At 65.8% G+C, this 56,619-nt stretch carries 56 protein-coding genes, 1 tRNA gene and 1 riboswitch (2 of these 58 running past the window's edge); of the genes, 26 read left to right on the forward strand and 31 right to left on the reverse strand.

Features of this window, described 5'->3' with window-relative positions:
* The 8 genes from atpA to SMD14_RS12665 form a co-directional block, all read right to left on the reverse strand.
* Positions 1-1,255, reverse strand: partial view of a F0F1 ATP synthase subunit alpha gene (gene atpA, locus SMD14_RS12630; protein ID WP_321213854.1) — the 5' portion only. The gene continues 383 nt to the left of window position 1, outside the view; only the first 1,255 of its 1,638 coding nucleotides appear in the window; the start codon lies at positions 1,253-1,255; its stop codon lies off the left edge, out of view.
* A gap of 79 nt (positions 1,256-1,334) precedes the next feature.
* Entirely contained in the window at positions 1,335-2,162 is an 828-nt protein-coding gene (locus SMD14_RS12635; protein WP_321213855.1) for a F0F1 ATP synthase subunit delta, read from the reverse strand.
* Complete coding sequence (locus SMD14_RS12640) at positions 2,162-2,713, reverse strand: F0F1 ATP synthase subunit B (RefSeq protein WP_157241831.1); 552 nt, start codon at positions 2,711-2,713, stop codon at positions 2,162-2,164. The genes SMD14_RS12635 and SMD14_RS12640 overlap by 1 nt, the downstream gene beginning before the upstream one ends.
* Positions 2,714-2,765: 52 nt before the next feature.
* A complete protein-coding gene (atpE, locus tag SMD14_RS12645) occupies positions 2,766-2,969 on the reverse strand; it encodes an ATP synthase F0 subunit C (protein WP_009356484.1) in 204 nt (67 codons plus the stop codon).
* Positions 2,970-3,076: 107 nt separating this feature from the next.
* Positions 3,077-3,877 carry a F0F1 ATP synthase subunit A gene (atpB, locus tag SMD14_RS12650; protein ID WP_321213856.1) on the reverse strand — a complete coding sequence of 267 codons (801 nt, stop codon included), beginning with the start codon at positions 3,875-3,877 and terminating at the stop codon, positions 3,077-3,079.
* Positions 3,878-3,958: 81 nt separating this feature from the next.
* A complete protein-coding gene (locus tag SMD14_RS12655) occupies positions 3,959-4,297 on the reverse strand; it encodes a hypothetical protein (RefSeq protein WP_157243091.1) in 339 nt (112 codons plus the stop codon).
* On the reverse strand, positions 4,297-4,770 hold the full coding sequence (locus tag SMD14_RS12660; protein ID WP_321213857.1) for a hypothetical protein: 474 nt from the start codon (positions 4,768-4,770) through the stop codon (positions 4,297-4,299). The genes SMD14_RS12655 and SMD14_RS12660 overlap by 1 nt, the downstream gene beginning before the upstream one ends.
* A gap of 109 nt (positions 4,771-4,879) precedes the next feature.
* Positions 4,880-5,992 carry an MraY family glycosyltransferase gene (locus tag SMD14_RS12665; RefSeq protein ID WP_157241828.1) on the reverse strand — a complete coding sequence of 371 codons (1,113 nt, stop codon included), beginning with the start codon at positions 5,990-5,992 and terminating at the stop codon, positions 4,880-4,882.
* Positions 5,993-6,328: 336 nt separating this feature from the next.
* Here SMD14_RS12665 and SMD14_RS12670 point away from each other — a divergent pair, with 336 nt between their 5' ends.
* Positions 6,329-7,225 carry a glycosyltransferase gene (locus tag SMD14_RS12670; protein ID WP_321213858.1) on the forward strand — a complete coding sequence of 299 codons (897 nt, stop codon included), beginning with the start codon at positions 6,329-6,331 and terminating at the stop codon, positions 7,223-7,225.
* Positions 7,226-7,235: 10 nt separating this feature from the next.
* Here the strand turns inward: SMD14_RS12670 and SMD14_RS12675 are convergent, their stop codons facing one another.
* From SMD14_RS12675 to argS, 10 genes are all read right to left on the reverse strand, one after another.
* Positions 7,236-8,009 (reverse strand): WecB/TagA/CpsF family glycosyltransferase, encoded by a 774-nt coding sequence (locus SMD14_RS12675; RefSeq protein WP_321213859.1) that lies wholly within the window; start codon positions 8,007-8,009, stop codon positions 7,236-7,238.
* Positions 8,009-8,845 carry an L-threonylcarbamoyladenylate synthase gene (locus SMD14_RS12680; protein ID WP_321213860.1) on the reverse strand — a complete coding sequence of 279 codons (837 nt, stop codon included), beginning with the start codon at positions 8,843-8,845 and terminating at the stop codon, positions 8,009-8,011. The genes SMD14_RS12675 and SMD14_RS12680 overlap by 1 nt, the downstream gene beginning before the upstream one ends.
* A 12-nt stretch (positions 8,846-8,857) precedes the next feature.
* Positions 8,858-9,730 (reverse strand): peptide chain release factor N(5)-glutamine methyltransferase, encoded by an 873-nt coding sequence (gene prmC, locus SMD14_RS12685; protein WP_321213861.1) that lies wholly within the window; start codon positions 9,728-9,730, stop codon positions 8,858-8,860.
* 21 nt (positions 9,731-9,751) lie between these two features.
* Entirely contained in the window at positions 9,752-10,825 is a 1,074-nt protein-coding gene (gene prfA, locus SMD14_RS12690) for a peptide chain release factor 1 (RefSeq protein WP_104998378.1), read from the reverse strand.
* 304 nt (positions 10,826-11,129) lie between these two features.
* A complete protein-coding gene (gene rho / locus SMD14_RS12695) occupies positions 11,130-13,295 on the reverse strand; it encodes a transcription termination factor Rho (RefSeq protein WP_321213862.1) in 2,166 nt (721 codons plus the stop codon).
* Positions 13,296-13,591: 296 nt separating this feature from the next.
* On the reverse strand, positions 13,592-14,578 hold the full coding sequence (gene thrB, locus SMD14_RS12700) for a homoserine kinase (RefSeq protein ID WP_321213863.1): 987 nt from the start codon (positions 14,576-14,578) through the stop codon (positions 13,592-13,594).
* 2 nt (positions 14,579-14,580) lie between these two features.
* Positions 14,581-15,687, reverse strand: coding sequence for a threonine synthase (thrC, locus tag SMD14_RS12705; protein WP_321213864.1), 1,107 nt, complete (start codon positions 15,685-15,687; stop codon positions 14,581-14,583).
* On the reverse strand, positions 15,688-17,016 hold the full coding sequence (locus tag SMD14_RS12710; protein WP_157241822.1) for a homoserine dehydrogenase: 1,329 nt from the start codon (positions 17,014-17,016) through the stop codon (positions 15,688-15,690).
* Positions 17,017-18,492, reverse strand: coding sequence for a diaminopimelate decarboxylase (lysA, locus tag SMD14_RS12715; RefSeq protein WP_321213865.1), 1,476 nt, complete (start codon positions 18,490-18,492; stop codon positions 17,017-17,019).
* A 4-nt stretch (positions 18,493-18,496) separates the two neighbouring features.
* A complete protein-coding gene (gene argS / locus SMD14_RS12720) occupies positions 18,497-20,161 on the reverse strand; it encodes an arginine--tRNA ligase (protein WP_321213866.1) in 1,665 nt (554 codons plus the stop codon).
* Between the two features lie 182 nt (positions 20,162-20,343).
* Between argS and SMD14_RS12725 the strand changes: the two genes are divergently transcribed.
* The 6 genes from SMD14_RS12725 to SMD14_RS12750 all read left to right on the forward strand — a co-directional run bounded on the left by SMD14_RS12725 (position 20,344) and on the right by SMD14_RS12750 (position 24,986).
* Positions 20,344-20,787 carry a hypothetical protein gene (locus tag SMD14_RS12725; RefSeq protein ID WP_157241820.1) on the forward strand — a complete coding sequence of 148 codons (444 nt, stop codon included), beginning with the start codon at positions 20,344-20,346 and terminating at the stop codon, positions 20,785-20,787.
* A gap of 3 nt (positions 20,788-20,790) precedes the next feature.
* On the forward strand, positions 20,791-21,663 hold the full coding sequence (locus tag SMD14_RS12730) for an FAD:protein FMN transferase (protein ID WP_321213867.1): 873 nt from the start codon (positions 20,791-20,793) through the stop codon (positions 21,661-21,663).
* Entirely contained in the window at positions 21,660-23,204 is a 1,545-nt protein-coding gene (locus tag SMD14_RS12735; protein WP_157241819.1) for an FAD-dependent oxidoreductase, read from the forward strand. Before SMD14_RS12730 ends, SMD14_RS12735 begins: the two co-directional genes overlap by 4 nt.
* Before the next feature lie 113 nt (positions 23,205-23,317).
* Positions 23,318-23,393, forward strand: a tRNA-Arg gene (locus SMD14_RS12740).
* A gap of 142 nt (positions 23,394-23,535) precedes the next feature.
* Complete coding sequence (locus tag SMD14_RS12745) at positions 23,536-24,588, forward strand: M4 family metallopeptidase (protein ID WP_321213868.1); 1,053 nt, start codon at positions 23,536-23,538, stop codon at positions 24,586-24,588.
* 65 nt (positions 24,589-24,653) lie between these two features.
* Complete coding sequence (locus SMD14_RS12750) at positions 24,654-24,986, forward strand: protealysin inhibitor emfourin (protein ID WP_104998388.1); 333 nt, start codon at positions 24,654-24,656, stop codon at positions 24,984-24,986.
* Positions 24,987-24,999: 13 nt separating this feature from the next.
* On the opposite strand, the gene SMD14_RS12755 is transcribed toward SMD14_RS12750, so the two are convergent.
* Positions 25,000-25,968: a helix-turn-helix domain-containing protein gene (locus tag SMD14_RS12755; protein WP_321213869.1), complete on the reverse strand. Its 969-nt coding sequence runs from the start codon at positions 25,966-25,968 to the stop codon at positions 25,000-25,002.
* Positions 25,969-26,049: 81 nt separating this feature from the next.
* Here SMD14_RS12755 and SMD14_RS12760 point away from each other — a divergent pair, with 81 nt between their 5' ends.
* Both SMD14_RS12760 and hrpA read left to right on the forward strand, forming a co-directional pair.
* Complete coding sequence (locus SMD14_RS12760) at positions 26,050-26,217, forward strand: hypothetical protein (protein ID WP_197432488.1); 168 nt, start codon at positions 26,050-26,052, stop codon at positions 26,215-26,217.
* Positions 26,218-26,298: 81 nt separating this feature from the next.
* Positions 26,299-30,270, forward strand: coding sequence for an ATP-dependent RNA helicase HrpA (hrpA, locus tag SMD14_RS12765; protein WP_321213870.1), 3,972 nt, complete (start codon positions 26,299-26,301; stop codon positions 30,268-30,270).
* Positions 30,271-30,303: 33 nt separating this feature from the next.
* Here the strand turns inward: hrpA and SMD14_RS12770 are convergent, their stop codons facing one another.
* The 4 genes from SMD14_RS12770 to SMD14_RS12785 are packed head-to-tail and all read right to left on the reverse strand — an operon-like array spanning position 30,304 to position 33,435.
* Positions 30,304-30,729: an HIT family protein gene (locus SMD14_RS12770; protein WP_157241814.1), complete on the reverse strand. Its 426-nt coding sequence runs from the start codon at positions 30,727-30,729 to the stop codon at positions 30,304-30,306.
* Positions 30,726-31,889: an NAD(P)-dependent alcohol dehydrogenase gene (locus tag SMD14_RS12775; RefSeq protein WP_321213871.1), complete on the reverse strand. Its 1,164-nt coding sequence runs from the start codon at positions 31,887-31,889 to the stop codon at positions 30,726-30,728. Before SMD14_RS12775 ends, SMD14_RS12770 begins: the two co-directional genes overlap by 4 nt.
* A complete protein-coding gene (locus tag SMD14_RS12780) occupies positions 31,886-32,782 on the reverse strand; it encodes a sulfurtransferase (RefSeq protein WP_321213872.1) in 897 nt (298 codons plus the stop codon). The genes SMD14_RS12775 and SMD14_RS12780 overlap by 4 nt, the downstream gene beginning before the upstream one ends.
* Positions 32,779-33,435, reverse strand: coding sequence for an MBL fold metallo-hydrolase (locus SMD14_RS12785; RefSeq protein ID WP_157241811.1), 657 nt, complete (start codon positions 33,433-33,435; stop codon positions 32,779-32,781). Before SMD14_RS12785 ends, SMD14_RS12780 begins: the two co-directional genes overlap by 4 nt.
* 94 nt (positions 33,436-33,529) lie before the next feature.
* On the opposite strand from SMD14_RS12785, the gene SMD14_RS12790 reads away from it, so the two are divergent.
* Positions 33,530-33,994, forward strand: a complete 465-nt coding sequence (locus SMD14_RS12790) for a Fur family transcriptional regulator (protein WP_321213873.1) — start codon at positions 33,530-33,532, stop codon at positions 33,992-33,994.
* 54 nt (positions 33,995-34,048) lie between these two features.
* On the opposite strand, the gene SMD14_RS12795 is transcribed toward SMD14_RS12790, so the two are convergent.
* The 5 genes from SMD14_RS12795 to SMD14_RS12815 all read right to left on the reverse strand — a co-directional run bounded on the left by SMD14_RS12795 (position 34,049) and on the right by SMD14_RS12815 (position 39,293).
* Positions 34,049-34,924: a metal ABC transporter permease gene (locus SMD14_RS12795; RefSeq protein WP_321213874.1), complete on the reverse strand. Its 876-nt coding sequence runs from the start codon at positions 34,922-34,924 to the stop codon at positions 34,049-34,051.
* The gene (locus tag SMD14_RS12800) at positions 34,924-35,736 is read right to left on the reverse strand and encodes a metal ABC transporter ATP-binding protein (protein ID WP_321213875.1); all 813 of its coding nucleotides are present in this window, start codon (positions 35,734-35,736) and stop codon (positions 34,924-34,926) included. The genes SMD14_RS12795 and SMD14_RS12800 overlap by 1 nt, the downstream gene beginning before the upstream one ends.
* On the reverse strand, positions 35,733-36,722 hold the full coding sequence (locus tag SMD14_RS12805) for a metal ABC transporter solute-binding protein, Zn/Mn family (protein WP_321213876.1): 990 nt from the start codon (positions 36,720-36,722) through the stop codon (positions 35,733-35,735). The genes SMD14_RS12800 and SMD14_RS12805 overlap by 4 nt, the downstream gene beginning before the upstream one ends.
* Positions 36,723-36,855: 133 nt before the next feature.
* A complete protein-coding gene (locus tag SMD14_RS12810) occupies positions 36,856-37,926 on the reverse strand; it encodes a hemolysin family protein (RefSeq protein ID WP_321213877.1) in 1,071 nt (356 codons plus the stop codon).
* A complete protein-coding gene (locus SMD14_RS12815) occupies positions 37,923-39,293 on the reverse strand; it encodes a hemolysin family protein (RefSeq protein WP_157241805.1) in 1,371 nt (456 codons plus the stop codon). Before SMD14_RS12815 ends, SMD14_RS12810 begins: the two co-directional genes overlap by 4 nt.
* A gap of 548 nt (positions 39,294-39,841) precedes the next feature.
* Here SMD14_RS12815 and SMD14_RS12820 point away from each other — a divergent pair.
* The 5 genes from SMD14_RS12820 to SMD14_RS20295 all read left to right on the forward strand — a co-directional run bounded on the left by SMD14_RS12820 (position 39,842) and on the right by SMD14_RS20295 (position 46,167).
* Positions 39,842-43,651: a multifunctional oxoglutarate decarboxylase/oxoglutarate dehydrogenase thiamine pyrophosphate-binding subunit/dihydrolipoyllysine-residue succinyltransferase subunit gene (locus SMD14_RS12820; protein ID WP_321213878.1), complete on the forward strand. Its 3,810-nt coding sequence runs from the start codon at positions 39,842-39,844 to the stop codon at positions 43,649-43,651.
* Positions 43,652-43,841: 190 nt separating this feature from the next.
* Positions 43,842-44,441, forward strand: a complete 600-nt coding sequence (locus SMD14_RS12825) for a GDSL-type esterase/lipase family protein (protein WP_321213879.1) — start codon at positions 43,842-43,844, stop codon at positions 44,439-44,441.
* An 87-nt stretch (positions 44,442-44,528) separates the two neighbouring features.
* Positions 44,529-45,356: a DUF4097 family beta strand repeat-containing protein gene (locus SMD14_RS12830; RefSeq protein WP_321213880.1), complete on the forward strand. Its 828-nt coding sequence runs from the start codon at positions 44,529-44,531 to the stop codon at positions 45,354-45,356.
* Positions 45,356-45,967: a PadR family transcriptional regulator gene (locus tag SMD14_RS12835; RefSeq protein ID WP_321213881.1), complete on the forward strand. Its 612-nt coding sequence runs from the start codon at positions 45,356-45,358 to the stop codon at positions 45,965-45,967. Before SMD14_RS12830 ends, SMD14_RS12835 begins: the two co-directional genes overlap by 1 nt.
* Positions 45,968-46,092: 125 nt before the next feature.
* Positions 46,093-46,167: a 50S ribosomal protein bL37 gene (locus tag SMD14_RS20295; protein ID WP_369299106.1), complete on the forward strand. Its 75-nt coding sequence runs from the start codon at positions 46,093-46,095 to the stop codon at positions 46,165-46,167.
* A 95-nt stretch (positions 46,168-46,262) separates the two neighbouring features.
* Here SMD14_RS20295 and rsrA read toward each other — a convergent pair whose 3' ends face one another.
* A complete protein-coding gene (gene rsrA / locus SMD14_RS12840; protein ID WP_157241802.1) occupies positions 46,263-46,523 on the reverse strand; it encodes a mycothiol system anti-sigma-R factor in 261 nt (86 codons plus the stop codon).
* Positions 46,520-47,293, reverse strand: a complete 774-nt coding sequence (locus SMD14_RS12845; protein ID WP_321213882.1) for a sigma-70 family RNA polymerase sigma factor — start codon at positions 47,291-47,293, stop codon at positions 46,520-46,522. Before SMD14_RS12845 ends, rsrA begins: the two co-directional genes overlap by 4 nt.
* A gap of 337 nt (positions 47,294-47,630) precedes the next feature.
* Between SMD14_RS12845 and SMD14_RS12850 the strand changes: the two genes are divergently transcribed.
* The 11 genes from SMD14_RS12850 to SMD14_RS12900 all read left to right on the forward strand — a co-directional run bounded on the left by SMD14_RS12850 (position 47,631) and on the right by SMD14_RS12900 (position 56,414).
* The gene (locus SMD14_RS12850; protein WP_157241800.1) at positions 47,631-48,179 is read left to right on the forward strand and encodes a DoxX family protein; all 549 of its coding nucleotides are present in this window, start codon (positions 47,631-47,633) and stop codon (positions 48,177-48,179) included.
* A 6-nt stretch (positions 48,180-48,185) separates the two neighbouring features.
* A complete protein-coding gene (gene aroA / locus SMD14_RS12855) occupies positions 48,186-49,574 on the forward strand; it encodes a 3-phosphoshikimate 1-carboxyvinyltransferase (protein ID WP_321213883.1) in 1,389 nt (462 codons plus the stop codon).
* The gene (locus SMD14_RS12860; RefSeq protein WP_321213884.1) at positions 49,558-50,673 is read left to right on the forward strand and encodes a ribosome small subunit-dependent GTPase A; all 1,116 of its coding nucleotides are present in this window, start codon (positions 49,558-49,560) and stop codon (positions 50,671-50,673) included. Before aroA ends, SMD14_RS12860 begins: the two co-directional genes overlap by 17 nt.
* A 48-nt stretch (positions 50,674-50,721) precedes the next feature.
* A complete protein-coding gene (hisN, locus tag SMD14_RS12865; protein WP_157241797.1) occupies positions 50,722-51,534 on the forward strand; it encodes a histidinol-phosphatase in 813 nt (270 codons plus the stop codon).
* 159 nt (positions 51,535-51,693) lie between these two features.
* Positions 51,694-51,807, forward strand: a riboswitch (SAM riboswitch).
* A 35-nt stretch (positions 51,808-51,842) separates the two neighbouring features.
* On the forward strand, positions 51,843-53,285 hold the full coding sequence (locus SMD14_RS12870; RefSeq protein WP_321213885.1) for an aminotransferase class V-fold PLP-dependent enzyme: 1,443 nt from the start codon (positions 51,843-51,845) through the stop codon (positions 53,283-53,285).
* A 94-nt stretch (positions 53,286-53,379) separates the two neighbouring features.
* The gene (locus SMD14_RS12875) at positions 53,380-54,138 is read left to right on the forward strand and encodes a class I SAM-dependent methyltransferase (protein ID WP_321213886.1); all 759 of its coding nucleotides are present in this window, start codon (positions 53,380-53,382) and stop codon (positions 54,136-54,138) included.
* A gap of 64 nt (positions 54,139-54,202) precedes the next feature.
* Positions 54,203-54,931: a metal-dependent transcriptional regulator gene (locus SMD14_RS12880; RefSeq protein ID WP_321213887.1), complete on the forward strand. Its 729-nt coding sequence runs from the start codon at positions 54,203-54,205 to the stop codon at positions 54,929-54,931.
* A complete protein-coding gene (locus tag SMD14_RS12885) occupies positions 54,928-55,353 on the forward strand; it encodes a CrcB family protein (protein ID WP_321213888.1) in 426 nt (141 codons plus the stop codon). The genes SMD14_RS12880 and SMD14_RS12885 overlap by 4 nt, the downstream gene beginning before the upstream one ends.
* Complete coding sequence (locus SMD14_RS12890; protein WP_321213889.1) at positions 55,350-55,751, forward strand: CrcB family protein; 402 nt, start codon at positions 55,350-55,352, stop codon at positions 55,749-55,751. The genes SMD14_RS12885 and SMD14_RS12890 overlap by 4 nt, the downstream gene beginning before the upstream one ends.
* Positions 55,752-55,818: 67 nt before the next feature.
* Positions 55,819-56,187 carry a hypothetical protein gene (locus SMD14_RS12895; protein ID WP_321213890.1) on the forward strand — a complete coding sequence of 123 codons (369 nt, stop codon included), beginning with the start codon at positions 55,819-55,821 and terminating at the stop codon, positions 56,185-56,187.
* A 92-nt stretch (positions 56,188-56,279) separates the two neighbouring features.
* Positions 56,280-56,414, forward strand: coding sequence for a hypothetical protein (locus SMD14_RS12900; protein WP_255428760.1), 135 nt, complete (start codon positions 56,280-56,282; stop codon positions 56,412-56,414).
* Positions 56,415-56,416: 2 nt separating this feature from the next.
* On the opposite strand, the gene SMD14_RS12905 is transcribed toward SMD14_RS12900, so the two are convergent.
* Positions 56,417-56,619 carry the 3' end of a S1C family serine protease gene (locus SMD14_RS12905; RefSeq protein ID WP_157241793.1) on the reverse strand. Its footprint extends 781 nt past the window's final position, so 203 of the gene's 984 nt are visible here — the last part of the coding sequence; its start codon lies off the right edge, out of view — the gene reads right to left on this strand; the stop codon is at positions 56,417-56,419.

Below are 56,619 nucleotides of genomic sequence, written 5' to 3' on the forward strand. Positions count from 1 at the left end.
GGGATGCGGCATCCAGGTCCGACGCGAACATGGCGAATGCCTGCATGTCGCGGTACTGGGCCAGATCCAGCTTCAACGTACCGGAGACCTTCTTCATGGACTTCACCTGTGCGGCGCCGCCCACGCGGGAAACGGACACACCAACGTCGACAGCGGGGCGCTGGTTGGCGTTGAAGAGGTCCGACTGGAGGAAGATCTGGCCGTCGGTGATGGAGATGACGTTGGTCGGGATGTAGGCGGACACGTCGTTCGCCTTGGTCTCGATCAGCGGCAGGCCCGTCATGGAACCGGCACCCAGTTCGTCGGACAGTTTTGCACAACGCTCCAGCAGGCGGGAGTGCAGGTAGAACACGTCGCCCGGGTAGGCTTCGCGGCCCGGCGGGCGGCGGAGCAGCAGCGACACTGCACGGTAGGCCTCGGCCTGCTTGGAGAGGTCATCGAACACGATGAGGACGTGCTTGCCGCCGTACATCCAGTGCTGGCCGATAGCGGAACCTGCATACGGTGCCAGGTACTTGAAGCCTGCGGGGTCGGATGCCGGAGACGCCACGATAGTGGTGTACTCCAGTGCGCCGTTGTCCTCGAGGGTCTGGCGGATGGCGGCGATGGTGGACGCCTTCTGACCGATGGCCACGTAGATGCAGCGGACCTGCTTGGTCACATCGCCCGAAGCCCAGTTGGCCTTCTGGTTGATGATGGTGTCGATCGCAATGGCCGACTTGCCGGTCTGGCGGTCGCCAATGATGAGCTGGCGCTGGCCGCGGCCGATCGGGATCATGGCGTCGATGGCCTTGAGTCCGGTCTGCATCGGCTCGTGCACCGATTTGCGCTGGGTCACGCCGGGAGCCTGGAGCTCCAGCGCGCGGGTGGTTTCGGCCTTGATCTCGCCGAGGTCGTCGATGGGCGTGCCCAGCGGGTCGACAACGCGGCCAAGGAAGGCGTCGCCCACGGGAACGGACAGAACCTGTCCGGTGCGGTGGACTTCCTGGCCTTCTTCGATGCCGGTGAAGTCGCCGAGGATGATGACGCCGATTTCGCGGACGTCGAGGTTCTGGGCCAGGCCCAGCGTGCCGTCCTCAAAGCGAAGCAGCTCGTTCGCCATGACCGAGGGAAGGCCCTCAACACGGGCGATGCCGTCACCAGCGGTAGATACGCGGCCGACCTCTACGCGTTCTGCGTTTCCGGGTTCGTAGGACGCCGCGAACTCGTTCAGCGCAATACGGACGTCGTCGGCGTTGATGGTCAATTCGGCCATCTGCAGTCCCTGCTCTCCTGTTTTGTGATCACCGTTTCCGGTGACCGGGGTTTCTATCAGTTAGGTTGTGCTTGTCCGGCTAGCCGGCCAGCTGGCGCTGCAATTGGCCCAGCCTGGCGAGGACCGAAGCGTCGAGCACTTCGTCACCAACCTGGACACGGATGCCGCCAATAAGTGACGGGTCAACATTGAGGTTGACCTTCAGTTCCCGCCCGTACATGGCATTCAGGCCCGCCTGGAGGCGGTCAAGCTGCGTCTGCGTCAGGGGACGGGTCACGCTGACCGTTGCAATCCAGCGCTGCTGCCGCTTGGCCGCCAGTTCGGCGAACCGCTGAACCAGCCGCGTGGGCTTGATGCCGCGGGGCTGGGTGACGGCCTGCGAGATGAGGACTTTAGCTTCCTCGCTTGCAGCTGGCACCAGCTTCGCGGCCAGTGTGGCCTTGGCCGCAGCACTGGCCTGTGGTTCGGACAGAGCACGTTGCACCTCGTGGCTGGAGGCAACGGCCTGGTTGAAGGAGAACAGATCGTTTTCCAGTTCTTCCAGGCCAGTGATTCCGGAGGCAGAAACGGCCGACTTGTTTTCAGCAACGGAAATGACCACCGTTGCGGCAAGAGTCTCGAGTGCATCGCCGATGTCACGGGCCGTTGCCCAGCGCGAGCTGGCCAGTCCGCCCGCGATCTCTGCAGCATCAGCGGAGACTTTCCCGCCAACCAGCTGCTTGACCAGCGCCGACTTTTCGTCACCGTTGCGGGACGGGTCAGTCAGGGCGCGGCGCAAGCCAGCCGAGCTGTCCACCATTCCCAGAATTCCGAAGAGTTCCTTTGCCAGCTGCAGCGACGCGGTGGGAAGTTTGGCTTCCAACTCTGCCAGCGCTGTTGCCAGCGATTCGCTCGATACGCCTGCCATTACTTAGCTGCACCTGCGTTCTGGGTCTCCAGATCTGCCAGGAAACGGTCCACGACCCGTGCTGCACGCTCGTCGTCGCTGAGCGCTTCGCCGACAATCCGGCCCGCCAGGGTGGTGGCCAGGGTGCCGACCTCGGAACGCAGGGACACAACGGCCGCCTGGCGCTCGGACTCGATCTGTGCGTGGGCCTGGGCCGTGATGCGGGCAGACTCTGCAGCTGCCTTCTCCTTGAGATCCGCGAGGATCTGGGCACCTTCGGCGCGGGCTTCCTCACGGATGCGGTTGGCTTCGGCGCGGGCGTCGGTCAGCTGCTGCTTGTACTCTTCGAGTGCAGCAGACGCCTCAGCCTGGGCCTTTTCAGCCTTTGCAATGCCGCCTTCGATGGCCTCGGCACGCTCGGCGAAGGTCTTTTCGAACATCGGGACAACGAACTTGACCACGATGAAAAAGAGGATGGCAAAGCCCACGAAAACAACGCCCATTTCCCAGATATTGGGAACCAGGGGGTTGACTTCGCCCTCAGTGGCGGCTGAGATGATCAGCTGATTCATATTTCACCCGTCCTTATCTACTCGGTTCTGTAAGTTCGCTTCGCTCTAAGGACTAGAGAACGAAGGCGAAGACCAGGCCGAGGATGGCGAGGGCTTCGGTCAGCGCAAGGCCGAGGAATGCGATCGGCTGCAGGACGCGCTGTGCTTCCGGCTGGCGTGCAACGCCGTTGATGTAGGCAGCGAATACGAGACCAACACCGATACCACCGCCGATTGCGGACAGACCGTAACCTACGAGGTTGAGATTGCCTTCCATTTTTATTCCTTTCAAGATGCCACCCATGTGGCAGGTTGTTTGGTTTGCTCTATCCCCGCGAGGGGAAGTCTTAGTGCCCGGCGGCGGGTTGCCGGCAGGCAGGGTGCCTAGTGGCTGTCGGCGTGAAGTGCGCCTTCGATGTAGATCGCAGTCAGCAGGGTAAAGACGTAGGCCTGCAGGACCATGATCAGGGCTTCAAGCATGTACATGGCGATCGCCCCGGCCAGGACCAGGAGCGAGGTTCCCTTGAGCAGGAGGTTCTCCTGCATGACGAGGAACTCGATGCCGTAGCCGGCGATCATCACGATGAGGTGGCCTGCGAGCATGGTGGCGAACAGACGGAGGCTGTGCGTAACAGGCCGGACCAGGAAGTTGGAGATGATCTCGATCGGGATGACGATCGGAAGGATGAACCACGGAACACCGGAGGGCACGGTGGCCAGCTTGAAGTAACGGAGTCCGTTCTTCTTGACGCCGATGGCGATCCAGGTGACGTAGACAATGCCGGCCAGCACGTAGGCGCCGCCCACGTGCGAGAACGTGGGGAGCTGGAAGAACGGGATGGCCCCGTAGATGTTGTTGACCAGGATGAAGAAGAAGAGGCTGAACAGCAGCGGGACGTACTTCATGAAGTCCCTGCCGCCGATGATGTCCTTGGCGATTCCGTTCCGGACGAAGCCGTAGGCGGCCTCTCCGGCGAACTGGAGCTTGCCGGGTACCAGCTGCTGCTTGCGTGCGGCAAGCACGAAGAAGACGGCGATAAAGACGACAGAGAGGAGGACCAGCAGCATCTGCTTGGAGAATCCTTCTGCGGCACCCCACGGCAGGATTGCCGGCAAATGCATTTCGTTAATACCAGGAGGAGTAAACTCTCCTGAATCTTGGGCCGGGAGCGCAAGCGCGATCAACGCGTTTCCTCTCTGCAGTGTCCATCATTGGGCGTTGGGCGGGGACCGGCAGCCGGAAGGCCTGCTGTTCCCCCTGTGAAATTATTTGGCATTAGTGTCGCCGTCCTGGGACGGCCCGCTGGAAGCACGGCGCTCCCCAGCATTGTTTCGAGAACTGGTAAGGCCATGCATGTGGGAAAGGTAGAAACCTCCGACGGCTCCAAGCAGGGCGCCTGCGAGCACGATCCAGCGCGTTCCCCACACGTAATCCAGTCCCCACCCTATCAAACTCCAGACGATGATTCCGCCAATGATGTAGCTGAATACGGCCATGCCGGCGTTGTATCCGCCGCTGGTTCCGTCGCTCGATACACCGGGGGCAGAACCGCTCGATCCGCTGTTCCCGTTGCGGCCTTTGTTGGGCTTCTTCGGATCACGCATCATGGTTTTCCTTGTTCGGGCTCGTTGTAGATCTGCAGGCGCGCCTTGCTGAAACCGTAGATTTCAGCAGCCTGCCACAGGACCACTGCGCTCACCGCTCCGGCCACAAACCAGCGCCCTTGCAGCCACTGCGGAGCCCCTACGACGAACAGCACGACGGCGAAGCCGACCACCTTGACGAAGTAGGTTGCCACGAACATGCCGATGGCGCCCGAAGGGTTGCCGCGGCCCACGAAATGTCCCACCAGGAGGCTGATTCCGAAGAACAGCATGACCAGCAGGCCGCCCGCGGTACTGGACAGGGCGGCGTTCACGCCCTGCAGAAGCACGGCTGCGGCCGCGCAGAGGAGCAGGCCGGCGGCAGAGGCAATCGAGCTCAGCTTGAGGAGGTGCAGCCAGAGCGACGGAGTGGGGCCGGATGCGCCAACACTTCCGTTGCCGGACGGAGGTCCGGACTCGGCGTTGGAGGTCATTCGATCCCAATCGTCGGCACCAACAGGCGGTTCGCCGGCAGGCAGGTTTGGAGGGGCAGCTTTGGCTGCCCCTAAATTCTACACGAGATAGAAATAATTGGCATCGAGGTTACGCCCGCGTCTCTTCGCCGCGCCGGGCAAGGTACGGCCAGGCGGTGACGAGGCCCATGACAAGGGTGGCGAAGAGGTCCACAGCGAGCACCACCTGCCACGGGAAGATGGCGAAGGCCAGTCCGCCGAAGGAGAGGATGCCGGTCCAGAGGTACATCAGGATCACCGCGGTGCGGTGCGAGTAGCCGATGTCCAGCAACTTGTGGTGCAGGTGGCCCTTGTCCGCGGACCAGGGCGAGCGTCCGCGGGCGGTGCGCCGCACCACGGCCAGGCCCAGGTCCAGCAGCGGCAGGAAGAGGACGGCGAACGGAAGCAGGATGGGAATCACGGTGGAGATACCGTTGGCCCTGTCATACAGACCCGAGGTGATCTGTCCGGTGGACACGACGCCGGCAGAAGCCATCAGCAGCCCGATCAGCATCGCACCGGAGTCGCCCATGAAGATTTTGGACGGAAACCAGTTGTGCGGGAGGAAGCCCAGGCAGCTGCCCACCAGGACGGCGGTGATCAGGGTGGCGAGGTCCGAATAGTCCAGCAGCACGGCGTTGCGGTGCACCCAGTATGCGGTGAAGAAGAACGCGGTCCCGCCGATGATGGCCACGCCCGCGGCGAGGCCATCCAGGCCGTCGATGAAGTTGAAGGCGTTCATCGTGGTGACGATCAGCCCCGCGGTCAAGAGCACCCGTACCGTCTCGTTTTCGAGGTAGATCGCTTCCGGCACCCAGGGGACGATGGTCATCTGGACTCCCCAGATGGCCACCGTAAGGCCCGCGGCGCTTTGCCCGATGAGTTTCACCCACCAGCGGATGTCCAGCAGGTCGTCCGCCACGCCCACCAGGACGATGACGGCAGCACCGGCAAGGACGCCCCAGGGGGAGAAGTTATTGCGGTAGATGTCCTTGACGAAGAATGACTGGCTGGCAACAATCAGCGCAACCATCACTCCGAGGAAAATCGCCACGCCGCCCAGCCGCGACACCGGGATCGAATGCATGTCGCGGCTGCGGATGGGCAGGTGCAGTTCCAGCCGGTGGCCGACGACCCGCGCTGCCCAGGTGGCCGCGTAGGACACGATGGCAGCCGTCAGCCCCATCAGCAGGTACATGATCATGGGGCGGGGGCCGTTTCAGGGGGGAGGCTGAAGCAGGGCAACCGTGCCGGCAGCTGGTCCTTGGTCGAGGGGCTCACTGGCCGGGAATCTGTTCTTCGATAAATGAAACTTCTCCGTCGCCGAGCGCGCAGCAGGCAGTACGCATTTCCGTATGCGCAGTGCCATACAAAACGCAGTGTCTTACAAAACGCAGTGTCTTACAAAACGCAGTGCCTTACAGGGCTGTATTACAGTGGACTCTAGTCAAAGATACTAGCGCCAACAGCATCATGGCTTCGCGCCACACGGCGCAGTGCGAGCGGGGAAATCCCTGTCAGCCATGCTGAAAGGACCCCAATGACCCCCCGCATAGCCGTCGCTGCCGTGACCTTCGACCGGCCCAATGAACTGGCTGTCCTGCTGGATGCGATCAACGCGCAGAGCGCACCCGTGGAGACGATCTGCCTGGTGGACAGCGGCACGGCCCCGGCCGCGGACGTCGCCGCCAAGCACCCGAATGTCGACTACGTCCGCTCGGAAGCAAACCTTGGTGGAGCAGGCGGATTCGCCCTGGCGGCGCTGAAGGCCGTGGCCAGCGGTGCCACATGGATCTGGATGATGGACGACGACGCCGAGCCGGCTGATCCGGAATGCCTTGCAACGCTGGTGCGTGAGGCTGAGGCACGGGACCTGGAAGCGGTGGTTCCGCTGGTGACGGCGCCGGGCCAGCCCGACCGGCTTTCCTTTTTCTTCCGCCTGGACGGCAAGGTCACGCACAGCCGCGCCGAGGTGGAAAAGCTGGGCTTCCTGCCCAACGACGGCCACTTCTTCAACGGGGCGCTGATCCGTTCCGACGTCTTCTTTAAAGTGGGCCTGCCCGACATGCGGCTCTTTATCCGCGGCGACGAGGTTGACTTCACCATCCGTCTTCGCAAGGCGGGGATCAGGTTCGGCACGGTGACCACTACCGCCATCACCCACCCGCACGCGTTTTCGGAGACCCAGCATGTGTTCGGCGCCGGCTGGCACGTCATTGTTCCGGAATCGGCCTTCAAGCGGTACTACTACTACCGGAACCGCGGCTATCTGATCCGCCGGTACTTCCGCGTCAGGTCCTTCGTTGCGGATGTGGGCGGCTATCTGAGCTACTTCCTGCAGCGCCGGGACCTTCACGGCTTCCTGGGCTGGGCCAGGTCCTTCACCGCCGGCCTCCGGGGCAAGGGGTTCGCGCCGCTGGAAGACCAGAAGTTCTAGGCTGCGGTTCCTAGCTCCTGCGCGCCAGCCCCTGGCGCTTCAGCCCGCGGGCGGCCAGGAGCCACAGCAGCACCCAGGGCTCGCCAAGCACGCGGTACGCCACGCGGCGGGGATGAAGCAGCAGGCGCCACGCCCACTCCAGTCCCAGCCTGCCCAGCCACCGGGGGGCGAGCTTCTGGAAGCCGGCAAGCTGTTCGATCGCTCCGCCTACGGCGCAGTAGACCGCCGGCGGCATCTCGCCGAGGCGCCGCTGCAGGACTTTTTCCTGCAGGGGCATGCCAAGTCCGATCAGGACCAGCTGCGGCTGCTGCCGGTGGAGCCAGGCCACAGCTTCATCCTCAAGCGCGTCATCCCAGCCCTCCCCCGGAAAGCCTGCAACCTTTGCGCCGGGGACGATTGACTGCAGCTTCCTGACGGCGCCGGCGTTGGCCTCCGCACCGGCGCCAAGCACGGCAATCCGCTCCAGTCCCCGCACCTGGTCCAGCGCCGGAAGCCAGTCAGTCGAGCCCAGCCTGTAGTCCATGACGGGGCCTTCAGCCTTGCCTGTCCTCCCCCACAGCCAGAGCACGGGAGCCCCGTCCAGCAGGACCACGTCGCTCCGCTGGTAGAGGTCGCGGAAGCCCTCATCCGAGAGGGTCAGCGTGACGCTGTGGAGGTTATGGCCCAGCACCGTCCGGGTGGAGCCTTCCTGGACGTAGCGGCTGAGTTCCGCCACCAGTTCCGGAACGCGCAGCGGGGTTGCTTCAACATCCAGCACCGGGACCTGCTGGCGGTCCAGTGCCATCAAGATTCAGTGTCCCGCGCCGGCGCCGGGGTTGCGGGAGCGGGGGGTTCGACGGCGGAGGACCCTGCCGGGGGCTGGACCGACGCGGCGGCCTGCTCCTCCGCCACGGGAGCCGCAACCGCAGGCGACGCGTCAGCGGGTCCTGCATCCACCGGTTCCTCTTCAGCCATGGGGATCTCCCCCAGGCCCAGAACACCCGGAACGTGCTCCCGGAGCTGGTCAAGGCTTACGGCACCGTTGCGGACCACGCGCAGGTGCGGCCCCGTGGCGTCAACAATGGTGGAGGGCACGGCGTCCTGGCCTTCCTGCGGCCGGAAGCCTCCTTCCAGGTAGACCTCCACGGAATCGGCAAGCTGCTCGCGCGCGGCGGCGGCCGTCTGACCGGGCACGTGGCCCGTCCGGTTCGCAGAGGATACGGCGAGCGGCCCGGTGAGGGTCAGCAGTTCCTGGGCGATCTCGTCGTCAGGCATGCGCAGTGCCACCGTCCCCTTGGTCTCACCCAGATCCCAGTCGAGGGACGGCTGGGCGTGCAGGATCAGGGTCAGGCCGCCCGGCCAGAACGCCTCCGCAAGCTTGCGGGCGTCCGGGGACACATCCGTAGCCAGTCCATCAAGTGCATTGATCCGCGGGATCAGCACGGGCGGTGGCATGGTGCGGCTGCGTCCCTTGGATACCAGCAGCATGGTCACGGCCTGGGGCGAAAAGGCGTCGGCGGCAATGCCGTAAACAGTGTCCGTGGGAAAGACCACGCACTTCTTCTCGCTGATGGCCCGCTGGGCGTGCTCCAGCCCCTTGGCGCGCTCGTCGTCACTGGTGCAGTCGTAGGTAGTGGTCACTCGCCTATTCTTTCATTCCCTGTAGTCCGGATCCGCGAGCAGGGCGCTGGTGGCGCGTTCCTTGCCGTTGAGGTCCAGATGCGTCCTGATTCCGGTCCAGTTCCCTGCCCTGGCCAGCATGGCCGAGATCCAGCCCGCCTGGACTTCCGCGTGTTCCATCACGAAGTAGCCGCCGGGCCGCAGGAGGCGGGCCGCGGAGGCAGCGGCCGCCGTCGGAAGTTCCATCCCGTCCGCTCCCCCGCCGTACAGCGCTTCGGGCGGATCGTGGAGGGCGACTTCGGGTTCGTTGGGGATGGCTTCGGCGGGGATGTAGGGCGGGTTGGACACCACCACGTCGAAAGTTCCGTTGAGCTCCGGCAGCGCGTCCCGCAGGTCCCCCTGGACGAGGTTGATGCCCAGGGGCGCCAGGTTCCTTGCAGCCCAGGCGTGGGCGAGGGGGCTGAACTCCACCGCGTGGACTTCGGCGCCGGGCACCTCGTGGGCGATGGAGCCGGCGATGGCGCCGGATCCGGTACCAAGGTCCACAATGCGCGGGTGCGGCACGCCGATGACGTGGTCGATCACCAACTGCACCACGGACTCGGTCTCCGGGCGGGGAATGAAGACCCCCGGCCCCACGGCCAGTTCGAGGTAGCGGAAATGCGCCACACCGGTGATGTGCTGCAGCGGCGTCCTGCCGGCACGCTCCGCCACGAGGGCCGCATAGCCTTCCGGCGCTGGAGTATCGCCAAGCATCATGGCGCGGAGGCGGCCGAGCCCGACACTCAGGAGGTGGTCGGCGAGCAGTTCGGCGTCCACGCGGGGGCTGGGCACGCCGGCGTCCCGGAGGATGGCTGTTGCCTCGGCGACGGCATCCGCAAGCGACTGGCCTGGCTCAAGTGTCATGTCTGGGATGTGCCGGAAGGACTAATCGCCGATGGCGTCCAGGCGAGCCTGTTCGTCCATCTCAATTGCGGACTGGATGACGGGTTCCAGGTCGCCGTTCATCACCTGGTCCAGGTTGTATGCCTTGTAGCCGGTGCGGTGGTCCGCGATGCGGTTTTCCGGGTAGTTGTACGTGCGGATGCGCTCCGAGCGGTCCATGGTGCGGATCTGCGACTTCCGCTGGGCCGAGTTCTCGGCGTCGATCTGCTCCTGCTGGTGAGCCAGGATGCGTGCCCGCAGCACGCGCATGCCGGCTTCACGGTTCTGCAGCTGCGACTTCTCGTTCTGCATGGCCACCACGATTCCGGTGGGAAGGTGGGTAATGCGCACGGCAGAGTCCGTGGTGTTGACCGACTGGCCGCCCGGGCCGGAAGACCGGTAGACATCGATCTTGAGGTCGTTCTGGTTGATCTCAAGCTCTTCGGGCTCGTCCACCTCGGGGAGGACCAGCACGCCGGCCGCCGAGGTGTGGATGCGGCCCTGGGATTCGGTGACGGGAACGCGCTGGACGCGGTGTACGCCGCCCTCGAACTTCAGGCGGGCGTAAACGCCCTCGGCAGGATCGTTCGAGTTGCCCTTCACGGCCACCTGGACGTCCTTGTAGCCGCCAAGGTCGGATTCCGTGGCGGAAATGATTTCGGTTTTCCAGCCGCGCGATTCCGCGTACCGGGTGTACATGCGCAGCAGGTCGCCGGCAAAGAGCGCAGCCTCGTCGCCGCCCTCACCGCCCTTGACTTCAAGGATGACGTTGCGGGCGTCGTCAGGATCCCGCGGAATGAGCAGCCGCCGCAGCTTGGCCGCGGCGGTTTCCAGAGCGGCCTCAAGCTCGGGAACCTCGGCAGCAAATTCGGGGTCCTCCCCCGCCATTTCCTTGGCGGCAGCAAGGTCATCCCGGATGGCCTCCCACTTGTGGTAGGCCTCAACAATGCCATTAAGCTGAGCCGACCGCCGCCCCAGCTTCCGGGCAAGCCGCTGGTCAGCATAAACAGCAGGATCCCCCAGCTGCGCCTGGATGGAGTCATGCTCATCAAGCAGGCCCTGTACGGACTCAAACATTTAAAACCTCTTTCGACTTGTACAAGTCTAGTTACTGCAACGCGGGGTCAGTTAACGCCCAATCCAGGGCTCCCGGAGGGCCAAAAGTGACCCCGCGTCGCGTCTCTTGGTGCGGAACCGTTAACGACGAACCGCTCAAAATATGCCGGCCAGGGAGCAGTCGATGACTCCCAACCTTCGCAAGCTCAGGTCGGGGCCCTCGTCATCTCCCTTACGGGCCTGCCGGAGCCGGGTGGCTTGGGATCGTAGATCGCAAGCCACCCGGCGTAGGGGCGGGGCCGGCATATTTTGAGCGGTGACTCAGCTACTTGTCGTTATCCGACTTCGCACCAAGCGTCGTCTTCTGGACCTGCATGAGGAACTCGACGTTGCTCTGGGTTTCCCGGATCTTGTTGGTCAGCAGTTCAAGGCTCTGCTGGGTCTCGAGTCCGGAGAGGACGCGGCGCAGCTTCCACATGATCTTGACTTCCTCGGGCGAGAGCAGGTTCTCTTCACGGCGGGTGCCGGACGCGTTGACGTCCACGGCCGGGAAGATGCGCTTGTCAGCCAGCTGGCGGGACAGGCGGAGCTCCATGTTGCCGGTGCCCTTGAACTCTTCGAAGATGACCTCGTCCATCTTGGAACCGGTCTCTACGAGCGCGGTGGCCAGGATGGTGAGCGAGCCGCCGTTTTCGATATTGCGGGCTGCACCGAAGAAACGCTTGGGCGGGTACAGTGCCGCGGAGTCGACACCACCGGACAGGATGCGGCCCGAGGCCGGTGCCGCCAGGTTGTAGGCACGGCCCAGGCGGGTCATGGAGTCCAGGAGGACCACAACGTCCATGCCCATTTCCACGAGGCGCTTGGCGCGTTCGATGGAAAGTTCGGCCACGGTGGTGTGGTCGTCGGCAGGACGGTCGAAGGTGGAGGCAATGACCTCGCCCTTGACGGTGCGCTGCATGTCCGTGACTTCTTCGGGGCGTTCGTCAACCAGCACCATCATGAGGTGGACCTCAGGGTTGTTGGTGGTGATCGCGTTGGCGATGGACTGCAGGATGAGCGTCTTTCCGGCCTTCGGCGGCGAGACGATCAGGCCACGCTGGCCCTTGCCGATCGGCGCCACGAGGTCGATGACACGGGGGCCGATCTTCTTGGGATCGGTCTCCAGGCGCAGGCGCTCGGACGGGTAGAGCGGAACCAGCTTGGCGAACTCGACGCGGTCCTTGAGCTCTTCCGGCGTCTTGCCATTGACGGAAGTGACGCGGACCAGGGCGTTGAACTTCTGGCGTGCGGACTGCTGGCTGCGGTCTTCGCCATCGCGGGGCGCCCGGATGGCGCCGACGACGGCGTCACCCTTGCGGAGGTTGTACTTCTTGACCTGGGCCAGGGAGACGTAGACGTCGTTGGGGCCCGGCAGGTAACCGGAGGTACGGATGAACGCGTAGTTCTCCAGGACGTCCAAAATGCCGGCTACCGGCAGGAGGACATCGTCCTCGGTGACCTCAACGTCGTCGACATCCGGACCCTGGGCGCGGCCGCGGCGGCGGTCATTGCGGTCGCGGAAGCGGTCATTGCGGGAGTTGTCCCGGTCCTGGCCGCCCGAGCGGTCATTGCGATCGTTCCGGTCGCGCCGGTTACGGCGGTTGCGGCGGCTGCCGCCGTCGGAGTCGTCACTGTCGCGGCTGTCCTCGCGGCGGGACCCTTCGCGCTGGCCGGCCTCGCGGCTGCCTGCGTTGTCACGGCCGCCCTCGGCGCCTTCACGCGGGCCGCCGTCGCGGCCGCGGGTGCGGCCGCCTTCACGGCGGTCGGTGCGCTGGCCTGCATCGCCCTCAGCCGGAGCTTCGGTGCGCTGTTCTGACGTCCGCAGTTCTGAGGTGCGCTGTTCCGCGGCCTGTGCTGCGGGGCGCTGTTCGACGTCGGCCTGCACGGCAGGAGCCTCGGCGGCCTCCGCACCCTGGGGTGCTGCGGCGGCAGCTTCGCCGCGGCGGCGGTTACGGGTGCGCGGCTGGCGGCGCTCGGTGGCGCCTTCAGTTGCTTCGGGAGCCTCCGCAGGCGCTTCCACCGGTGCGGCGGGGCCCGTTTCGGCAGCAGCGGGCTCAGCGGCGGCCGGTGCCACCACTCCGTCGCTCACTGCGCGGCGGCTGCGGCCACGGCGGGCGCGGGTGCCTTCAGCGGGCGCTTCCGGAGTCTCAGCCGGAGCGGCGGCAGCCGGGGCGGAGACGGCCGGGGCGGCAATGCTCTCGGCCCGCTTCTCGGTTGCCTTGGCAGGAGCCTTGGTCAACGGGGTGCCGGCGCGATGGGCGGAAATGGCTGAGACCAGGTCCCCCTTGCGCATCCGGGAACCGCCGGAAATACCGAGCTGGCTGGCAAGTGCCTGCAGCTGGGCGAGCTTAAGGCCTGCGAGGCCACTGCTCTTGGCGGGTGCGGCCGGCGATTCGGCAGCAGAAGATGATAGTTCCACAGCTGGCGACAGCTCAGTGGTTTCGGTCACGAAGGATCCTTCCCCCTCGACGGCGTCCAGACGAGGAGCTGGACGCGATGATTTGATCTGGGCTGCAGTTCAGATCTGCAGCCGGATTGTTCGGCCTTGCCGGTTGGAGATCGGCCAGCAGGGCCGGATACTGATTCACCTTCCACTCCGCCCGTGGCGGAGGGATGGGCTGACGCATCAGGGGCAGCTTTATAGCTACAGATTCCTGCGACAGACCAAGCAGGCGGCACCGGAATAGATTGCGCAGTAGGAGATCAAATCGCAAATGAATGCTGGAGGAGATCAGATAGGCGGAATTACCGCCGGTGCATCTCCACCTTAGCACCTTCAACGTCCACTGCCAGCTTCAGCACCCGCCATGCCATATCCGGCGTGTTGGCTGCGATGAAGTCCTCGATGAAAGCCACAACGGCGGCAGCCTCAGCCTCGCCGTCAGCCAGGACCAGCACGGTGGGCCCGGCGCCCGAAACGACGGCGGCATATCCTGCCGTGCGCAGCGCCCCGATCAGCGCTGCGGACGGGCGCATGGCCTCCGCCCGGTAGCTCTGGTGCAGGTAGTCCTCGGTGCCGGCCAGCAGGAATTCTGGTTTGGCCGTCAGTGCGTGGATCAGCAGCGCGGCGCGGCCGGCGTTCATTGCGGCCGCGTGGTGGCCCACCGAGGCCGGCAAGAGGGCCCGCGCCGCCTCCGTGGAAAGTTCGAAGTCAGGCACCGCCACAACGGGGATGACCGATTCCGACACCGTTGCCCGCGTGCTGCTGTACTGGTCATTGTTCTGCCAGGACAATGCCAGTCCGCCGAAAATGGCGGGTGCGACGTTGTCCGGGTGGCCCTCCATCTCGGACGTGAGCTGGAGGATCCAGTCCTTCCCGCGGCGGGCAGCCTCAGGAACCAGGGCATTGGCTGCGGTCACGGCAGCTACCACTGCCGACGCCGAGGACCCGAGCCCCCGCCCGTGCGGGTTGACGTTGTCCGCCGTGATCCGAAGCCCCTCGTGCCGGAAGCCCAGGCGGTGCAGGGCCTCCGTGAGGGCCCTGACCACCAGGTGGCTGGCATCGCGGGGAAGTGTTTCAGCCCCCTCGCCGCTGAGGTCGAAGTGCAGCTCGCCACTGCCCAGGGTTTCCACCGTCAGGGTGTCGTGCAGCGACAGGGCGAGCCCCAGGCTGTCGTACCCGGGGCCCAGGTTCGCGCTGGTGGCGGGCACGCGAACGGTCACCAGCTGGCCGGCCGGGACTGCCGGCGCAGCTGCTGCGGACTCGGCAGGCACAGTGAGGGTGGTTTCCACGGTTATTTGTCTTCCAGTCCCAGTTCGGCTGCAACCGTGACGACGTCGTTGGGTACCTTGACCGGCTGCACATCGCTCCCGTCCTCGGTGCGCAGGGCCCACTGGGGGTCCTTGAGGCCGTGGCCCGTAACGGTGATGACGATCGTCTTGCCCGACGGGACTTCACCGGCGGCGTGCTTTTTCAGCAGCCCGGCCACGCCTGCGGCGGATCCGGGCTCCACGAAAACGCCCTCGCGTGCGGACAGCCAGCGGTGCGCATTCAGGATTTCCTCATCCGTGACTGCGTCAATCAGTCCGCCGGACTCGTCACGGGCGCCAATGGCGCCGTCCCAGGAGGCGGGGTTGCCGATCCGGATGGCCGTGGCAATGGTGTCCGGTTCGGTGATGGGGTGGCCGGCGACGAAGGGGGCCGCGCCAGCCGCCTGGAAACCCCACATGGCCGGGGTCTTGGTGGAGACGGCGGGAAGGGTGCCGGCCGTTTCGGACTCGAAGGGAGCGGAGTACTCCTTGTAGCCCTTCCAGTAAGCGGTGATGTTTCCGGCGTTGCCGACCGGCAGGACGTGGATGTCCGGAGCGTCGCCCAGCGCGTCGACGATTTCGAAGGCACCGGTCTTTTGGCCCTGGATGCGGGCCGGGTTGACTGAGTTCACCAGGAACACAGGGTAGGACTCCCCCAGCTTCCGGGCGATGTCCAGGCAGTTGTCGAAGTTGCCGTCCACCTGTAGCAGCGTGGCGCCGTGGGCGATGGCCTGGCTGAGCTTGCCCATGGAAATCTTGCCTTCCGGCACCAGGACAGCGCACTTCAGGCCGGCAGCGGTGGCGTAGGCGGCAGCAGAGGCGGAGGTGTTACCGGTGGAGGCGCAGACTACAGCCTTTGCCCCGGAGGCGACGGCGGCGGTCATGGCCATGGTCATGCCGCGGTCCTTGAAGGAACCCGTGGGGTTCATGCCCTCAACCTTCAGGTACACCTCGGAACCGGTGAGCTCGGAAAGCTTCTGCGCGCGCACCAGCGGTGTGCCGCCTTCGCCAAGGGTGATGACCCTGGTGGATTCCGTCACGGGCAGACGGTCAGCGTATTCGCGGATGACGCCGCGCCATTGGTGAGCCACTTAGACTCCTTCTACCCGCAGAACGGATGTAACTGAATTGATGACGTCCAGGCCTTTCACGGCCTCGACGGTGGCCGCTAGGGCAGCCTCTGACGCGCGGTGGGTGACGATCCGCAGCTCGGCGGATTCCACGTTGGACTCCGCGTCACGGTGGATGGTCTGCCGCATGATCTCGATGGATACGCCGTGCTCGGCGAAGAGCTGGGCAATCCTGGCCAGCACGCCCGGCTGGTCGGCTACGTCGAGCCCGATGTAGTAGCTGGTAACGGCCGCGTCGATCGGCAGCGCCGAAACCTGGCCGGTGGTGGTTTCCGTCCGGCCGGGTCCGCCGAGGACCAGGCTGCGCGCGGCCGAGACCAGGTCGCCAAGGACAGCGGACGCAGTGGGGGTACCGCCGGCTCCCTGTCCGTAGAACATCAGTTCGCCGGCATTCTCGGCTTCGATGAACACCGCGTTGAAGGCGCCGCGGACGGCGGCCAGCGGGTGCTCCCGGGGAAGCAGCGTGGGGTGCACGCGCACGGAGACGCCCTCGCCGCCGTCGGCATCCGTGCCTGCTGCGGGAAGCTTCTCCGCAATCGCCAGCAGCTTGATGACAAAGCCGGCGTCCTTGGCCGCGGCGATATCCGCCGCAGTGACCGAGGTGATCCCTTCGCAGTGGACGTTTTCCAGGGCAAACCGGGTGTGGAAGGAGAGCGAGGCAAGGATGGCGGCCTTGGCGGCGGCATCGTGGCCTTCGACATCGGCAGTGGGGTCCGCCTCGGCGTAGCCAAGGCGCTGCGCTTCGGCGAGGGCATCGGCGAACTGGGCTCCGGTGCTGTCCATCTGGTCAAGGATGAAATTGGTGGTTCCGTTGACGATGCCCAGGACGCGCGTGATCCGGTCGCCGGCGAGACTGTCGCGGATGGGACGCAGGATGGGGATGGCACCGGCGACGGCGGCCTCATAGGAGAGCTGGACGCCCGCCTTGTCAGCCTCCTCGTGCAGGGTGGGGCCGTCCTGCGCCACGAGCGCCTTGTTGCCCGTGACAACGCAGGCACCGTTGCGAAGGGCAGAAAGGATCAGCGTGCGGGCCGGCTCTATGCCGCCCATCAGCTCGATCACCAGGTCCGCGTCCTTGACCAGCGTCTCGGCGTCGGTGGTGAAGAGCTCCTGCGGCAGGTCCACGTCGCGGGGGGCATTGACGTTGCGCACGGCGATGCCGCTCAACTGCAGCTTCGCGCCCGTGCGGGCGGCAAGGGTGTCGGCGTCCTCAATGAGGATCCGCGCAACCTGGGCCCCAACGTTGCCGCAGCCCAGCAGGGCTACTTTCAGGGTTCGCAATTCCGTCATTCAGGCTCCCATGTCGCGGTTCAGCAGATCTTCTTCGGTTTCCCCGCGGACAATCAGCCGGGCAGATCCGTCGCGCACCGCGACAACGCCCGGCCGGGCCAGATAGTTGTAGTTGCTTGACAGGGCCCAGCAGTAGGCGCCGGTCCCCGGTACAGCAAGCAGATCACCGGCTGCCACGTCCTCGGGCAGATATACATCTCTAACAACTATGTCGCCGCTCTCGCAATGTTTGCCCACCACGCGGGACAGCTGCGGAGCCGCCGCGGACGCGCGGGAGGCCAGAATTGCGGAGTAATCGGCGTCGTAGAGCACGGGCCGGGCGTTGTCGCTCATGCCGCCGTCCACCGAAACATACCGGCGCGGATACGTAACGTTGTTGCCTCCGTCACTGGCTCCGGAGGGGGCCGGCGCGTCCACGCGCACGGTTTTGATCGTCCCCGCTTCGTAAAGGGTGAAGGTGGTGCTGCCCACGATGGCGCGTCCGGGTTCGATGGAGATGCGGGGCGAGTCAATGCCCAGTGCTGCGCAGGTGGAACGGACGACGGCGGCCATCGCCTCCGCGATCTCGGCTGCGGGGCGGGGGGTGTCCACCGGGGTATAGGCGATGCCGTAGCCGCCGCCGAGGTCCAGCTCCGGAAGGACAATGGAGTACTTTTCCTGCATGGCGGCGAGGAAGCGAAGGAGCTTCTCGGCAGCCATCGCGAAGCCGTCCGGCTCGAAGATCTGGGATCCGATGTGGCAGTGCAGTCCCAGCAGTTCAATGCCCGGGTGCGCGGCAGCGGCTGCCACTGCTTCTTCGGCAGCGGACAGCCCGGCCTGTTCGGTGGTGTCCGCCGCCATGGAGAGGCCGAACTTCTGGTCCTCGTGGGCCGTGGCAATGAATTCGTGGGTATGCGCGTGGACCCCGGGCGTGAGCCGGAGCATGACCTTGGCTTTTTCCCCGCGCAGTTCAGCGATGGCGCCCACCCGGACCAGTTCGCTGAGGCTGTCCACCACAATCCGGCCCAGCTTCATGTCCAGCGCACGGTGGATCTCGCCGTCGGACTTGTTGTTGCCGTGCAGGGCCACGTCGGCGCCGGGAATCCCGGCCTTTGCCGCGACGGCCAGCTCGCCGCCGGACGCAGTGTCCAGCCGCAGCCCCTCCTCCTCGACCCACCGCACCACGGCGGTGCACAGGAATGATTTGCCGGCGTAGTAGACGTCCACTCCCCCGCAGATATCGGCGAACGCATTGTTGAAGGCGTCGCTGAAGGCGCGTGCCCTGGCACGGAAGTCGGTCTCGCTCATGACGAAGAGCGGGGTCCCATATTGCCGCTGGAGCTCGCTGACCGGAATGCCGTCGATGGTGAGTTCACCGGACTCGTTCCTGGCTGCATCCTGTGCCCACATCTTTGGCTCGAGGGCATTCAGGTCCGCAGGGACAGACAGCCAGGCCGGGGCTAGCGGAGAACCGGCAATGGGGTCCTGTGCAGTCATTGGATCACATCCGTTCCGGCGCGGAAACGCCAAGCAGGTCAAGGCCGTTGGCCAGCACCTGGCTCGTGGCGTCGTTGAGCCACAGCCGGGTGCGGTTGACATCCGTCACCGCTTCGTCGCCCATGGGCGCAATGCGGCAGGCGTCATACCAGCGGTGGTAGGCGCCGGCGATGACCTCGAGGTGGCGGGCCACACGGTGCGGCTCGCGCAGTTCGGCGGCCTTGGCCACGATCGAGGGGTAACTGCCCAGGTAGGAAAGCAGCTCGTTCTCGGTGGCGTGGTCCAGCAGCGAGGCGTCGAAGCTGTCTTTGCCGTCCACCTGGCGCTCCACTCCGGCCGCCACGGCGTTCCGGGCAGCACCGCGGGAGCGGGCGTGGGCGTACTGGACGTAGAACACCGGGTTTTCGTTGCTGTGCTTCTTCAGCAGGTCCGGGTCCAGGGTCAGGGGCGAATCTGCGGGGAAGCGTGCCAACGAGTAGCGGACGGCGTCCTTCCCAAGCCAGTCGATCAGGTCCTTGAGCTCAATGATGTTTCCGGCGCGCTTGGACAGCTTCGCTCCGTTAACGGACACCAGCTGCCCGATCAGCACCTCGATGTGGACCTCGGGGTCGTCGCCGGCGCACGCGGCAATCGCCTTGAGCCGGTTGATGTAGCCGTGGTGGTCCGCGCCGAGGAGGTAGATCTTCTCGGTATAGCCGCGGTCCTTCTTGGACAGGTAGTAGGCGGCGTCGGCTGCGAAGTACGTCGGCTCGCCGTTGGCCCGGATCATCACCCGGTCCTTGTCGTCGCCAAAGTCCGTGGTCCGCAGCCAGACCGCGCCGCCGTCGTCGAACACGTGGCCCTGCTCGCGCAGGCGCGCCACTGCACTCTCGATCGCGCCGGCGTCGTGCAGCTCCTGCTCGGAGAAGAACACGTCGAACTCCACGCCGAAGTCCGCAAGGGTGGCCTTGATGTCCTTCATCTGCGCCTCGTAGGCAGCGGCGCGGATCACCGGAAGGGCCGCAACTTCAGTCAGTTCGCGGATGTCCGGGTGCTCCGTCAGCACCTCATGCCCAAGGTCCGCAATGTACTGTCCGGGGTAGCCGCCGTCGGGCACGGGGAGGCCGTGCAGCCGGTTGTAGACGGAGTGTGCGAAGACGTTCATCTGCGTGCCGGCGTCATTGATGTAGTACTCAGCGGTCACATCCGCCCCGGACGCACGCAGCACGCGCGCGATCGAATCCCCCAACGCCGCCCAACGGGTGTGCCCGATATGCAGCGGACCGGTGGGATTGGCCGAGACAAACTCCATGTTCACCGTGTGGCCGGCGAGCGCGGAGTTGGTGCCGTACTGCTTTCCGGCTTCGACAATCACCTTGGCCAGGGCGCCGGCGGCAGCCGCATCCACGGTAATGTTCAGGAACCCCGGCCCCGCGATGTCCACGGCGGCAACGCCGTCGATGGACTTCAGCCGGGCACTGAGGATGGTGGCGAATTCACGCGGGCTGGTGCCGGCCTGCTTGGCAAGCTGCAGGGCAATGTTGGTAGCCCAGTCGCCGTGGTCCCGGTTCTTGGGTCGCTCCACGCGCACCTCATCAGGGACAGCTGATGCTGCAAGGGCGATGTCACCGGCGGCGACAGCATCCTTCAGGCAGGCGGATATGGCGAGGGAGAGTTCTTCGGGAGTCACCCTTCTAGACTACCGGGGGCCGGTCACAGCAAAGGAATCCAGGGCGCTTCCTGCACCCTGTCGATCCACAGGAAACCGGAAATCTTCGCACGGGTTGAACCAATACGCTGGCTTTTGCGTTGACAACACAGTAAGCACTGAGCAGATCCCTTCCTGCGTCCCCTGATGAAACGAGAACCCTGATGAGACCCTCAGTCCGTAAAAGTGTTTACGCCGGAGTCGCCGGCCTGTCCCTGGCGGGAGCGGTGGCAGGCTGCGCGCCGTCAGCCGGGAGCAGCACCGCGGCAACCACCCCCTCCACCGGAGCGTCGACAACGGCGGCCGGCGGGGCGGAATACAAGGACGGCACGTACAGCGCCGACGGCACCTATGTGTCGCCCAACGGTACGGAGACAGTGGGCGTCCAGCTCACGCTCGCCGCCGGGACCGTCACGGACGTGCAGATCACCCAGCATCCGTCCAACCCGAATACCCGCAAGTTCCAGGGCGAGTTTGCCGGCGGCATCGCGGCCCAGGTGGTTGGCAGGAACATCGACGAGCTCAATGTGTCCAAGGTTGCGGGCTCTTCCCTCACCAGCGGCGGTTTCAACAAGGCCCTGGAGCAGATCAAGTCGGAGGCCCGGTAGGCCGTGCCGGACGGGGACCGGGAGGACTTTGCGTTTGAGGGGATCGGGACGCGCTGGCAGGTCTCTGCGCCCGGGCTGCTCGGTCCGGCCCTGCGGACCCGCCTCCTGGACGTGGTGGAACGGTTCGACGCCGACTGGTCCCGCTTCCGGGACGATTCCCGCGTCACCGCGATGGCCAGGGAACCCGGCCGGTACGAGTTTCCCGCCGAGGCCGGACCGCTCGGGCTGGTCTACCGCACCCTCTACCAGCTCACCGGCGGGGCCATGACCCCGCTCATCGGCACCAGCCTGGAGCGCCTGGGCTACGACGCCGGCTACTCGCTTCGGCCGTCCGGCTCCCCGCTGCCTGCTCCGGCCTGGGACGACGTACTGGACTGGGCCGGCACCACCCTCACCACGAAGGCTCCTGCCGTCCTGGACATCGGGGCCGCCGGCAAGGGCCTGCTCGTGGATCTGATGGCGGCGGAGCTTGAGGCGGGAGGCGTGGAGGCCTTCATCATCGATGCCGGCGGGGACCTCCTGGCGCGTGGCCCGGATCCCGTTCCGGTGGCATTGGAACACCCCTACAACGAAGCCCAGGCCATCGGGGTGGTGCAGCTGGCCGGCCGGGCACTCTGTGCATCTGCCGCAAACCGGCGCGCCTGGGGCGACGGCCTGCACCACGTCCTGGATGGCAGGACCGGTCGCCCTGTCAGGACCGCCGTGGCCACGTGGACACTGGCGGAAACCACCATGCTGGCCGATGCCCTGGCAACCGCGCTCTTTTTCCTCCCTGGTGGCGAACTCCAGCGGTCTTTCGATTTTTCCTGGTTGACGGTCTTCTCGGACGGAAGCGCCACCCATTCCGCAGGATTTGAAGGGACACTGTTTTCATGAGCCCCGTTGAAGCGCCGGGGGCCGGACCGGCCCTGTCCGTGGCCGGCCTGCTGGATACCGTGCTGGGCCGGTTCACCATGTACCGGCTGATCCTCCTGGTCCTGGCGGCCCTCGCCGGATACAGCCTTCTGCTGGATGCCCTGGGCTGGCTGACTTTCGGCATTCCGGAGATGCTGGCGCACCTGGTCCTCTGCCTTGGGCTGACGTACGCGTCGAACAGGGCGCTCGCAGTGCTGTTCCGGGTACGGCCGCACTCCGAGTCGTCGCTGATCACCGGGCTGCTGCTCTATTTCCTGTTCTGGCCCTCCTTCGCCCCCATGGATGTGGCGGGAGTGGCTTTGGCGTGCGTGCTGGCATCGGCGTCGAAATACGCCCTCGCCTGGCGCGGCCGGCATGTGTTCAACCCCGCCGCAGCCGGCGCGTTCGTCACGGGCCTCACCGGCCTGAATATCGCAACCTGGTGGGCCGCCACGCCGGCCATGCTGTGGCTGCTGGTCCCCGGGATCCTGCTGGTCCTGTACCGCACCCGGAAGTTCCTCATGGCTTCGGTGTTCACCGTTGTTGCCGCCGCGATCATCACTTCCGAACTGATCCAGGCCGGGCTGTCAGCGGGCATGGCCTTGTGGCAGTCCTTTGCCCAGCGGCCGCTGCTGTTCTTTGCGGGGTTCATGCTTACCGAGCCGCTGACGCTGCCGCCGCGGCGCTGGCAGCAGCTGGCGTTGGCTGCAGTGGTAGGTGTTGTTTTCGCGGTCCCCTACAACGTCGGTTTCCTGGCCAACTCTCCGGAGGCGGCGCTCCTGCTGGGCAATCTGCTGGCTTTCCTGGCGGGCCAGCATGGGAGCGTGTCCCTTCGTTTTGCCGGAACCAGGGCGTTGACACCCAGCACTACGGAGTTCTCCTTCGAACCGTCCCGGCCGGTCCGCTTTGTGCCGGGGCAGTACATGGAGCTGGACCTGCCGCAGGTCAAGTCGGACAGGAAGGGACGGCGTCGTGTGTTCAGCCTGACAGGTTCGCCGGACGACCGCCTGGTGAAGTTTGGCGTGCGGACAGCTGAGCCGGTGTCCCCGGCGAAGCGGGTCCTCCTTGCGCTGAAGCCCGGGGACAAAGTGACCGCCACCTCCGTGGGGGGAGACTTTGTCCTCCCCCGGGATCCCCGGAAGCCGGTACTGCTGATTGCCGCCGGAATCGGCATCACGCCTTACCTTTCACACTTGTCTTCGGGAGGACTGCGGGAACGGGACGCTGTCCTCCTCCTCCTTGCCAGGAGCGCCGACGAGATTGCCTATGCGCAGGAACTGCGGGCGGCGGGCATCCGCGTCCTGGTGCGCACTGCGGATGGTTCCGCGCCGCCGCCGGACCTGGCCGCCGCCTCCTGGGACGGCACGCGGCTGGATGGCGAAGCCCTCCGGGCACTGGTCCCGGACATCGCGGAGCGGGACGTTTACGTCTCGGGCTCACCGGCCAGCGTCGCCTCGCTGCGGCGGGCGGCTAAGCAGGCAGGGGCCCGCCGGCTCCACGTGGACTCATTCTCCGGCTACTGATTCCGGCCCGGGACCGCGCACGGGGTGGCGGGGCGGTAGCGATTTTCCCTTGCGGGCCACCTTCCTGCTAAGCTCTAGGACGTCCCGCCAGCAACGGCAGGAAACCCCGGATTGCCCTCGTAGCTCAGGGGATAGAGCGTCTGCCTCCGGAGCAGAAGGTCGTAGGTTCGAATCCTATCGAGGGCACCAGAAGAACCCCGCCACTTCAATGAAGTGTCGGGGTTTTCTGCTCCCATACGCCCGTGCACGCTGCCTGCTTCCGTACGTGAGCCTGCGAAGGATTGTCGGTGCGCCCTCGTAGGCTGAAATCACCAAGTCGAGGGGGTACGCCATGCACGTTCCGTTCTGTTCCATCGTTCCGCCATACCTGTTGAGGCGGTTGGCCAAACAGGGTGCGCCGGAGTTTTCCTCCGCGGCCAGGGCAGCCAAGGAAGCTTTGGGCCATGTGGAGTCGTTCCATTCAGCACGGTCCCAGCCTGTGCCGGGCATTCCGGCAGGCGTCCGCCAGGCGAAGCCGGGACCGTCAACCCGGGCCATCTACGACGCCGGGGGCTCAGAGACCCTCCCCGGCAGGCTGGTCCGCAAGGAGGGTGAAGCCGCCACGGATGACCCTGCCGTCGATGAGGCCTACGACGGGCTGGGCCACACGCACCGCCTGTACGCGGACGTGTTCGGACGCAACTCCATCGACGGACGCGGGCTGCCGCTGGACGCAACGGTCCACTTCGGCAAGCTGTACGACAACGCCTTTTGGGACGGCAAACAGATGGTCTTCGGCGACGGCGACGGCGAGGTCTTCGAACGGTTCACCCGGTCCCTGAGCGTCATCGGCCACGAACTGGCCCACGGTGTCACCCAGTATTCCGCCGCGCTCGCCTACCGCAACCAGGCGGGGGCCCTTAACGAATCCCTGTCCGACGTCTTTGGCGCACTGGTCGAGCAGTATGTCAAAAACCAGTCCACTGCCGAGGCCAGCTGGCTGATCGGCGAGGGCCTCTTCACAGCCGAAGTGCAAGGCAGCGCCTTGCGTTCCATGAAGGCCCCCGGCACGGCGTACGACGACGACGTGCTGGGCAAGGACCCCCAGCCGGACTCCATGGACGCGTACGTCAAGACGAGCGCAGACAACGGCGGGGTCCACATCAACTCCGGCATCCCCAACCGCGCCTTCTACCTCGTGGCGGAGACGCTCGGGGGAAACGCCTGGGACTCGCCCGGGCGCATCTGGTACGAGACACTCACGGGCGGAACACTGCCTCCCACGGCGACCTTCAGGGTCTTTGCGCGTGCCACGGCCGCATCCGCCGTGGAGCTCTTCGGTTCCGGATCCACCGAGCATGACGCCGTCCGGAAGGCGTGGGAAACTGTGAAGGTCAAGCTTTAATGGACGCCTGGCTGCCGTACTTCGGGGCGGCAGCCGGGCTGTAGGGCAAGCCCAAGGACCAGGCCATGAAGATCAGTGTTGAGCGCACCGGAGGAATCGCCGCGATACCACGGGTGTGGACTGTGGAAGCCCAATCCAAGAGCGCCATCAGCCAGTGGCAGCCCATCGTGGAGGCATGCCCGTGGGATTCAGTACCCAGGACCCCGAAGGCAGCTGCCGAGCAGTTTGCGGAAGCCCAACCGGACAGGTTCATCTATTCGATCCGGGCAGGGCAGCGCCGGGCAGCCCTGCCTGAGCAGGCCGTCACCGGACCTTGGCGGATTCTCGTGGACAGTACGCGGGAAGCGGCCGAGGAAATCCGCGCCAAACAACGCCGCAACGGACCGGCGCCCGGCTAGCGTGCAAGGGGCGCTATCCCGCCACAGCCAGTTGGCCGCGGAAAGCGCGGCGGTATGACTGCGGGCTGGTGTCCAGGACCTTGGCGAAGTGGTGCCGCAGCAGGACAGGGTGCCCGAAGCCGGACTCCCTGGCGATTTCTTCGATGTTCAGGTCGGTGGACTCAAGGAGTTCCTGGGCGCGTAGAACACGCTGTGAATTGAGCCAGGCGGCAGGCGTCGCTCCGGTCTCCGACCTGAACCGCCGTGCAAAGGTCCTCGGCGACATGTGGACCCGTGCCGCCAGTTCGTTCACCGTGTGCTCGCGGTCCAGGTTCTCCACCATCCAGCGCAGCAGTTCCTCCATGGGAGCGGAACCGCAGGCTGGCATTGGCCGGTCGATGAACTGCGCCTGGCCGCCGTCACGGTGCGGGGGAACCACCATGTCCCTGGCGATCGCGGCCGCCACCTGCGCCCCCAGTTCGACGCGCACAAGGTGCAGGCACGCATCGATCCCGGCGGCGGTGCCTGCGGAAGTGATGATGTTGCCGTCCTGCACGTAGAGGACGTTTTCGTCCACCTGTACGCGCGGATACTCTGCAGCCAGTTGGCCTGAGTAGTGCCAGTGGGTGGTGCAGCGGCGCCCGTCGAGCAAGCCGGCGCGGGCCAAGGCAAAAGCGCCCGAGCAGATGGACATTACCCAGGCTCCCCTCGCATCGGCAGCCCGGAGCGCCTCGAGGACGGATTCGGGCAACTCGTCGTCCCTGCCGTAGGGCGCCATGATGACCAGGTCCGCATCGTCGGTTGCCTCAAGTCCCAGGCCGACGTTCAGGGACAGGCCGGACTTGAGCCGGACGTTACCAGGCTGCGGCGTGCAGACGCGGAAGTCGAAGGCCGGGACGCCGCTCCCCCGGCCGGATCTGTCAATACCGAAGACCTCGCAGGCAGTACCGAACTCGAATATCGAGAAGTTGGGAACCACTATGAGAGCCACTGATTTGAGCATGCTTCCATTGTGGCAGGAATTATAGCTTTTTGGGCCTTTCTGCCACTTTTTCTTGGCTGCGGGGAGGAGAAGCATGGAGTCATGGAAATCCTCATAACCCTCCTCGTCCTCCTGATCCTCCTCGTGGCCGCCGCCACCGTTTCAGCGCTTTTGCGTGACGGCCGGGGGCATACGCCTCCTGTCGAATCCCACGAAGCCTGGTCCGCCCTGGACCTCCCCAGCATCAACTACACGCTCCGCGTCTTCTAGCCGGCAGGACCAAAAGGCGCCGGACAACTGCCGGCAGTACAGACGGGAAGCCCGGGCTCCCGCAGTAGACTGTCAGCAGACATGACACTTCACATCTCCTATCCCGCCGAGCTGCCGGTCTCCGAGCGGCGCGAAGACCTGATGGCAGCCATAGCGGCGAACCAGGTCACCATCATCGCCGGCGAGACCGGTTCCGGTAAGACCACCCAGATACCAAAGATGTGCCTCGAACTTGGCCTGGGCGAAAACGGGCTGATCGGCCACACCCAGCCGCGCAGGCTGGCCGCCCGCACGGTGGCCGAGCGCATCGCCGAGGAACTTGGCGTGGACATCGGCCAGGAGGTGGGCTTCCAGGTCCGCTTCACCGGTGAGGTCAGCCGCGCCACGAAGGTCAAGCTGATGACCGACGGCATCCTGCTTGCAGAAATCCAGCGGGACAAACTGCTGCGCAAGTACAACGCGATCATCATCGACGAGGCCCACGAGCGAAGCCTCAATATCGACTTCATCCTGGGCTACCTCAAGCGGATCCTGCCGCAGCGGCCGGACCTCAAGGTGATCATCACCTCCGCCACCATCGACCCCCAGCGCTTTGCCAACCATTTCGGCACACCGGAAGAACCCGCACCCATTGTCGAGGTCTCCGGGCGGACCTACCCGGTGGAAATCCGGTACCGCCCGCTCTCCCAGCCGCCAGGCGGAGCCGGCCCTGACGACGAGAACGGTTCCGATGACGAACTCGAGGAAGACCGCGATCCGCTTGACGCCGTGTGTGACGCCGTCGACGAACTTGCCCTGGAAGCGCCGGGCGACATCCTGGTGTTCTTTTCCGGCGAGCGAGAAATCCGCGACGCTGCCGAAGCGCTGCAGGCCCGCATCCAGTCCAACCGCCGGCTGGCCGGAACCGAAGTCCTTCCGCTCTTCGCACGGCTGAGCCTGCAGGAACAGCACAAGGTCTTCCACCCCGGCAACAAGCGCAGGATTGTCCTTGCCACCAACGTCGCCGAAACCTCGCTCACGGTTCCAGGCATCAAGTACGTCATCGACACCGGCACCGCCCGCATCTCCCGGTACTCGCACCGCACCAAGGTCCAGCGGCTGCCCATCGAACGGGTCTCGCAGGCGTCCGCCAACCAGCGTTCGGGGCGGTGCGGCCGCGTCTCGGACGGCATCGCCATCCGCCTGTACTCCGAGGAAGACTTCGATTCGCGGCCGCTGTACACCGACCCGGAAATCCTGCGGACCAACCTCGCCGCCGTCATCCTGCAGATGACCGCCATGGGAGTGGCGCGCGGCCCCAAGGACGTCGAAAACTTCCCCTTCGTGGAGCCGCCCGAAACACGGGCCATCAACGACGGCGTCACGCTGCTCCGCGAACTCGGCGCCCTCGCTGCCGCCCGGCCGCAGAACGGCACGGACGGGGCTAAAAGCGGCGGCGGGCTCACCGCCGTCGGGCAGAAGCTCGCCCAGCTGCCGGTGGACCCCCGCCTGGGCCGGATGATCGTGGAGGCGGGCAAACGCGGCTGCGTCCGCGAGGTGATGGTCCTGGCCGCGGCCCTCACCATCCAGGACCCGCGCGAGCGTCCAACAGACAAGCAGCAACTCGCGGCGGAAAAGCACAACCGGTTCAAGGACGAGAACTCGGACTTCACCGGCTTCCTTAACCTCTGGAACTACCTGCAGGAGAAGCAGCAGGAGCTCTCGTCGTCCGCCTTCCGCCGGATGTGCCGGGCCGAGTTCATCAATTACCTCCGGGTCCGGGAGTGGCAGGACCTGTTTGCCCAGCTGCGCCAGCTGGCCCGGCCCCTGGGCATCAGCCTCGACAACAAGCGGCTTGCCGATCCGGTGGGCAACCACGAGGGCATCCACATCAGCCTTCTTTCCGGCCTCCTGAGCCACATCGGCATCCTGGATGAGCGCAAGCGGGAGTATGCCGGAGCCCGCGGCAGCCGGTTCGCCATCTTCCCCGGCTCTGCCCTCTTCAAGAAGTCGCCCACATTCGTGATGGCGGCGGAACTCGTGGAGACCAGCCGCCTCTGGGCGAGGGTGGCTGCGAAGTTCGATCCTGTATGGGCCGAGCAGGTGGCCCCGGACCTGGTGAAGCGCAGCTACAGCGAACCGCACTGGTCCACCCGGCAAGGTTCAGTGATGGCCTACGAAAAGGTCACCCTCTACGGCGTGCCCATCATCGCCCAGCGCAGGATCAACTACGGCAGGGTTGACCCCGTCGTCGCCCGGGAACTCTTCATCCGCCATGCCCTGGTGGAAGGCGACTGGAAAACCCACCACAAGTTCTTCCACCGCAACCGGTCCCTCCTCAATGAGGTGGAGGAACTGGAGGCCAGGATGCGCCGCCGGGACCTCCTGGTGGATGACGAGACGCTGTTCGAGTTCTACGATGCGCGGATCGGACCTGACGTGGTGTCCGAGAGGCACTTCGACAAGTGGTGGAAGGAAGCGCGGCAGAAGAACCCGGACCTCCTGGACTACGACAAATCCCTCCTCCTCAGCGACGACGCGGACGACCTTGACGACTCCGCCTACCCCAAAACGTGGCTGCACAAGGGCTTCGAGCTTCCGCTGAGCTACGAGTTCCACCCGGTGGCTCCGGGTTCGCCGCCCAACCCGTCCGACGGCGTCACGGCCGAGGTGCCGGTGCTGTTCCTTAATCAGCTGGATGACAAGGCCTTCCGCTGGCTCATACCCGGGCAGCGTGTTGAGCTGGTGACGGCCCTGATCAAATCCCTGCCCAAGCAGGTCCGGAAGAACTTCGTTCCCGCCCCGGACGTTGCCCGGCAGGCGGTGGCACTCCTGGAAGCCGATTTCGATCCAGCCGTGGATGAACTCGAACCTTCCCTTGAGCTTGCCCTGCGCCGGATCCGGGGACACGTCATCCCGCCGGGTTCGTGGAACTGGGACGCGGTGCCCCCGCACCTGCGGGTGAGCTTCAAGGTGGTGGACAGCAAGGGCAAAGTCCTGGACGAGGGCAAGGACCTCGCCGCGCTCCAGGAGAAGCTGGCCCCGGCAACGCGGCGGGCCATCGCCGAGTCGCTGGGGGCCACGCCTGCCTCCACCGCGCCCGGCGCCGGCAACGGCAAAAAAGCAGGGAAAACGCGCGACGCCGGATCATCCGCGGCGCGGCAGCCTGCCGAAGTGCCGGGGGCCGGAGCCCCACCCGGCTTCCGGGAACAGGACGGGCTCACCGAATGGACGGTCGGAACGGTCCGGCGCCAGGTCAGCAGCACGGTCAACGGCCATACAGTGACGGGTTACCCGGCACTGGTGGACCAGGGCACGTCGGTGTCACTGCGTGTCTTCCAGACCGCCGAGGAACAGCAGGAGGCAATGCGCGGCGGGGTGGTCAGGCTGCTGGCCCTGCGCGTTCCGGCTCCTGACCGGTACGTGCTGGAGCACCTGAGCAACACGGAGAAACTCACTTTCAGCCAAAACCCGCACGGCTCGGTCTCAAGCCTGATCGCGGACTGCGCCCTGGCCGCCATCGACAAGCTCACGCCCGCGGAACTGCCCTGGGACCGGGAGTCCTTTGACCGGCTGTACGAGGTGGTCCGGGCCGAACTGATCGACACCGTGTTCAGCGTCACCGCCGTGGTGGAACGCATCCTGGCCAGCACCCGGCGGATCGAAAAACAGCTGAAGGGCACCACCAGCCTGGCGCTGATCAGTGCCCTCAACGACATCAAAAGCCAACTGGAACAGCTGGTCTACCCCGGCTTTGTGGCACGGACGGGCTACGCCCAGCTGAGCCAACTCCCCCGGTACCTTACGGCCATTGAGAAGAGGCTGGAACGCCTGCCGGGCAACGTCCAGCGCGACGCCCTGAACATGGCCGCGGTGCAGCGGCTCGAGGACGACTACGACGACGCCGTATCGGCCCTGCTCCCCGGACGGAAGGCCGGCCCTGAGTTAACCCAGGTGCGCTGGATGCTCGAGGAGCTCCGGGTGAGCCTCTTCGCCGTTGAACTCGGAACAGCGTATTCGGTGTCGGAGAAGAGGATCCGCGCCGTGCTCAACAAGGCACTTGCCCCGGCCTAGGCGGAAACCGGGAGCGGGACCGGGACGGGCTGCCTAGGACGGGACGAACTCGCCGTACCCGGCGGCCCGCAACCCTTGGCGGAGCTTCTCGGCGTTGGCGTCGAGGATGTCCGGATCGGGGTTCTGGTCCGCCGTCGCGAAATTGAACTCGGCCATGCTCCTTGAGGGCCAGACGTGCACGTGGAGGTGGTTGATCTCATAACCCGCCACGATCAGCCCGGCCCGCGCGGCCTTGAAGGTCTCCACCTGCACAGCACCGATCCGCCGGGCCACCTCCATGACCTTCGCCAGCGTTTCCGGCGACGCGTCCGTCCACCGGTCCACTTCCTCAGTGGGTACCACCAGGGTGTGGCCGTCAGCCAGCGGACCGGTGGTGAGGAAAGCGGAAACATCCGGTTCCCGCCACACGAAGCGGCCCGGGATTTCGCCGTTCAGGATCCTGGTGAAAAGCGTGCTCATGCGTCTGCCTCCTTGGCGGGTGCCTGCAAGGTGCTGGTGTCCAGCACAAAACGGTATTTCACATCGCCTGCCACCATCCGGTCGTAGGCCTCATTCAGCTGGTCTGCCCGCACGACCTCGATGTCCGCAGCAACACCGTGCCCGGCGCAGAAGTCCAGCATCTCCTGGGTTTCGGCGATGCCGCCAATCAGCGAGCCGGTGTAGGAAAGCCGACGCCCGATGAGCGCGCCCGGGTTCACCGGCGGCATCGCCTCCGACGGCAGGCCCAGCTGGAAGAGCGCACCGTCCACCCGCAGGGTCCGGAAGAACGGTTTCAGGTCGTGCGGGGCCGCCACGGTGTCGATGATGAGGTCGATGCTGCGGTTGGCCGCTGCCATCGCCGCTTCGTCGCGGGACAGGACAACCTCATCCGCGCCCAGCTCCACGGCAGCCGCCACTTTTGCCTCCGACGTGGTGAACACCACCACCTTCGCTCCCATTGCCTTGGCGAACTTGACGGCCATGTGGCCGAGTCCGCCCAGCCCCACCACGCCCACAACGTCGCCTTCTTCGACGTCGAAGTGCCGAAGCGGCGAGAACGTGGTGACGCCGGCGCACAGCAGTGGGGCAGCGGCGGCGGGATCGAGGGCTGCCGGCACCCGCAGGACGTAGCGGCGGTCCACCACCACGGAGGAGGAGTAGCCGCCCTGCGTCAGGGCGCCGCCGTTCCGCCGGTCAACGGCCCCGTACGTGCCGGTCATGCCGTTTTCGCAGTACTGTTCCAGGCCGTCCAGGCAGCTTTCGCATTCGCGGCACGAGTCCACCATGCAGCCCACACCCACGCGGTCGCCAGCGGCGAAATCCGTCACCGCGGAGCCCACCCGGCTGACTGTGCCCACAATTTCGTGTCCCGGGACCAGCGGCCAGACCTTGCCGCCCCACTCGCCGCGGGTTGCATGCACATCCGAGTGGCACAGCCCGCAGAACTCGATGGCGATTTCGACGTCGTCCGCCCCGGGAGCGCGCCGGGCAAGGGTCAGCGGCACGAGCCCGCTGTCCGGTGACGTCGCGCCGTACCCGGCAGCGAGGCGGCCGCCGTCGACAGCAATTGCTTCAGGAGCGGCAGGTTCCGGGGCGACTGGTTTGGCAAGGGGCGGCGGTACGGGGCGTCCTGGAGTCATAGTGGGACGCTACCCTTGACCGCAGCCGTGTTTCCACTCGGCGGTCCGCTTGGGCGGCCGGGCTCTGCGCCGGTTGCCACCGGCAGGTCCGGGTTGTTGGACCACTCCGAGAACGAACCCGGATACAGTGCAGCCCGAAAGCCGGCGAGTTCCAGGGCTGCCACCTCATGGGCCGCAGTGACCCCGGAGCCGCAGTACACCGCGACGTGCACTCCGTCCCGGACGCCCAGCGACTCAAAACGGCGGCGGAGGGCGTCGGACGGCAGGAACCGCCCGCTGCTGTCCACGTTTTCCGACGTCGGCGCGCTGACCGCACCCGGGATATGTCCGGCCCGGGGGTCAACAGGCTCAAACTCCCCGCGGTACCGCTCCCCGGCACGGGCATCCAGCAAGAGGCCGGCGTGCGGCCAGCCGGCCGCGGCAGCGGCGTCGAGCACCGGCATGTTTCCGTCCGCGAGCGTCACGTCTCCCGCCTCCGGGACAACCGGTCCTGCTTCCACCGGAAGGCCCGCGGCACGCCAGGCGGCCAAGCCGCCGTCAAGCAGGTAAACGTCCGCGAAGCCGGCGTTCCGGAGCATCCACCACATGCGTGCCGCGGCCATGCTGCCGCTGTCATCGTAGGCAACCACGACGTCGCCGTCGCGGATGCCCCAGCGCCTGGCGCTTTCCTGGAAGTCCCGGGCGGCCGGCAGCGGGTGCCTCCCGCGCTCCGGAACTGCCGGGGCGGCAAGTTCGGTGGCGAGGTCCACGAACACGGCACCCGGCAGGTGCCCCTGCAGGTAGTGGCGGTAACCGTGCGGATCGCCCAGGACCCAGCGGACGTCAAGGAGCACCGTGCGCCGGTGTTCGGCAAGGCGGGCCTGCAGGCCGGCCACGTCGATCAAGGGGTTCAAACTTCCACCGACTCCCGGGCAGCCAGATGGGTGTATTCGGTGCCGTATTTGGCGCCGATCCTCTGGACATGGCCTTCCACGATCTTCAGGCCGTTCTCGTTGAGCAGTCCGTCATGGATCTGGAACGCCTTCGGCGCCCGGACGCCGATCACAAAGTCCAGCACCTCGGCGGATTTGCTCCACGGCGCGTGGAGGGGAACCAACAGGGTCCGGACGCTGGTCCCGTCCGGAATGACGAAGGAGTCCCCCGGGTGGTACACGTTGTCGTCGATGAGGTATCCGATGTTGGCGACAACGGGGATCTGCGGGTGGATCAGGGCATGCTGGCCTCCGAAGCTGCGGACGGTGAAGCCGGCAGCCTGGAATGTTGAGCCAGGGTTCACGGCGTGGATGCGCGCGGCTTCGCCCGTGGCCTTGTCCTGCAGCTGGCCGGCAACCCGCGCCGGAGCGAAAACCGCCAGCGCCCCGTTTGCGCGCAACGCCTCCACCACAACCGGAACGTCGATGTGGTCGGCATGCTCATGCGTGACCAGGACCGCCTCCGCATCCTCCAGGGCCTCCGCCGACTCGGAAAAGTTGCCCGGATCCAGGACCAGGACCCGGCCGTCCTTTTCAAGGCGGACGCAGGAGTGGGTGTATTTGGTCAGCTTCATAGCGCCAGCCTAGGGTCCGCCGCGGGACCGTGTCCACGACGCTCCGGCTGGTAATCTGTATCTTTGCCACCATCCTGAGGAAGCGAGTCCATCCATGCCCTTCGGCGCCAAGGCTGATTCCACCACCCCGTCCCCCGTGCCGGGCGGCGGCAAGGAACAGCGCGTCACGAAGCAGCGCCGGGCCGTAAGCGCCGCCCTGGATGAACTCGACGATTTCGTCAGCACGCAGGAGCTGTACCGGATCCTGCAAAACCAGGGCGCCCCGGTCTCGCTGGCAACCGCCTACCGGATCCTGCAGTCTCTCGCGGACGAGGGGCTGGTGGACGTTCTGCGGAACGGCGACGGTGAAGCGGTGTACAGGCGCTGCGCCGTCACCGGGCACCATCACCACTTGCTGTGCCGCAACTGTGGAAAGGCCGTGGAAGTGGAGGCCCCCGCCGTCGAGACGTGGGCGGCGCGCATCGCGGCAGAACACGGATACACCGACGTGGCCCACACGGTGGAGATTTTCGGGCTCTGCCCTGACTGCACGGTGCGCCAGGCCGCCGGCATCCTTTAGGCACGCAGCCAGGTAGGCGACCATGCAGGGGGCAGGCAGTAGGCAGGCCGCCTTTCAGGATGCGGCCAGGACCCGCCCGTTGATGCCCCTTGCGGCCCGCACCGACCCGATCACCCGGCACACCACGTAGATCAGGAACGACAGGGTAGTGACGTAGGGGCTGATGGGGATGCGTCCGCCCAGGGCCAGCAGGATCCCGCCCACCGTGGCCGTCATGGCAAAGAGCACGCTAAGCACCACCACCGCCACCGGTGACGACGTCACCCGCAGCGCCGCCGCGGCCGGGGTAATCAGCAGGGCGAGGACCAGGAGCGCGCCCACCACCTGGATGGACAGCGCTACGGAGACGCCCAGGAGGACCATGAATACGATGGCAAGCGTCCGGACGGGAACACCCCGGGCCTCCGCCAGTTCCGGATCCAGGCTGGCGAAATTGAGCGGCCGCCAAATGGCCACCAAGGCCAGCATCACCACCACGGCGGTACCGGCAAGCGCCTGGAGCTGCACGGTGTCCACGGACACGATCTGCCCGGTCAGCAGGCCGAACTTGTTGGCAGCCCGTCCTTCGTAAAGGGACAGGAACAGGATCCCAAGTCCCAGCCCGAACGGCATGATCACGCCGATGATTGAATTCTTGTCCCTGGCCCGGACGCCCATCAGGCCCAAAAGCAGGGCGGCGGCAACCGATCCTATGAGCGATCCAAAGACGATGTTCGCGCCGACCAGCAGGGCAAAGGCGGCACCGGCGAAGGAGAGTTCGGATATGCCGTGGACCGCGAAGGCCAGGTCGCGCTTCATGACAAAGGTGCCAACCAGCCCGCCCAGCAGGCCAAGGACGGCACCTGCCCAAATCGAGTTCTGGACCAGGACCAGCAGCTCGCCGTAGTTCTCGAAGCTGAAGATCGCGTCAAGGATGCTGTCCGCGTCCATCAGGCAGCCTCTCCCGCCGCGTGCGTCTCCGCATGGTGGTGGGTTGTGGCGTCAGGGAGGCCCACCACCACGATGCGGCCGTTCGCGTGGATAACCTCAACGTGGCTGCCGTAGAGGCCGGAGAGGACTTCCGTGGTCATGACTTCCTCGGGGGTTCCCACCCTGAAGCGTCCGCCGGCCAAGTACAGGACACGGTCCACGTAGTCGATGATGGGGTTGATTTCGTGCGTCACGAACACAACGGCGCTGTTCTGGTCGCGGCACTGCTTGTTGATCAGGGCGCTGACCGCCTGCTGGTGGTGCAGGTCCAGGGAGAGCAGTGGTTCGTCGCAAAGCAGGACCTGCGGATCCGTGGCAAGTGCCTGCGCCACGCGGAGCCGCTGCTGCTCGCCGCCGGAGAGCTGGCCCACCGGGACTTTTGCGTATTCCGTGGCACCAACCAGTTCAAGGAGTTCGTCAATCCTGCGGTTGGCCTTGGCGGTGTTCAGGCGCAGGCCCCAGCGGTGGCCGTCAACGCCCAGGCCCACGAGGTCCCTGGCACGCATGGGAGTGTCCGGAGCGAACGATTTCTGCTGCGGGATGTAGCCGATCAGGCTGCTCCCGCGCTCCACGGGGCGGCCGCCCAGGACGGCCTGGCCGCGGTGCAGGTCCTGGAGCCCTAGGAGGACCTTCAGGAATGTGGTCTTGCCGCTTCCGTTGGGACCAAGCACGGCGAAGAACTCGCCGGGCTTAATGTCCAGGTCCAGGTCCTCCCAGAGCGCCCGCTTACCGAACTTCAGGGACGCTCCGGTAAGGCTGACCAGGGGTTTCAACTATTTGTCTCCAGAACTTTGCTGATGTTGTCCACATTGTCCGTCATCCACTGCAGGTACGTCTTGCCCTCAGGCAGTGTTTCGTTGAAATCCACCACCGGAACCCCGGCAGTTTCCGCGGCCTTCTTCAGCGACTCCGTCTGCGGGCCTTCGGTCTGGCTGTTGTAGGCGAGGAGCCGCACCGACTTCGTGGCCACCAGGTCGGTTGCCGCCTTGAGGACTGCAGGCGGCACGTCGGAGCCTTCTTCAATCGCAGCAGTGTAGTCCGCAGGGGTGGCGTTCACCAGCCCGGCATCCTCAAGGAGGTAGAGGGGCACGGGTTCGGTGACGGCAACCTGGGCCCCGGCTGACGCAGGCTTGAGGGCATCGAGCTTTATGTGCAGCTCTTCAACGCTGGATTTGAAGGCGGAAGCGTTCGACTGGAAGGTCGAAGCAGAGGCGGGGTCCAGCTCGCCGAGCTTGGCGGCGATGCCGTCGGCCAGCTGCTCCATGGCGTGCAGGCTGTACCAGACGTGCTCGTTCATTTCGCCGTGGCCGTGCGCGGAGTCATCCCCCGCTGCTGGTTCCGTCGTGGTCGCCCCAGCGGAGGGCTTTTCCTCCTCCGGGTGGGCAAGGCCGGAAAGTTCGACGGCGTTCAGCACCTTCGCGTCGTCGAGGCCGCTGTCCTGTGCCAGGGTGTGGATGAAGCCGTCGTAACCGCCGCCGTTTTCCAGGACAAGGTCCGCCTTGGACACTGCCAGCCGGTCCTGGGCAGTGGCTTCGTAGGAATGCGGATCCTGGCTGGTCTTGGTAATGAGGGCCGTAACGCTGACCTTGTCACCGCCGATTGTCTTGGCGATGTCCCCGTAGACGTTGGTTGACGCCACCACGTTGATCCCGTCGGCAGCCTGCGTTGACGGTTCCGCCTGCGGGCTGCACGCGGTGAGCAGGAGGCCTAGCCCGGCAAGGGCGGCCATGGACGATCGGGCAGCGGCGGTACGGCGCACGGGAACCTCATTCAAAAGGGAAGGTGAAAACAACCAGTCCAGCTTATACCTAAATGGGAATCATTCCTATTTAGGACGGAAGGCCGGCAGAAAAGGCGCCTTCCCCGAACTGGCCGGGAAGGGCGCCTTCGGGTCAGCTGCCGTTCGGCTGTCCCAGCCTGCGGATGCCGGTGGCCTGCGTGGCGTCCCTGATCTCGCCCACCAGCTGCTCGATCACGTCCTCGAGGAACAGGACGCCCTGGGTGTTGCCGTCCGGGCCGATCACCCGGGCCAGGTGCGAGCCAGTGCGCTGCATGACGGACATCGCCTTTTCAATCTCGTCGTCCAGTGCCAGGTTGGCCAACGACCGGATGCGGCTTTCGGCTATCGGCAGCCCATACGCCTCCTCGGGGATGGAGAGCACGTCCTTGACGTGGAGGTAGCCGTACAGCATGTCGTCCTCGTCAAGCATGGGGAATCGGGAAAACCCGGTGCGGCTGACTGCTTTTTCGAACTCCACCGGTGTGGTGGACGCCTTCAGCATGACCAGCTTGTCCAGCGGCACCATGATGTCCGCGGCCGTGTATTCGGAGAACTCCAGCGCGCCGGTGATCAGCCCGGCGTCGTCGTCCACCAGGCCGTGGCGGGTGGACTCCTGCACGATCGACTGCACCTCCTCAAGGGTGAAGGAGGAATTCACCTCATCCTTGGGCTCAATGCGGAGGAGCTTGAGGATGTGGTTCGCGGACCAGTTCAGGACCGAGATCACGGGGTGGACCAGCCGGGCAACAAACATCAGCGGCGGGGCAAGCAGCAGCGCCGCCTTGTCTGCCACGCTTACCGAAATGTTCTTCGGCACCATCTCGCCGAAGGTGACGTGCAGGAACGTCACCAGCATCAGGGCAACGGCGAAGGCCGCCACGTCGGCGATCTCCATCGGCAGTCCAAGGGTCTCCAGGGGGACGGCCAGCAGGTGGTGGATAGCAGGTTCAGCCACCAGCAGGATCAGCAGCGAACACACGGTGATGCCAAGCTGCGCACATGCCAGCATCAGCGACACGTTTTCCATGGCGCGGAGGGTGGTCTGCGCACGCTTGGACCCGGCCTCGGCCAGCGGCTCGATCTGGCTTCGCCGCGCGGACATGACCGCGAACTCAGCGGCAACGAAGAACGCATTACCAAGCAGCAGGATCCCCAGCCAGACGATTCCGGCCCAGTCGCTCATTGTTCTGTCCTGTCGTTGCGCTTGGACCTGCCGTTGCGCTTCGTCTTGTCATCGGTGGCCGCGGGCTCGGGCTCAACGGCCGGGTGGAAGCAGATCCGGTCAATCCGGCGGCCGTCCATTCTGGTGACACTCAGTGTCCCCCCGCCAACGGGAACCGTGTCCCCCACGGCGGCAATCCTGCCCAGCTTGCTCATGACGTACCCGCCCACGGTCTCATAGGCCGCTTCGTCGGGGACGGTCAGCCGCGGAATCTGCTCGGACAACTCGTCCGGGCGAAGCAGGCCCGGGAAGTACCAGTCGCCGGAGGCACTCTGCAGCAGTCCCGGGCGGACCTTGTCGTGCTCATCCGCCACCTCCCCCACGATTTCCTCGACCAGGTCCTCGAGGGTGGCGATGCCGGCAGTTCCGCCGTACTCATCCAGGACCACTGCGAGTTGCAGGTTGCCGTCCCTGAGTTCTGCCAGAAGCGCGTCAAGGTGGATGGTCTCGGGAACCCTCAGGACCTCCGTCATGATGGCCCCGGCTTCCAGGTTCGGGCGGCGGTCCCAGGGAACAGCCACCGCCTTCTTCACGTGCACCAGCCCCCGGATGTCGTCCGCGGAGTCACCGATGACCGGGAAACGGGAGTATCCGGTCCGGCGCGCGGCATCCACCACATCCGAGACCGGCTGGTCGGCGTCGATCGTCTCCACCCGGATGCGCGGCGTCATCACGTCCGCCGCTGTCCTCGTGGAGAAGTTCAAGGTGCGCGCCACGAAGTTGGCGGTGCCGGCGTCGAGCGTTCCCATCGCCGCCGAACGGCGCACCAGGGATGCAAGTTCCGCGGGCGTCCGGGCGCCGGAGATTTCCTCCTTTGCCTCCAGTCCAAAAACGTTCAGCACCTTGTTGGAGAATCCGTTGAGCACCACGATGGCAGGCCTGAAGACGGCGGTGAACATCAGCTGCGGCCGCGCCAGGGCCCGCCCTACGGGGAAGGACAGCGCAATGGCCATGTTCTTGGGCACCAGTTCGCCCAGGAGCATGGAGAGCAGGGTGGCGATCACCATGGCCAGGACCAGGGAAATGGAGGAGGCCGCGACGCCGGCAAGTCCGACGGCGGCCAGGGGGGCCTCCAGGAGGCGGCCCAAGGAGGGCTCCATCACGTAGCCGGTGAGGAGGGTGGTCAGGGTAATGCCCAGCTGGCAGCTGGACAGCTGCGTAGACAGCGACTTCAGGCAGGTGAGCAATGGCGCGGCGGCCGTGTCGCCGTCGTCAATGGCGCGCTGGACCGTTGCCTGGTCCAAGGCGATGAGGGAGAACTCGACGGCGACGAAGAAACCCGTACCGGCGATGAGCAGCAGTCCTGCTGCGAGGAGTAGCCACTCCATTCAGCATCCCGCCCGGGAGGCGGTTGCCGACGGCGTGGCATTTAAAAGGGGAAGCCGGGGACTGGACGATCTTCCCGGCGGAGGATGGTCGGCAGAGACCGACGCTCTTTCCGCGGGGGCTACGGCCGGCCGGGCTGCCGGCGGATGATGGGCTCGTGTTCGGGGTTTGCCGGCTCTGCGGGTGGACTGCGCGGAGCTGGTCTTCATGCTCCGCTGACAGCCCCCAGGCCGGCACCTAGATTTACTGTCCATAAGGTTTTTAGTCTACAGGAGCAGCACCCCCCGCCCCGCCGCCGCCGGCCCGCCGGCAGCTCCCCCAGCCTGGTTCTTGCCACGGCAGGGCGCTGCTCGACCGTGGTGCATAACGCCACATTCAGCGATCCCGGCGTCACTTCATGATTTGAATCACCCTTATTGGCAGTTAAGACAAGATGCTCACTAGACTTGCAAAGGTCTGGGTTCAGAGGACGCAGAGATCGGTTCGAACGTGTTGCTGAGGCACCGTGGGGCCGGAGAGAAATCAAACTCATGGAAGAGGCGTATTTCAAGTGCCAGAGCAGCCTAGCCACCGTCTACCAGAGGAATTTGGCGGAAACGAGTGGCTCGTTGACGAACTGTACGAGCAGTACCAGCAGGACAAGAACGCTGTGGATGCCAAGTGGTGGCCGCTGTTTGAATCGTTCGAGTCGGGCAACAGTTCTTCTTCCAACGGACATCCGGCGCATGCCGCAGCCCACCCTGCCACCCGGGAAATGCCTGCCGTAAACCCCGCCCCCGCAGCCCCGGCACCGTCGCCGGCCGCTGCCCCCGCCGCGCCTCCGGCACCTCCTGCCGCGCCGCCGGCGTCCGCTGCAGCACCGGCAAAGAAGGCTCCCGCCACCGAAGCCCGCGACGGCGGCAAGAAGACCGGGACCGGAACCGGCTCGCAGCCCATCCCCGCGCAGCTGCCCAAGAACGTCAAGGCCCCCACCGCCCCCGAAGAGGACGTCGTCTCCGTCCTTCGCGGACCGGCAAAGGCGATCGCCACCAACATGGTCACCAGCCTCCAGGTGCCCACCGCCACCAGCGTCCGCGCCATCCCGGCCAAACTGCTGATCGACAACCGCGTGGTCATCAACTCGAACCTCGCCCGCGCCCGCGGCGGCAAGGTTTCCTTCACGCACCTCATCGGCTATGCCGTGATCCGCGCCCTTTCCCAGTTCCCGTCGATGAACGTGTACTACGACGAAGTGGACGGCAAGCCGGTTGCGGTCCAGCCGGCCCACGTCAACTTCGGCATCGCCATCGACATGCCCAAGCCTGACGGCACCCGCCTGCTCATGGTGCCAAACATCAAGAAGGCCGAGACCCTCAACTTCTCCGAGTTCTGGCACACCTACGAGGACCTCATCAAGCGTGCCCGCAACGGCAAGCTGACCGCGGAGGACCACCAGGGCACTACGGTGTCGCTGACCAACCCCGGCGGCATTGGCACGGTCCACTCGGTGCCCCGCCTGTCAAAGGGCCAGGCCGCCATCATCGGCGTCGGCGCCCTCGACTACCCTGCGGAATTCCAGGGTGCCAGCGAAAAGATCATCGCCCATAACGCGATCAGCAAGGTCCTCACGCTGACGTCCACTTACGACCACCGGGTAATCCAGGGTGCCGGCAGCGGCGAGTTCCTGAAGCTGGTCCACCAGCTGCTGCTGGGTGCGCAAGACTTCTACGACGAAATCTTCGAGTCCCTCCGCATCCCCTACGAGCCCGTGCGCTGGAGCGCCGACAAGCAGGTGGACCCGGCCGACGAAATCAACAAGGTGGCCCGGATCCAGCAGCTGATCCACTCCTACCGCGTCCGCGGACACCTGATGGCGGACACCGATCCGCTGGAGTACGTCCAGCGCAAGCACCCCGACCTCGACGTCCTCACCTATGGCCTGACACTTTGGGACCTGGACCGCGAATGGCCCACGGGCGGCTTCGGCGGCAAGCCCATGCTCAAGTTCCGCGACATCCTGGGTGTCCTGCGCGATGCATACTGCCGCACCACGGGCATCGAGTACATGCACATCCAGGAGCCTGCCGAGCGCAAGTGGTTCCAGGACCAGCTGGAGCACCCCTACTCGAAGCCCAGCCGCGAAGAGCAGCTGCGCATCGTTTCCAAGCTGAACGCAGCCGAGGCCTTCGAAACCTTCCTCCAGACCAAGTTCGTAGGCCAGAAGCGATTCTCCCTCGAGGGCGGCGAATCGCTGATCCCGCTGCTGGACGCCATCATGTCCAACGCGGCCGACGACGGCCTGGACGAGGTTGCCATCGGCATGGCCCACCGCGGCCGCCTCAACGTGCTCACCAACATCGCCGGAAAGACCTACGCGCAGGTCTTCCGGGAGTTCGAAGGCACCCAGGACCCGCGCTCCGTGCAGGGATCCGGCGACGTAAAGTACCACCTTGGCACCGAGGGGACGTTCACCTCGGACAACGGCAAGGAAACCAAGGTCTACCTGGCCGCCAACCCCTCCCACCTGGAAGCCGTGGACCCCGTCCTCGAAGGCATCGTCCGCGCCAAGCAGGACCGGCTGGACCAGGGTGAGTCCTTCCCGGTCCTGCCCATCATGGTCCACGGCGACGCCGCCTTCGCCGGCCAGGGCGTGGTTGCCGAAACACTCAACCTGTCCCAGCTCCGTGGCTACCGCACCGGCGGCACCATCCACGTTGTGGTCAACAACCAGGTGGGCTTCACCACGGCCCCCTCGTCATCCCGCTCGTCCACGTACTCCACGGACGTTGCCAAGATGATCCAGGCACCGGTGTTCCACGTGAACGGCGACGACCCCGAAGCCGTGGTCCGCATCGGACAGCTCGCCTACGAGTTCCGCCAGCGGTTCCACAAGGACGTTGTCATCGACATGGTCTGCTACCGCCGCCGCGGGCACAATGAGGGCGATGACCCCTCGATGACGCAGCCGCTGATGTACAACCTGATCGAGGCCAAGCGCTCAGTCCGCAAGCTGTACACCGAGTCCCTCATCGGCCGTGGCGACATCACCGAGGAAGAGGCCGAACAGCTGCTCCGCGATTACCAGGAGCGCCTGGAACGCGTCTTTGCCGAAACCCACGCGGCGCAGACCTCCCCCATCCCGATCGTGACGGCGGATACTGCCGCCGTCTCGGACATCGAGCGTCCCATCTCCCAGCAGTCGGACTCCGGCGTCAATGCCCCTGCCTCCACGGCAATCTCCGCCGAGACCCTGGCCCGGATCGGCAAGGCCCATGTGGAGGTCCCCGAGGGCTTTACCGTCCACGCCAAGCTCAAGCAGCTGCTCGAGAAGCGTGAACAGATGTCCCGTGAAGGCGGCATCGACTGGGGCTTCGGTGAAATCGCGGCCTTCGGCTCGCTGATCATGGAAGGCGTCCCCGTACGCCTTGCCGGCCAGGATTCCCGCCGCGGCACGTTCGTGCAGCGCCACGCCGTCTTCCACGACCGCGCCAACGGCAAGGAATGGCTGCCACTGGGCCATCTCTCCGACGACCAGGCGAAGCTGTGGATCTACGACTCCCTGCTCTCCGAATACGCGGCCATGGGCTTCGAATACGGCTACTCCGTTGAGCGGCCTGACGCGCTGGTCCTTTGGGAAGCGCAGTTCGGCGACTTCGTCAACGGCGCGCAGACCATCATCGACGAGTTCATCTCCTCCGCTGAGCAGAAGTGGGGCCAGCGCTCCTCGCTGGTGCTGATGCTGCCCCATGGCTACGAAGGCCAGGGACCGGACCATTCCTCCGCAAGGATCGAGCGGTTCCTGCAGCTGTGCGCCGAAGAGAACATGATCGTGGCCAACCCCACCACGGCCGCCTCGCACTTCCACCTGCTGCGCCGCCAGGCCTACAGCCGTCCGCGGAAGCCGCTCATCATCTTCACGCCCAAGCAGCTGCTGCGCCTCAAGGCGGCCGCATCCTCGGTGGAGGACTTCACCACCGGCAGCTTCCGCCCTGTGATCGGCGAGCACGAGCAGCTGGCGGGAGGCGCCGTCGAACGCGTACTCCTGGTCTCCGGCCGCCTGTACTACGACCTCCTGTCCACGCGGCAAAAGACCGGTGACAAGACCACCGCGATTGTCCGCGTGGAGCAGCTCTACCCGCTGCCGCACGAGGAGATCGCAAAGGAGCTGGCCAAGTATCCGAACGCCGAGGTGGTCTGGGCCCAGGATGAGCCCGCCAACCAGGGGCCGTGGCCATTCATCGGCCTGAACCTGCCGGACGCCCTCGATCGCCGCATCCGGCTGGTCTCCCGCCCGGCCTCGGCATCCACCGCTGCAGGGTCCATGAAGCGGCACGCCGCTGAGCAGGACGTCCTCCTGAAGCAGGCATTTGCACGGAAGTAAAGCAGTAAGGCTGCCCGGCCGGACGTCGAAATCCCAGACTCCGGCCGGGCAGTTCTGTTTAATGGAGTGCACAGCGCCGATGAAACGCACGGCGCGAGATGGACAGCCCAACGAATGCACAGGCGCCGCTCCGTGGCCGGCAGTTGAATCCACGGTTGCAGCGGCAAGGCACTGACGTAAAGAGGAACGTGTGGAAGACAGGAAGCTGCGCATTGCAGCTGTAGGAGATGAACTGCTGGCCGGACTGGGTGATCCCCGGGCGCTCGGCTGGCTGGGACGCGTCCTCGCCCGCACGCCCCGGGACAGCATGCTCCTGGAAAGCTACGCCCTCCCATGCCCGCAGGAAGGCACGGAAGGCCTGGCCGCGCGGTGGCTCGAGGAAGCCGGCCGCCGGTTCAGCGACCACGCCGAAAACAGGCTGGTCATCGGACTCTCCGGGCGTGACATCGAGTTTGGGCTCTCCACGGCGCGCAGCAGGCTCAACCTGGCCAACATCCTGGATTCGGCGTCGCAGAACCGGATTGAGGTCTTCGTCGTGGGGCCGCCCCCCACACTGGACCCGAACCGGAACAGGCGCCTGGATGAGCTGAACACGGCCTTCGCCGACGTCACAACACGGCGCAAGCACCTGTACGTTGACACCTTCTCCCCTCTCCTGAACCACGAACAGTGGCGCCAGGACCTGGCAGCCAACGGGGGAACTCCGGGGCAGGCAGGTTACGGACTGATGGCATGGCTGGTTCTTCACCGGGGCTGGTTCCAGTGGCTCGGCATGGACGTCCCGGAGTAGGCCCGATTCGCGATATATCTTGACGCTGTTTCCATGGGCGGGTAGCTTGGAAGGGTCAACACGATATATCGCCTTTTGGAGGACCCCGTGACTGATCAAGAATGGACTGTCACCAGCCCGCAGACCATCGACGTCGACGGCGTGGAGTCCCTGAAGCTGGGCATGGTCCAGGGCCGCTTCGACGTGGTCACGCACGAGGAACCCGTAGCCCGGATCGAGATCGCGGATGTCCAGGGAGACCCGGTGGCGGTATCCCTCAGCGATGGCCGGCTGGAGGTCCGCCACCAGTTGCACGGACCCCAGGGCTGGTTCAAGAACCTGATGGGGACCGTCAGCCACAACAGCGAGAATTCAGCCGTCATCAGTATTGCCGTTCCTGCCCACGTCCGCGTGGAGGCGGGAACAGTCAGCGGTGACGGGCTGGTGTCCGGCATCAAAGGGCAGACCCGCCTGAACACGGTTTCCGGCTCGGTCATGGCGGACGGTACCGAGGGTGAACTGCACATCAGCACCATCAGCGGAGAAGTCTCCGCCCGGAACCACACCGGTGTCCTCACCGCCAAGAGCGTCTCCGGCGAAGTGACCGCGTCCGGGCACCTGAGCAATATCCGCGCCAACACCGTCAGCGGGGACATGAGCTTTGACCTCCTGGGCTTCACGCACGATTTCGGGGCCAACTCGGTGTCCGGAGACCTCACCATCCGCCTGCCCCATGACGTCGGCGTGGACATCGTGGCCAAGTCTGCCAGCGGTGCGGTGGTGATCGGAGACCAGCGGTACACGGTGGTCGGCGGCAAGGTGGAAACCATTGCGGGCCCGGACGGACAGCTCATGCTGGTGCGGACGAACACGGTGTCCGGCAAAACCTCCATCTTCCACGGCCCGGCGGTTGAAAGTGCAGAAGCCGGCTCCTAATGGCCCCGGTATTCGCCCACGGCGCGCTTCGCCTCTACCTGCTGGCACTGCTTGAGTCAGGTCCCAAACACGGCTACGAGCTCATCAAGGAACTCAAGGAAAGGTTTGGTGGCACCTACTCCCCCAGCGCCGGAACCATTTACCCGCGGCTGGGAAAACTTGAGGAGGAGGGTCTGGTGGCCACGGAATCCGCCGGGCGCCGGACAAACTACCGCATCACCGCTTCCGGACTGGCTGAGCTGAACCGGCGCCGTGACGAACTGGCCGGGGTGGAGAGCCAAATCTCCGCCTCCGTCCGGCGCTTGGCCGACAACCTCCGCGAGGACATCCGCAGCAACATGCGGGGCCTGCGCGCGGATCTTGCCGCCACGGCGGAGGCCGCGCGGGCCACCGCGCTGTCGACGGAATTCAAGGTCCCCGGCAGGTTGCCCCCGGAAAGCCAGCGCTCCCTGAAGGAAGCGGAAATGATGATCCAGCGGTTCCGGGACGATCTCAGGGCGGAACTGCGGCTGCACGCAGGCAGGCAGCCGCTAAGCCCCCTGGCACTGGAAACAGTCAGGACAGTCCTCGAACAGGCCGGCATCTCGATCCGCAACTCGCTCAGACCCTAGGCCTGTACGCCTTACAGCTGACAAAGCGCAGGTCACGCGGCCGTCCCTGGTTCGCGGGCAGCTACTTGATGTGCGAGACTTGAGGGCAGCTCTTTTGAGTACCAACAGTAAGAAGGAGGCCAGCTATGAGCAAGCGTGCACGCAAGCGTCGTGACCGTAAGCGTGGCGGCGCGAACCACGGGAAGCGCCCCAACACCTAGGCACATGCCAGGAACTACGGTTCAAGCGAAGGACCCCGGAAGCCACATGGCTTCCGGGGTCCTTTGCTGTTGTCAGCGGCGGCTGTGCGGCCGCCCTACGCGTCTACCGGCCGGATCGTGTGGATCCGGTCAAGAATGGCGTTCTTCAGGTTTTCCGGGGCAGCCTCGGTGCAGGAGCGCTTAACCATGTTGCGGATCACGCATTCGAGGTCGTACTGCTCCGTGCATTCCGGGCAATCATCAAGGTGGTTCTTGATTTCGGTGATGTCCTCGCGGGTCAAAGCACCGTCGAGGTACTCGTAGATCCGTTGCATCCGGGTGTCATCGCAATCGCCCAATCCCTGGCAGTCGCTCATTTCCTGCTCTCCTGTTGTGTGCTTCCTGCCGCGTCCGGTGATTCGGCGGCTGTCTTGAATCCGCGCTCTGCGGCGTACTCCCCCAGCATGTCCCGCAACATTCTCCGGCCGCGGTGGAGCCGGGACATCACCGTGCCGATGGGCGTGTTCATGATGTCTGAAATTTCCTTGTAGGCGAACCCTTCGACATCGGCGAAGTAGACCGCAAGGCGGAATTCCTCGGGAATGTCCTGGAGCGCCCTCTTCACGTCGGAATCCGGGAGGTGGTCCAGCGCTTCGGCCTCGGCGGACCGGAGACCGCTGGAGGTGTGGGACTCAGCCCTCGCCAACTGCCAGTCCTCGATGGTGTCCGAGTTGGACTGGAGCGGCTCCCGCTGCCGTTTGCGGTACAGATTGATGTACGTGTTGGTCAGGATGCGGTAGAGCCAGGCCTTGAGGTTGGTTCCGGGCTTGTACTGGTGGAACGCGGAGAAAGCCTTGGTGTAGGCCTCCTGGACGAGGTCCTCGGCATCTGACGGGTTCCGGGCCATGCGCATCGCCGCCGAATACAGCTGGTCGACATACTGCATCGCATCGCGCTCGAACCTCAGCCTGCGTTCTTCCACAGATTCAGTGGAAACATCCACCAGGTCCCCGCCCGCTTCCGCGGCAGGCCCGGCCACCGGGACAACTGCGGAATCGGCAGCCTCTGTTCCGGCGGCAAGGCTGCTCTTCGCTTCGTCATGGGAAGCTTCGTACATGGCCGAGACGGCCGGATCCAAGGTGCTCATTGCCCTCAAGTCTACTGTCAGGCTCCGCGCACGCGGCGGCCCGTACCCTGATGGTTCCGACTTAAACGTGTCCAGTGCCACCGGGCCTGCTGCTTCAATTCCGTCCAACACGCGCGCCAAGGGCCCAACTCCGCTCTGCTTGTCCGGCCGGGGACCGGCGTCTGGCGATCCGTGCCCGGCCATCTGTTCCATGGTTTCACCCATGACTTCCCTGCGGACCGGTGTTCCCGGATCCGACATCCATAACCTCCCGCGCTCGGCAAATATTCCCCAAAAGTGCAAGACTAGGACGGACTCCGCCGCATTCGACGCGGTTCGTCCACCCGGGAGGAAATCCATGTCCTTTGTCCGCACGCTCGCCCGCCCCATGCTGGCCTCCAGCTTTGTCCTTGCTGGAATGGATAAGCTCAAGAACGCTGACGACACCGCGCAGCAGCTCTCGCCGCTGCTCCGCAAGGCGGCCGCCTCGCTGCCCTTCAAAACGGACGAGAAGACCCTGGCCCGCGTCATCGGCGGAACCCAGGTTGGTGCCGGCGTGCTGTTCGGGCTGGGCAAGTTCTCCAGGCTTTCGGCCACTGTGCTCACCGTGGTTTCCCTGCTCAACACGTTCGTCGAATGGCGCAGCGCAGACATCAGCAGCAAGGAAGGCCGCGACACCCGGCGTAACCAGCTCCTCAAGAACCTGTCGTTGAGCGGGGGCGCACTGCTGGCGTCAGTGGATACTGCCGGCAAGCCGGGCCTGGCCTGGCGGGCAGAGCACCTGGCCGCGGATGCACGCAAGGGCGCATCCCACCTCGCGGCGGATGCCAGGAAGACCACCAACAAGAAACTCCACAAAGCGGACAAAGCCGTGCGCCGCGCGGTGGAACAGGCCACGGGGGCATAACAACGTATGACCGCAGCAGCCGCCGTCCGGGATGATTCCGGCACGCCTGTCCCCCACTGGGCCGCACCCTTCGCGTCCCGGCCCGTCAATGCCACCGTCACGGTACCCGGTTCCAAGTCGCTGACTAACAGGTACCTGGTCCTTGCAGCCCTGGCTGATGGACCGTCCCGCCTGCGCGCACCGCTGCACTCCAGGGACTCCGCGCTGATGATCGAAGCACTTCGCCAGCTGGGGGCCACCATTACGGAGGTGCCCGGGGACGGAGCCTTCGGACCCGACCTGGAAGTTGTTCCGCTGGACCCGGACGCCGCCCCGTCCCTGGCCAGGATTGACTGCGGCCTCGCCGGCACGGTCATGCGGTTCGTCCCGCCCCTCGCGGCACTGCGCAGGGGCGCCGGCGAGTTCGACGGCGACCCCCACGCCCGCAAGCGGCCGATGGGAACCATCATCGAGGCACTCAAGTCGCTCGGAGTGGCCGTTTCCTCCACGGAGGGCGGCACGCCGTCGTCATTGCCGTTTGTGGTGGATGGCACGGGTGAGGTCCGCGGCGGCCACCTGGTAATCGACGCCAGCGCCTCCTCCCAGTTCGTTTCGGCGCTGCTCCTGGTGGGGGCACGGTTCACCGAGGGGCTGCACCTGGAACACATGGGCAAGCCCGTGCCCAGCCTCGACCACATCAACATGACCGTGGCCGTCCTGCGTGGAGCCGGTGTTGCCGTGGACGACTCCGTTCCCAACCACTGGGTTGTCAGCCCGGGACCCATCCGGGCGTTTGACCAGCGGATCGAGCAGGACCTGTCCAACGCCGGGCCGTTCCTCGCCGCGGCTTTGGCCTCGCGGGGCACCGTGCGGATCCCCGGCTGGCCCGAGGAAACGCAGCAGGTGGGTGACCTCTGGCGCAGCATCCTCGCCCGGATGGGCGCGGACGTCACCCTGCACGACGGCGTCCTGACAGTCACGGGCGGACCGGCCATCAAGGGCGCGGACTTCGCCGACACCAGCGAGCTGGCCCCCACCGTAGCCGCCCTGTGTGCACTGGCGGACGGGCCGTCGCGGCTGAGCGGTATTGCCCACCTGCGGGGACACGAAACGGACCGGCTTGCCGCGCTGGTGGCCGAAATCAACCGGCTCGGCGGTGACGCTGAGGAGACCAGCGATGGCCTGGTGATCCGTCCTGCCAGGCTGCACGCCGGTGTCGTCCACAGTTACGCGGACCACCGCATGGCTACCGCCGGAGCCATCCTCGGCCTGGCCGTGGAGGGCGTCGAGGTGGAGGACATCGCCACCACCGCCAAGACCATGCCGGACTTCCCCCGGTTGTGGGCGGACATGCTTGCGCAGGACGGCACCCCCGAGGCGGGGGCGGAAGGTTCCAGCGGTGGCGCGGAGCACTGACTCCTGGGACGAATCCGACGTCCGGATTCGGCCCAGCAAAAAGGGCTCCAGGCCCCGCACGAAGGACAGGCCCAGCCACGACGACGCCGTCACCGGCCGGATCATCACGGTTGACCGGGGCCGTTACAGGGCTGTGGTGGGTGAGGACTCGGGCAACGAGCGTGTGGTTATTGCCGCCAGGGCAAGGGAACTGCGAAGGAACCCGGTGGTGGCGGGGGATTTCGTTTCACTCGTGGGTGACGTCTCCGGCGAGCCGGACACCTTGGCACGGCTGGTGAAAATCCAGGACCGCAAGACGCTCCTGCGGCGCAGCGCCGATGACACTGATCCCGTGGAACGCGCCGTGGTGGCCAATGCGGACCAACTGGTCATTGTGGTGGCCGCTGCCAACCCCGAGCCACGGACTGGCTTCATCGACCGCGCCCTGGTGGCCGCCTACGACGCCGGTATCGAGCCGATCCTGCTGGTCACCAAGGCGGACATCAAGGATCCTGCGGAGCTGCTGGCCAACTACACCCACCTGGACTTCCCCGTGATCATCAGCCGGACGGCGGATGCGCAGGCCTCGGGCGTGGATGCCCGCTCCGACGACGGGCTCTCCGCCCGCCTGGACAGGGCCGCCGTCGCGGAGCTCCGGACCCACCTCGGCGGGAAAGTGACCGTGATGCTGGGGCATTCCGGCGTGGGCAAGTCAACCATGGTGAATGCGCTGACCGGGGCCGAACGGGCCACCGGAGGGGTGAACGCGGTGACCGGCCGGGGCAGGCACACGTCGTCGTCCGCCCTCGCCCTGCGCCTCGCTGACGCGCCGTCCGGCAGCTGGATCATCGACACCCCCGGCATCCGCTCCTTCGGCCTGGCCCACGTGGACCCGGACCGGATCCTGCGCTCCTTCCCGGACCTCTCTCCCGGCACGGATGACTGCGAGCGCGGCTGCAAGCACACAGCCACCGCCGTGGACTGTGGGCTGGACGCGTGGGTAGCGGGAGGCCATGCCGGACCCACCGGTTCAGCAAGGCTGGCCTCCCTGCGGCGGCTCCTGGGGACGGACCCCCGAATGGAAGCCCAGGAGGCCAAGGAGCTGGGCAGCGTTAACTGACGGGGCCCGGTTCCCGGCAGAACGGCGCGCAGACGGTAGTTTGGAACCATGATCCAACCCGCTTCGAGCTACAACGATGACCTGCGCCTGGCCCACGTCCTGGCCGACTCAGTGGACGACCAGACAATGAGCCGCTTCAAGGCGCTGGACCTCCACATCGAGACCAAGCCGGACCTGACGCCCGTCACCGATGCCGACAAGGCGGCCGAGGAGGCCATCCGCGGCCAGCTCTCCCGTTCCCGTCCGCGCGATGCCGTACTCGGCGAGGAGTTTGGCAGCACCGGCCATGGTGCGCGGCGGTGGATCATCGATCCCATCGACGGCACCAAGAATTTCGTCCGCGGCGTTCCGGTGTGGGCCACCCTGATCGCCCTCGTGGACGAAGGCGAGCCGGTGGTGGGCGTGGTGAGCGCCCCTGCACTGGGCAAGCGCTGGTGGGCGGCCAAGGGCATGGGCGCCTATATGGGACGTTCCCTGGCAGCCGCAACCCGCCTCCGCGTGTCCAACGTGTCCAAACTGTCCGACGCTTCCCTGTCATATTCGAGCCTTGGCGGCTGGAAGGAGCGCGGTAACCTCAACGAATTCCTGGGCCTCACGGAGGACGTGTGGCGTACCAGGGCATTCGGGGACTTCTGGTCGTACTGCATGGTGGCGGAAGGCTCGGTGGATATCGCCTGCGAGCCCGAGCTCAACCTCTACGACATGGCCGCCCTGGTGCCCATCGTGGTTGAAGCGGGCGGCCGGTTCACATCGCTGGAAGGTGAGGACGGCCCGTTCGGCGGCAACGCACTGGCCACGAATTCCATCCTTCACTCGGAGGTGCTGCGCCGGTTGAACCCGGACCTGGACGACCTCCTCTGACCCTCCTCTTCCGAATAATCAACGGCGGGCACCTCCGAAAGGAGGCGCCCGCCGTCGTTATCTTCGGCAAAAGCGGACCTTTTCAACTGCGCGTAACAAAGGCCTTAACATTCCAGCCGGCTTTTAGCCTGCGCGGGCTATGTCCTACGCTCTTAACCAGGTCACGAGTGCCAGCGCTAAACCCCGGTTTGCTGGCCGGCAACCCTCCATTCGCGGTGGGGTGCCCCGGGTGACGACCAGGCCGGTCCGGAACGGATGCGGCAAGCGCGGATTCCCCCAGCGGAGTCCTGTTTCAAAGTGAGGTCTCTGTGACAACAGCCACCGTCTCCCCCAACGCCGCAATCCAGCCTGACGCCGCAGCACAACCCGGACAGGACGCCCTCTTCGACCAGCGCCACGCCGCAGCCGGCCGTCCCCTGGCGGCAGTCACGGGCGCCGAAATCCAGGCTCCCCTGATCCATGGCGGGCACGTCCGGTACGCGAACCTGGACTATGGCGCGTCCGCGCCGGCGCTTTCCGTGGTGTCCGCCTACCTCAACGAAATCCTGCCGTTCTACGCGAGCGTGCACCGCGGAGCCGGCTACGCCTCCCAGATCAGCACCTCGGTCTACGAGAATGCCCGTGCCATCGTCCGGGAGTTCGTGGGCGGCCGCCCGGACGATTCCGTGATCTTCACCCGGAACACCACCGACTCCCTCAACCTGCTGGCCGGCTGCCTGCCCGTCACGAACGGCCGGGCTGACGGCGACGTCCTGTACCTCGACATTGAGCACCACGCCAACCTGCTGCCATGGCAGGGTGTCCCCCACCGCAGCATCGTGGCGGACGACACCATCGCAGGAACCATTGAGGCCGTGCGTGCCGAACTGCAGCACGGCGGGGTAAGCCTGCTCGCCGTCACCGGCGCGTCGAACGTCACGGGCGAGATCCTTCCCGTTCGCGCCCTCGCCGCACTCGCCCACGAGCACGGCGCACGGATCGTGGTGGACGCGGCCCAGCTGGCGCCGCACCGCCGCATCGACATCACCGCTGACGACGTCGACTACATTGCCTTCTCGGGGCACAAGCTTTACGCGCCTTTTGGCGCCGGTGTGCTGGTGGGCCGGCCGGACTGGCTCGACGCCGGAACACCGCACCTTGCCGGCGGCGGCGCCGTCAAGGAGGCAAGGCTCGACGGCGTCAGCTGGGCAACGGGCCCGGCCCGCCATGAGGGCGGATCACCGAACGTGCTGGGAGCGGCCACCCTGGCCCGCGCAACGCAGGTCATCGCGGAACTGGACCAGGACCGCTGGCATGCCCATGAATCGGCCATCCGCTCCTACCTGGTGGAGGGCCTGCAGGGAATCGACGGCGTGACCGTCCACCAGATCTTTCAGGACACCAACCCGGATACGGACACCATCGGCGTGGTCAACTTCTCGGTCGAAGGCTACGACGCCGGACTGGTGGCGGCGTACCTGTCGGCAGAGCATGGCGTGGGCCTGCGTGACGGCCGCTTCTGCGCCCACCCGCTGCTGAAGCGGCTGGGGCTGCCGTCCGGATCCCTCCGTGCCAGCTTCGGCGTGGGATCCCGGCTTGACGATGCCGAGCGTCTGCTGGCAGGCATCCGGGACCTGCGGACCAAGGGGCTCGGCTGGGACTACGTGGTGGACGCGGGCCGCTGGGTTCCCGCCAACGACAACCGCACCTACCCCCACTGGGCGCCCAACACCCCGGGAACGGCCGGCGCCGCCCCCTGCATCGACGACTGACCTGCGACTCGACCGGCGGCGTGCGCTCAGCCACGCCCGGGCGGGTACGGTAAATTCGGAAGGTAGCAACGAGACCCGACGAAGGAGGCCACGCGTGGCACGGGGTGGCCCCAGGCTGGATCACAGCCGGCGGCGGGAGCTGGGCCAGAGCTTCCAGGATGGCGGCAAACACTACCAGCAGGTGCGGCCCGGGTATCCCGCTGAGACAGCACAGTGGCTGGTACCTCCGGGCGCCCGGGACGCGCTCGACGTTGGTGCCGGCACGGGCAAGTTCACTGAACTGCTGCTGGGGCTGGTGCCGTCCGTCACGGCGGTGGACCCCTCAGCCGACATGCTCGGACAGCTGGCGGAACATTATCCCGGCGCCGCGGCTGTCCTGGGCACCGCGGAGGCCACCGGCCTGCCTGACTCAGCGTTCGACGTCGTCACCGTGGCGCAGGCCTGGCACTGGTGCGATGCGCTGAGGGCAAGCACGGAACTGGCCCGCGTCCTCCGCCCCGGGGGAACGCTTGGCCTGGTGTGGAACCAGCTGGACACGTCCGTCCCCTGGGTCCACCGGCTCTCGAGGATCATGCATGCCGGGGACGTCTACAAACCCGGTTTCCGGCCGCTGGTGGGGCCTGAGTTCGAGGGCTTGGAGGACCACCTGACGCACTGGCAGGACTCCGTCACCACCACCGACCTGATGGAGCTGACAAAGTCGCGCAGCTACTACCTCCGTGCGGGTGAGGCCACCCGGGCGAAGGTACTGGCGAACCTCGACTGGTACCTGCATGAGCACCTCGGACATGCGCCGGACGAAGACCTGGAGTTGCCATACCTCACCCTGGCCTGGCGGGCGGTGAGGGCATGAGTGCCCGCCACCGCCGGCCCCGCCGGTCCCCGCATGGCGGCGGCGAGCCGGTAGGCTTGATCCCGTGAAGACCAGCGCGCCCTCCTCCTCCATCGAGGACTACGTCAAGGTCATCTACTCTTTCACCGAATGGCAGGACAAGCCCATCACGTCCTCCCAGCTGGCGCAGCGCCTTGGCGTGGCCAATTCCTCCGTATCGGAAATGGTCCGCAAGCTGAAGGACCAGGGCCTGGTGGACCACAAACCGTACAGTGCCATCAGGCTCACGGACGCCGGTCTCCGGCTTGCCCTTTCCATGGTGCGGCGCCACCGGCTGATCGAGACGTACCTCGTCCAGCAGCTGGGGTACAGCTGGGACGAGGTGCACGACGAAGCCGAACTGCTGGAGCATGCCGTCTCGGACACCTTCATAGAACGGATGGCAGCCAAGCTGGGCAACCCGCAGCGGGATCCGCACGGCGATCCGATCCCCACCGCCGATGGCAAAGTGTTCATGCCCCGCGCGCACCTCATGGGTGAACTTGATGAGGGCCATACCGGCCGGATTACCCGGATCAGCGACGACAACCCGGAACTGCTCCGCTACCTCGCCGCCGAGGAGATAGACCTCGACGCCGAAGTTGAGGTGGTGGGCCGCCGGCCCTTCGGCGGCGCCCTGGTGGTGCGGATCAGCAATTCGGGCCGCGAACGGAACTACGACCTCGCTGACGAGGTTACGTCGGCGCTGTGGGTGCACAGCGACCACCCCCACCCCGGCTGCCTCCTCGGGGACGCTGACTTGCCCAGGGTGTGAGCCGGCTGAAGACTTCCGGCGTAGGGCTGCGCGCCTGGCTTGCGGTGGCGGCCGGCGCCCTGATCGGCACCGAGCTGCGGTACGGCCTGGCTGTTGCGTTTCCTGAACTGCCCGGCGCCTTTCCTTGGACCACCCTGGGCATCAACGTGGCCGGCAGCTTTGTCCTGGCCGCCCTGACCACCATGTGGATGGCCCGGCCGCAGACTGCCTTCTGGCTGCGGGCCGGGCTGGGGCCTGGCCTGCTGGGCTCCTTCACAACATTCTCGGCCGTGGTCTTTTCCGTGGACCAACTGGCCCGGGCCGGGCAGCATGGTGTGTGGTTCGCCTACCTCGCACTGTCGCTGCTCCTTGGACTTGCGGCCGCCGGCGTGGGGTGGCGGGCCGGGAAATTGGTTGGCCGGCGCCCCGGGGTCCGCCGGTGATCGCGGCGGTCATGGTAGGAATATTCGGCGTGGCAGGCGCCCTTCTCCGCTTCGGCGTGGACAGCTGGTTTGCGCATCACAGTTCCATCCGCAGTACACGCGCCACAGGCAGCGCAGAGAGGCTGCACTGGCCCTGGGCCACGCTGCTGGTGAACGTGGCAGGCAGCTTCGTCATCGGAGCAGCGCACGGCTCCACTGCGGCGCTGGGGCTTGGCGCCGAGTGGCAGGCCGGCCTGGCTACGGGCCTGGCCGGAGGGCTGACCACCTTCAGTTCGTGGACCACCGCAACGGTGCGGCTGCTCAGCGAGGAACGATTCAGCGCTGCCGCAGTGAATCTTGCGGCCAACCTGGTCCTGGGTTTTGGCGCGGCAGCTGCCGGGATCGCCCTGGTGTCCTAGCGTTTGCTGCCTTGTCAGCTGTGGTGACGGCGCGCTGATTTGGCGGGCTCCCGTATCGTGGATGGTGATGATTAGCAGACGTGACGCGGCCATTGCCCTTGATGTACCCATGGAGATGGCACAGCGCCATGGCCTTCCGAAGTGGATGACCGAGGCCGAGCTGGGTGAAATCCTGGACAACCCGCCGCCTTGGCTGGTCCAGTCCCGCGCAAACCGCACCGGCAAACGCCCTGTGTGGGTCCATCTGGAATGCGCAGTCTGCGGTTACGAGGAAGCCGCGCGCCCCAAGAAATGGTGGCCGGACTTCACCTACGTGGTGTGCGGGCACCACGATTCCGGAGAGGTTCCCCGCACGCGTGAGGGGTACGTCCGCAGCGAGTTCGACGGCGTCGGGACACGTTTTGTGGGCATCGCCGACGTACCTGTTCCGGACTGATTTCGTGTCGATCCAGGCCATTACATTCGGGGCTGAATAGGCGTAACTTACGAAGTGGGACGCAGCCCGTCCCCTGCTGTAAGGAGCACGCCATGCCGGACAAAACACCCCACCAGAACCTGGCAAAGAAGCCGGTCAAGACCATCAAGGAAAAACGCGCCGAGAAGAAGGCGAAGAACCCTGAGGGCGCCCAGGACCCGGTGGCGCACTTGAAGAAGCGCCGGTAGCCTTACTGGCCGTTTGCCTGCATCTCGTCGGGTACGGCAACGAGGTCCTCATCCCTGCCGTGCCTCAGCACCCTGATCTGCAGCGGCTTGCCGATTGCATCGGCGAACAGCAGTTTCTGCAGGCTTTCAGCGTTGCTGACGGCACGGCTTCCGGCTGTAAGGATGATGTCGCCGGCCTGTAGTCCCGCGCGTTCTGCAGGCGATC

Origin of the sequence: Pseudarthrobacter oxydans (assembly GCF_034258515.1) — a bacterium.
Taxonomy (GTDB): Bacteria; Actinomycetota; Actinomycetes; order Actinomycetales; family Micrococcaceae; genus Arthrobacter.

Bases quoted from the DNA above. Each gene is read 5' to 3' on its own strand.
- SMD14_RS12635 (WP_321213855.1), bottom strand. From the start codon at position 2,162: ATGGCAGGCGTATCGAGCGAATCGCTGGCAACAGCGCTGGCAGAGTTG.
- SMD14_RS12640 (WP_157241831.1), bottom strand. From the start codon at position 2,713: ATGAATCAGCTGATCATCTCAGCCGCCACTGAGGGCGAAGTCAACCCC.
- atpE (WP_009356484.1), bottom strand. From the start codon at position 2,969: ATGGAAGGCAATCTCAACCTCGTAGGTTACGGTCTGTCCGCAATCGGC.
- SMD14_RS12655 (WP_157243091.1), bottom strand. From the start codon at position 4,297: ATGCGTGATCCGAAGAAGCCCAACAAAGGCCGCAACGGGAACAGCGGA.
- SMD14_RS12660 (WP_321213857.1), bottom strand. From the start codon at position 4,770: ATGACCTCCAACGCCGAGTCCGGACCTCCGTCCGGCAACGGAAGTGTT.
- SMD14_RS12665 (WP_157241828.1), bottom strand. From the start codon at position 5,992: ATGATCATGTACCTGCTGATGGGGCTGACGGCTGCCATCGTGTCCTAC.
- SMD14_RS12670 (WP_321213858.1), top strand. From the start codon at position 6,329: ATGACCCCCCGCATAGCCGTCGCTGCCGTGACCTTCGACCGGCCCAAT.
- SMD14_RS12675 (WP_321213859.1), bottom strand. From the start codon at position 8,009: ATGGCACTGGACCGCCAGCAGGTCCCGGTGCTGGATGTTGAAGCAACC.
- prmC (WP_321213861.1), bottom strand. From the start codon at position 9,730: ATGACACTTGAGCCAGGCCAGTCGCTTGCGGATGCCGTCGCCGAGGCA.
- prfA (WP_104998378.1), bottom strand. From the start codon at position 10,825: ATGTTTGAGTCCGTACAGGGCCTGCTTGATGAGCATGACTCCATCCAG.
- SMD14_RS12710 (WP_157241822.1), bottom strand. From the start codon at position 17,016: ATGACGGAATTGCGAACCCTGAAAGTAGCCCTGCTGGGCTGCGGCAAC.
- lysA (WP_321213865.1), bottom strand. From the start codon at position 18,492: ATGACTGCACAGGACCCCATTGCCGGTTCTCCGCTAGCCCCGGCCTGG.
- SMD14_RS12725 (WP_157241820.1), top strand. From the start codon at position 20,344: ATGAGACCCTCAGTCCGTAAAAGTGTTTACGCCGGAGTCGCCGGCCTG.
- SMD14_RS12735 (WP_157241819.1), top strand. From the start codon at position 21,660: ATGAGCCCCGTTGAAGCGCCGGGGGCCGGACCGGCCCTGTCCGTGGCC.
- SMD14_RS12745 (WP_321213868.1), top strand. From the start codon at position 23,536: ATGCACGTTCCGTTCTGTTCCATCGTTCCGCCATACCTGTTGAGGCGG.
- SMD14_RS12750 (WP_104998388.1), top strand. From the start codon at position 24,654: ATGAAGATCAGTGTTGAGCGCACCGGAGGAATCGCCGCGATACCACGG.
- SMD14_RS12755 (WP_321213869.1), bottom strand. From the start codon at position 25,968: ATGCTCAAATCAGTGGCTCTCATAGTGGTTCCCAACTTCTCGATATTC.
- SMD14_RS12760 (WP_197432488.1), top strand. From the start codon at position 26,050: ATGGAAATCCTCATAACCCTCCTCGTCCTCCTGATCCTCCTCGTGGCC.
- hrpA (WP_321213870.1), top strand. From the start codon at position 26,299: ATGACACTTCACATCTCCTATCCCGCCGAGCTGCCGGTCTCCGAGCGG.
- SMD14_RS12770 (WP_157241814.1), bottom strand. From the start codon at position 30,729: ATGAGCACGCTTTTCACCAGGATCCTGAACGGCGAAATCCCGGGCCGC.
- SMD14_RS12775 (WP_321213871.1), bottom strand. From the start codon at position 31,889: ATGACTCCAGGACGCCCCGTACCGCCGCCCCTTGCCAAACCAGTCGCC.
- SMD14_RS12785 (WP_157241811.1), bottom strand. From the start codon at position 33,435: ATGAAGCTGACCAAATACACCCACTCCTGCGTCCGCCTTGAAAAGGAC.
- SMD14_RS12790 (WP_321213873.1), top strand. From the start codon at position 33,530: ATGCCCTTCGGCGCCAAGGCTGATTCCACCACCCCGTCCCCCGTGCCG.
- SMD14_RS12795 (WP_321213874.1), bottom strand. From the start codon at position 34,924: ATGGACGCGGACAGCATCCTTGACGCGATCTTCAGCTTCGAGAACTAC.
- SMD14_RS12810 (WP_321213877.1), bottom strand. From the start codon at position 37,926: ATGAGCGACTGGGCCGGAATCGTCTGGCTGGGGATCCTGCTGCTTGGT.
- SMD14_RS12815 (WP_157241805.1), bottom strand. From the start codon at position 39,293: ATGGAGTGGCTACTCCTCGCAGCAGGACTGCTGCTCATCGCCGGTACG.
- SMD14_RS12835 (WP_321213881.1), top strand. From the start codon at position 45,356: ATGGCCCCGGTATTCGCCCACGGCGCGCTTCGCCTCTACCTGCTGGCA.
- rsrA (WP_157241802.1), bottom strand. From the start codon at position 46,523: ATGAGCGACTGCCAGGGATTGGGCGATTGCGATGACACCCGGATGCAA.
- SMD14_RS12845 (WP_321213882.1), bottom strand. From the start codon at position 47,293: ATGAGCACCTTGGATCCGGCCGTCTCGGCCATGTACGAAGCTTCCCAT.
- SMD14_RS12850 (WP_157241800.1), top strand. From the start codon at position 47,631: ATGTCCTTTGTCCGCACGCTCGCCCGCCCCATGCTGGCCTCCAGCTTT.
- aroA (WP_321213883.1), top strand. From the start codon at position 48,186: ATGACCGCAGCAGCCGCCGTCCGGGATGATTCCGGCACGCCTGTCCCC.
- hisN (WP_157241797.1), top strand. From the start codon at position 50,722: ATGATCCAACCCGCTTCGAGCTACAACGATGACCTGCGCCTGGCCCAC.
- SMD14_RS12895 (WP_321213890.1), top strand. From the start codon at position 55,819: ATGATTAGCAGACGTGACGCGGCCATTGCCCTTGATGTACCCATGGAG.
- SMD14_RS12900 (WP_255428760.1), top strand. From the start codon at position 56,280: ATGCCGGACAAAACACCCCACCAGAACCTGGCAAAGAAGCCGGTCAAG.